Genomic DNA, 55,437 nt, shown 5'->3' on the forward strand with positions numbered 1-55,437 from the left:
GAAGTTCTTTTCGAAACGTTCCGGTTATCCGGCCTGCCGCGGCGTCCTGCCGCAACAGCTTGTTTAGTATATCCCCTTTTCAGTCTCTTGTCAATACCTTTTTGACAAAAAAAGAAAGCAGAGAATCATTCTCTGCCTTCTTCCCTTTTATTACTTATTCTACAGTAACACTCTTCGCCAAGTTTCTCGGCTTGTCGACGTCGTTGCCCCGGCTGACTGCAATATAGTAGGACAACAGCTGCAGCGGAATAATCGCCATAATAGGTACGACAAAATTATCCGAAGCCGGAACAGTAATCAACGTATCTACAGTCTTCCGTACTTCCGTATCACCTTCCTGCACTACGCCGATGACATAGGCGTCGCGAGCTTTAACTTCCTTGATGTTGCTGATCATTTTTTCTTCCACGTCTTTTTGCGTAGCCAAAGCAATGACGGGAACACCTTCTTCAATGAGGGAAAGCGTGCCGTGCTTCAATTCGCCGCCGGCGTACGATTCGGCGTGAATATAGGAAATTTCCTTTAATTTTAAAGCGCCTTCCATAGCCAGGCCGTAGTCCATAGACCGGCCGATAAAGAAAACGTCTTCTCTGCCTTCGAAGGAGCTGCACATCGCCTTGATTTCGTCAGCGCATTCAAAAATTTTACGGCACAAATCGGGAACGGCCGTCAAATCATGAAGAATGCGGGACTCTTCGTCGGCAGTCAGCGTTCCGTTCAAACGTCCCATATACAGGGCCAGCAGCAATAATGTCACGAGCTGCGTCGTATAGGCTTTGGTCGACGCAACGGCAATTTCCGGGCCAGCCCAGGTATAAGCTACCTGATCGGCTTCACGGGAAATAGACGAGCCAACGACATTCGTAATCGCCAAGGAACGAGCACCTAAGCGCTTCGCTTCTTTCAGCGCAGCCAGCGTATCAATAGTTTCACCGGATTGGCTGATGACGATGCACAGCGTCTTGCTGTCCGTCAGGGGATTTCTATACCGGTATTCCGAAGCGATATCTACTTCAACGGGAATACGGGCCAATTTTTCGATAAAGTATTTTGCCAGCAAACCGGCATGATACGCCGTACCGCAGGCTGTAATCATGATCTTGCCGATAGACGTAACGTCTTCCGTCGTCCAATTTAATTCTTCAAACTGCACGTGCGAGCCGTCTTCAGAAACGCGGCTTCCCATCGTATCCTTAATTGCTTTTGGCTGTTCGTAAATTTCCTTGAGCATGAAATGTTCATAGCCGCCCTTTTCGGCTGCTTCTGCATCCCAGTTGACTTCAAAGACTTTTTTAGAAATGGGATTTCCTTCCAAATCAGTAACCCATACGTTGTCCTTCTTCACAATGGCAATTTCGCCGTCGTTCATGATATAGGTCTTGCGCGTATAACTCAAAATAGCCGGAATATCCGAGGCAATATAGTTTTCGCCTTCGCCGAGGCCGATGATAAGGGGATTGTCTTTTTTGCTGCAAATGATCTTGTCCGGTTCAAAACGGCTCATGAACACAAGGGAATAAGAGCCGCGCAGCCGGGCCAGCACGCGCTGTACCGTCCGCGTAAAATCGCCGTCATACATGTCGGCGCACAAGTGGGCCACGACTTCCGAGTCCGTTTCCGACTTAAAGCGATAGCCTTTTTCCAGCAGTTCTTCCTTCAGCTCCATGTAGTTTTCGATAATGCCGTTATGGACGATAGCAAAATTTCCGGCTTCATCCGTATGCGGATGGGCATTAAGATCCGACGGTCCGCCGTGCGTAGCCCAGCGCGTATGGCCGATGCCGATCGTTCCTACGACAGGGTGAACCTTTACTTCTTCGGCCAGATTCACAAGACGTCCCTTCTTCTTGCGCACGGCAATAGCGCCGTCATGATACACGGCGATGCCGGCAGAATCATAACCTCTGTATTCCAGCTTCGTCAAGCCGTCCATCAAAAAATCAGCTGCTTCTCTTCCTCCAATATACCCTACAATACCGCACATACATATAACCTCCTAGTGTGTGTATTTGCTTCCCACGACGACATTGTCCATTCCGTTGCCGTAATGCTTTTCCGCCATGTAACGACTGAAGCTGCCGAGAGGCATCCGCTGACATGTTCGATACTCCTCTTCCTCGTCCGCCCGTCGCTGCCGGCGGGCACTAGCGCTATCCATTTTACGAAGGATTTCCAAACGCCTGTAAAAAAACAGGAATGAAGCGAACTTCATCACTTCATTCCCACATTCTAATATATTTTATCACCTAGGTCAATACCTACTTGGACGGACCCATTTCGTGCTCTACGACGACGGCAATATCGTCGACGATGCGCTGGAGCTGCTCTAAATCAGGGCCTTCCGCCATAACCCGGATCAGCGGTTCTGTGCCGGACGGACGAACCAGGATGCGGCCTTCGTCGCCCAATTCTGCTTCTCCCGCCGAAATAGCCGCCATGATGAGATTATTTTCTTCCCATCCCGATTTTGTCTGCACAGTCACATTTTTCAAAATCTGAGGATAACGGGTCATGAGGGCCGCTAATTCCGACAGCGGCTTGCTCTGCTGCTTCATGATGCTGAGGAGCTGCACCGCCGTCAGCAGTCCGTCGCCCGTCGTATTATAGTCGAGGAAAATAATATGGCCTGACTGTTCGCCGCCTAAGGAATAACCGTCCTTACGCATTTTTTCCAGGACATACCGGTCGCCGACAGCCGTCGTTTCCGTACGGCAGCCCAGGTCTTTCAAGGCCTTGTGGAAGCCGATGTTGCTCATTACGGTTCCTACGACCGTATCCTGCTTCAAGCGGCCTTCTTCTTTCAGTTTCAGCGCGCAGAGCAGCATGATCTGGTCGCCGTCCATATCCTGACCCTTTTCATCGACGGCCAAACAGCGGTCTGCATCGCCGTCATTGGCAATGCCGATATCGGCGCCGCAGCGCAGCACCGTTTCCTTCAAATCTTCCAAATGGGTGGAACCGCAGTTGTCATTGATATTCACGCCGTTTGGCTCCGTATGGATAGCAATGACTTCGGCTCCCAGGCGTTTCAGGATTTCCGGCCCGATGGAATAGGCCGCTCCATTGGCCCCATCATACACGACCTTTAATCCCGATAAATCGACAGTTGTCGACTTACATACGAAATCGGCATATTCCTGCTGCAAGTCCGTCCACAAGGAAATCGTGCCGATGCCGGCGCCTACAGGCCGGCTCTGCAGACCGGCTCGTTCGTCGCGAAGCATGTATTCCTCAATCCGGTCTTCCATTTCATCGGGAAGCTTGTATCCATACCCGTCAAAGAACTTAATGCCGTTATATTCAAAGGGATTGTGGGACGCCGAAATGACGACGCCGGCATCCATGTGATGCGTTCTCGTCAAATAGGCAACAGCCGGAGTCGGAATCACGCCGGCCATATAGCATTCACCGCCGGCAGATGCGATGCCTGCTGCTAAAATGCTGGCCAGCATGGTGCCGGAACGGCGCGTGTCGCGGCCGATAAGAAATGTCGGGTGTTCCTTATTTTGTCCAAAAATATACGCGGCGGCCCTGCCTAAATGATATGCCAATTCCGGCGTCAGGGAATCGTTAGCAATGCCCCGCACACCATCAGTACCAAACAATCTAGCCATTTACAACTACCTCCAAAGGTTGATATTTACGAATGATTTCATTTGCCGTTTCCAATCCGTCGAGAAAAGCGCTCATAATGCCGCCGGCATACCCCGCGCCTTCTCCCACGGGATACAATCCCGCCGCATCGACGGCCATGCGGTCTTCGCCGCGCACAATGCGCACGGGGGCGCTGGTTCTCGTTTCCACGCCGGTCATGACGACGCCGTCGTCGTCAAAACCGCGGATCTTGCGGCCGAAGTAGGGCAAGGCCCGTTCCAGCGTACTGGTCACAAAATCCGGCAACACGCCATGCAAATCCGTCCAGGTCACGCCGGGACGGTATGTATGTACCGCCGCTTCGGCTGGAGAAGAGCCTTTGAGAAAGCTTCCCACGGTTTGCGCCGGCGCGTGATAATTACTGCCGCCGGCCTGATACGCCAGTTCCTCGTACCGCCGCTGAAACTCGATACCAGCCAGGGGCCCGCTGCCGACGTCGTCTGTCGTCACGTTGACGACTAAGGCACTGTTGGCCACGCCGCTGTCACGACGATAAAGGCTCATGCCGTTCGTCACGACCCGCCCTTCTTCAGACGCCGCCGCCACGACGGCTCCGCCGGGACACATACAGAAGGAATAGCACGACCGGCCTTCCGGGCTGTGGTACACCAAGGCGTAATCGGCCGGGTCCAATCCCAATTCCGCCGCATTGCAGCCGTATTGCCCGCGATCAATGACCTGCTGGTCATGCTCGATGCGCACGCCGACGGCAAAGGGCTTCTTTTCCAGGACGACGCCTTCGTCGTGCAGCATGTAATACGTATCCCGGGCGCTGTGCCCAATGCCTAAGACGACGACGTCCGTCTCATATTCATCCTCGCCGTTGACGGTGACGGCGCATACCCTTCCCCGTTCGTCCCGGCGTATGGAAGTCACGCGGCTCTGAAAACAAACCGTTCCACCTGCCAATTCTATCATATGACGCATATTTTTTACAACGTTCCGTAAAATATCCGTCCCTACGTGGGGATTATAGGCATATAAAATTTCCGGCGGCGCTCCCGCATCGACCAGAGTTTGAAGGATATGGCGCAGGAGCGGATGATTTACCCTCGTCGTCAGCTTGCCGTCAGAAAAAGTACCGGCTCCACCTTCGCCGAACTGTACGTTCGACTCAGGCCGGAAAGGGCCGCCGTTCCAGAATTCTTCTACATGAGCCGTCCGCGTATCTACGTCACACCCCCGCTCGAATACGATCGGCTTATATCCGCCGCGCGCCAAGGCCAGCGCCGCGGCTAATCCCGACGGCCCCGTCCCTACGACGACGGGACGATGCCGCAGCACGACGTCGCCGGGCTTCGGCGGAACATACGCAGTTTCCGCAATCCGGCGGACATCCTTAGCGTCGCGGCAGCGCCGCCATGTTTTTTCTTCGTCATGAAAGGCGACGTCTACCGTAAATACCAGATAAATATTCGGCTTCCGCCGCGCGTCTACAGAACGCCGCACGACGCAGATATGCTCTATATCCGCCGGGCTGCAGCGAAGCTTTTTAGCAACCAGCGCCTCTATGGATTTCCTCATAGGCACGCCGGTGCGAATATTCATTACCCTTAGCACGCAATTCGCTCCTTTACTATTCCACGTCTACGGCAACTTCGATCGTATCGGGCTCGAAGATGACGCCGTTTACAGGCGATACGATAATCTTCCATTTCTTATCCTGCTTCAAGCCTGAAATATCGATAGGCGGCAAGTCGATGCGGGACAAATTCTTGAGAATATTCGCGTCTCCCTTTACGGCAACCGTATCCGGATTGATTTTGATTTCTTTCAGCGATACAGACGGAGACACGTCCCCTTCCGTCGTCACGTAAACGGGAATGTCTTTCGTCACGGCATTATGACCGATGGATATGCGGATATTGCTCTGCCACGGCGTCATTTCCAGCCCTTCGATGCGGGAACCGTCCGCCGCGACCAGCCGGATAGGCGCCATGATGGAAAAATCGTCTATCCTGTCTTCAATAGGAATTTCCACGACAGCCTGTTCCACTTGCTTGACAAGACGGCGGGCGCCGCTGATGACGACCTTTTCCGGCACGACCTTCAGGCTGCTGACGAAAATATCGTTCTTCGTCTGTCCTACCAAATGCGGCGTCAGAGCCAATTCCCGCACGGTGTATACGTCGACCATAATATCGGCCGAGGTCATACTCTGCTTTTTCAGCTCCGTCCCCGCCGGAATTTCTATGCGCACAGGGGCGCTCATTTCGCCTTCCTGGGCGTCGGACAAATCAATATAAGCCTTAATATCCGACGGTCCTACGTTGATAATCGTGTTGCGCGGCCCGGACAGGCGCACGTAGACCGTCTTCGGCACGTTCGACGTAATGTACTGCGAGTCGAGGTTTTCCACAACGATCGGCACCGTATAGCTGCCTTCGCTCATAGGATTCTGTTCGTTGATGATAAAGAACCACAGCACGATCGCCATTAACAGACAAATAATCTTTAATTGCCATTTTTTGTCAAGCTTATTCATCATATCACGGCCTCCACTTGAAAATATTGGCTAATCCCTGAGGCGTCTTGTTCAAGAAAGTCTTCAGCACGTTGCGCAGGGCGTTGCTGTCCAAGTGACGGTAAATATGACCGCCGTACGTATATGAAATAGAGCCCGTTTCTTCGCTGACGACGACGACGACGGCGTCGGCCATCTCGCTGAGGCCGATAGCCGCGCGATGCCGCGTCCCCAGCTCCGTAGACAAGGAACGGTCCGCCGTAAGCGGAAGCAGGCATCCTGCTGCCATGATGCGGTTTTCACGAATAATCACGGCTCCGTCGTGAAGAGGCGTATTGGGAATAAATATGTTTCCCAGCAGCTCGCGCGACACGACGCCGTCGATGGGAACGCCCGTGTCAATGTAGTCGTTCAGGCCGACTTCCCGCTCAAAGACAATCAGCGCGCCGGTCCGCGTTTTGGACATCGAGTCCGTAATCGCCACGATTTCATCAATAAGCCGCTCCAGTTCCTTAGCGTTCAGCACATGCCCCGACTGCAGAAACCGGCCCCGCCCGATTTGTTCCAGGGCGCGCCGCAGCTCCGGCTGAAAGACGACCGGCAAGGCGACCAATATAACCGTCATGCCCTGCTGCAGCATCCAGTTGATAACATGCAGATCCAGAACCCGGCTGACGACCGTTACGGCGCCGAGCACCAGCAGCCCTTTGATCAGGGCTACGGCCCGTGTATTGCGAATCAAAATAAACAGCTTATACAGCACAAAGGCGACAAGCAGAATATCCAATATGTCAAGCAGGCGAAAGCTGCTGATAAATCCCTGAATAGATACGCTCATGTTATTTCTCCATTACGACAACAAAATAATCATGGTTAAGTAAATTCATTGTACACTATTTTTACTTCAAAATAAAGTCCGCAGGCCCGTATAAAAAACAAAGCCGCAGTCAGGAGCTCTTGTCTCCGCTGCGGCTTTTTCATATCCATTACATTTCGTTCGACACCGCTTTTTTCAGCGGCCCGTCGCCTGCGGCTCCGCAGGCTGCCTGAAGCTGCGACTCCTGGCGGGCTAATTCAGCAAAATCAATGGCCTTCAATTTCGTTACCAGATCCCGCTGAATATCGGCAAAGGCGTTGTAAATAGAGCACATGCCGCTGCAGCCGCGGGAGCACGAGCTGATGTCATGCAGACAGCGCTGCAGTTCCGTCTGGCCCTCTACGGCTTCGATGACGTCAAACAAGGTGATGTCTTCCGGCGAGCGCTGCAGGGCAAAGCCCCCGTCGACGCCGCGGTACGATTTCATGATGCCGGCAGCCGTCAAATTTCTCATGATTTTCAATAAAAAACGCTCGGGGATATTTTGTTTTTCTGCTAAGGCAGCGCCGGTTATTTTCGTGCCTTCCGGCAGCGACGCCAGGTACAGGACCATGCGGAAAGCATAATCAGTCGCTTGATTTAATCTCATTACTCTAATCCCTCCTTGCATGTGTCTATTATACAATAAGTCACTAAAAAAGTGTAGTTTGAAATAAAAAAAAGAAAAGGTCCTGATGACGAATGCCTGCCATTCATCACCAAGACCTGTATTACATCGTGCTTATAAGGCGTCGATAATCAAAAAGATAACTGCCGACAATGCGGCGCTGATCGGGATAGTAACGCACCAGGCGATGACCATGCTGCGGGCCACGCCCCAGTGAACTGCGCGAACCCGTTCTGCCGAACCGACACCCATGATAGAGCCCGATACGACGTGAGTCGTACTGACCGGCAAGTGCAGGAACGTCGCAGAAAAAATAACCAGGGACGAATTCAGATCGGCGGCAAAGCCGTTGATGGATTCCATCTTGAAGATCTTCGTTCCCATCGTAGAAATGATACGCCACCCGCCGGCAGACGTACCCAAGGCCATGGACGTGGCGCAGGCCAGCTTTACCCACGTGGGAATTTCCATCGTATCGATGTATCCGCCGCTCAGCAGGGCCAGGGCGATGATGCCCATCGCTTTCTGGGCGTCGTTGGAGCCGTGCGAAAAGGCCATGAGACTAGCCGACACGAGCTGCATCTTGCGGAACTGGCGGTTTAAGGCGATAGGCGAATACTTGCGGACAATCCAAAGGATGCCGATCATGACGAAATATCCCGTCGCCAAGGCGATGACCGGCGATAAGATCAGCGATAAGATGATCTTTTCAATGCCGCCCATATCCAAGGCCGCCGGTCCTACGCTGATGCATACGGCGCCGATAACGCCGCCAATAAGCGAGTGGGACGAGCTGCTGGGTATGCGGTAATACCACGTTGCGATATTCCAAATAATAGAGCCGATCAAGGCGGCTACGATGACTTCCAAACTAATCTGGGCCGGATTTAATACCAAATCCCCGCCAATCGTCTTGGCGACGCCCGTACTGACCATCGCGCCGGCAAAGTTCAGCACGGCGGCCATCATAATCGCATGGCGCGGCGTAATGGCCCGCGTCGAGACGCTGGTAGCAATGGCGTTGGCCGTATCGTGAAACCCGTTGATGTAGTCAAACAGCACGGCCAGCAGCACAATGGCCCATATTAACCAATGCTCAGGCATACTTTAAGACGACCTTTCTGAACGTAGTAACCAGATCTTCGCATTCGTCGGTAATATCTTCGACAGATTGAAGAACTTCCTTCCATTTGATGATTTCAATGGGATCTTTGCATTCCGAGAATAATTTAGCCATTTCCTTATGATACAAATCGTCGCAGTCCTGTTCCAGCTTCAGCACCTTGTGGCTGCGGGCTTCGACCTTCAGGTAGTTTTTCTTTAAATCCTTCATGTAACCGATGGATTTGCAGATTTCTTTCATCGCTTTGGCCGTGATGACGGTCATCTGCTTGGCTCCGTCCGTAGCCTGTCCGATTTGATACATGCACATCTTGTCCATGATTTCGCTGATATTGTCGATAACCGCATCCAATTCATCGATAAGCTGCTGAATGTCTTCGCGGTCCATCGGCGTGATGAACGTTTTTTGCAGACGCTTCATGGTCTCCAATACGAGCTCGTCGGCTTCATCGGCCAGGGAATCGATTTGTTCCAACGCTTCCTCTTTAGGAATCTGGTCGTTCATGGCCTGCCTCAGCAGATCGGCTGCCTGATAACTCAGCATCGCGTGCTGGTCTAATAATGCGAAAAACTTTTCTTCTTTGGGCTTTAAATGGAATGCCATACTAATCAGTTCTCCTTGTCTGCAAACACATTTTTACGCACTAATTACGTACTGTTTACCTATATTTTACATAGCTGTGTCTTTCTGCATTATACCATATACGACTTCATTATTCTAGAAAAGGCGTTGCCAATATGGCATATTCTACATGAATTTTTTTATAGGCACAACGGGCCCTCTTCGCGGCCCATCACCGAAACGTTAAAAGATTTAAGGCTATGCATTCTCCAGATATTGTCATTTTCATGGGTGACAAAGTTACATTACTATTTGTTGCGTTTGCCCCGGCCTGCCGATATACTTAAGCTATCAGAAACACAAGCAGTCCGGAATGCAGCGTGCGTACTGAATCACTTTAGGAGGTACAAAAATGAAAGCAAAGATTCAATCGTTCGGCCGCTTCCTCAGCGGTATGGTCATGCCGAACATCGGCGCCTTCATCGCCTGGGGTCTTATTACGGCTATGTTTATTCCCTCAGGCTGGCTGCCGAATGAAAAGCTGGCTGCCATGGTCGGCCCATTCCTGACCTACGTCCTGCCCCTGCTCATCGCCTATCAGGGCGGCAAGGCCGTCGGCGGCGACCGCGGCGCCGTCATCGGCGTCATCGCGACTGTCGGCGTCATCTGCGGTACATCGTACACCATGTTCATGGGCGCGATGGTCATGGGTCCCCTGGCCGGCCTGGTCATCAAAAAGTTCGACGCCGCCGCAGACGGCCGCATCAAGCCGGGCTTTGAAATGCTGGTCAACAACTTCTCCGTCGGCATCATAGGCATGCTCTTATCCATCATAGGCTTTTATCTCATCGGCCCGGTCATGGGCATCCTGCTCACCTTTCTGACGGCGGGCGTTCAGATTCTCGTCACCTACGGCATCTTCCCCCTCATCGGCCTTTTCGTCGAACCGGCAAAGGTGTTGTTCCTGAACAACGCCATTAATCACGGTATCTTCACGCCCCTGGGAGCCGAACAGGTATCGCAGGCCGGCAAATCGATTTTCTACATGATTGAAACGAACCCCGGCCCCGGCGCAGGCGTCCTCATCGCTTACTGGCTGTTCTCCAAAGACAAAACGACGAAGCACTCCGCCCCCGGCGCGCTCATCATTCACGCCTTAGGCGGCATCCACGAAATTTCCTTTCCCTACGTCCTCATGAATCCCATGCTCCTGCTGGCTACGATCGGCGGCAGCGTATCGGCGTTGTTCTATTATTCGCTCCTCGACCTCGGCTTGTCCGGCCCGCCCTCTCCGGGCAGCCTCATTTCGTACCTGGCAATGGCTCCAAAAGGGTCTACGCTGTCCGTCATCATCGGCATCTTCATCGCCGCCGGCGTGTCCTTCCTCATCGCTTCGCCCATCATCCGCATGTCCGGAGCCAAGTCGTCGGACTCTCTCGCCGAAGCCCAGCAGAAGATGAAAGACATGAAAGCCCAGTCTAAGGGCATAGCGACGCCGTCGGCCGTCGAAGCGCCGGCAGTCAATATAAAAGAAATCAAAAATATCGTCTTTGCCTGCGACGCCGGTATGGGTTCCAGCGCCATGGGCGCGGCCGTCCTGCAGAAGCGTCTGAAAAAAGCCGGCCTGACAGACATCAAGGTCAGCCACGCATCCGTTTCGGAAGTACCGAAAGACGCGCAGCTCGTCGTCTGCCATCAGGATTTGGCAGACCGGGCCAAAGCCAGCGCCCCCCAGGCCCGTCTCATTACGATTACCAACTTCATGGCGGCGCCCGAATACGCGACGCTCGTAGAAGAACTGGCCTCGGCCCAGCTCCCGCCGTCATAAAAACCGGCTGCGTTATCCCACGAGGTTCCCGTCACGCAGAGGAGGTGATACTACGGAATTCACACTGCGCATCCAACAAATTTTATCTATCCTGCTGCGGCATCAGGATTTTCTGCACGAACAGCAAATCGCCGACGAACTGGCCATCAGCAAGCGCACAGTCCAGCGCGAGTTGGATTACATCACGACGATTATCGCGCCGTACCAGCTGACGCTGAAGCGCAAGAAAGGAGCGGGCCTCCTGCTGACCGGCACGCCGCAGGCAAGGCAGCGCCTGGCCGATGACTTGAACGCCTCGGACCGGTCGGATTGGTCCGATAAAAAGGAACGGCGGCGCTACTTGTTGTTCGAACTGCTGCGGGACCGGACGCCGAAAAAGCTGTACCATTACAGCCGGCTCCTGGGCGTCAGCGAATCGACAGCCGCTTCCGATTTGGAAGCCCTCGGCCCCTGGCTGCGTAAAAATAATTTATCTATCCTGAAAAAGCCCGGCTTCGGCGTCATCCTGAACGGCACGGAACAAAATTACCGCGAAGCCATGCGGCGCTTCATCAGCGAGACGGCTCCTGTAGACAAATTAAAAGAAATTACCGACCCCCATGCCGCCCTGGCGAAAGCCGTCATGAACGTAACGGACAACGGCATTTACCGCCTGCTGAACAGCCGCACGATCCAGCGCATCGACGCCCTGCTCGGCGAGATGAACGAACCCAAGCTCCGCCAGTTTACCGACTCGGCTTATATCGGTCTGATCATCCACATCGCCATCAGCGTCGAACGCATGCAGCAGGGCAACGTACCGTCAGACGAGCAATTCCTGCCCTTGGAGGAAGATGGCGAAGACCTGCGTCTGGCCCGGCGCATTCTCCAGGCCATCGAAGAAGAATTTCACCTGCATATGCCTGAGCTGGAGCTGTCCTACCTGCTGCTGCACATCAAGGGCGCGAACATTCATTACACCAACGTGCCCGACGAAAGGGTGCCGACAGACCTGAACGGCAAAAAATTGATCAACCTCATCGACGCCATGATAGACGCCTTCGATTCCCGCCAGGCCTATATGCTGCGCTGCGACGAGGAATTTATCCGCGGTCTCTTCGTCCACCTTCAGCCGGCCATCGTCCGTCTGACCCATCACCTCAACATCATCAATCCCCTGCTGGACGATATCAAGGAAGAATACGCTGACACGTTTCAAAAATCCAGCCGGGCGGCCCGCGTACTGGAAAAGGCCATCGGCGCCGCCGTTTCAGAGGAAGAAATCGGCTATTTGACGATTCACTTCGGCGCGGCCCTGGAACGCATGAAGGGGAAAACGGCCTTTACGCGAAGGGTTTCCGTCGGCATCGTCTGCGCCAGCGGCTTCGGCGTCGCCCGCCTGATGATGACGCGGCTGCGCAATAAGCTGTCCGCCGCCGTATCGCTGAAGACCTATGGCAAGGAAGACCTGACGCCGGAAGTACTCAAAGCCACGGATTTCTTCGTCAGCAGCCTGCCCCTGAACCGGCCGGATATCGACGCCGTCCGCATCTCGCCGCTCATTACTCAGTCCGATATGAGCCGCATCCAGTGCAAGATCGAAGAATACGCCCACATCCGCAAGCGGGTCCATCGGGAAGAAGGCGAAAAACAGCCTGATGATTTCGTACAGGAGCTGGCAGAAGCCCACAAGTCAGCAGAAGAAATCGCCTATATCCTGAAAGGCTATGCCATGTATACTGCCGATGCGTCCCTACCTTTCGACCAGGTCGCAGCCTGGCTCTGCAGCCAAGTCGCCGAATCAGAATCGCAAAACCGGCAGCTGTATGAAGATATTATGAAACGAGAACAGCTGAGCAGCCAAATCTTTCCCGACCAGGGCTTCGCCCTGCTGCACTGCCGGACCTGCGCCGTCAGCCACGCCGCCTTTTATACCTGCATGCCGTCGGAAAGCAGCTTCGCCGACCCATACTTTCAAGGCGTCGGCATGATCCTGCTCATGACGATGCCTGCTGCCGGCCCTACCCGCCTGTACACGGACTTACTAGGCTTCATCAGCAGCTCCCTGGTCATAGACGACAGCTTCAACGAAGCCGTCCTAAGCCGCAGCGAAGGCCTCATCCGGTCCGAGCTGCAGCGCATCCTCAAATTGTATTTCAATACATTGCTCATAAAAATTACATAAGGAGAACATCATCATGGAAATTTTACAAAAAAAGAACATCATCCTCAACTGCCAGCCGAAGGCCAAAGAAGACGTCATTAAGGAAATCGGCAAGATTTTCTGTGAAGACGGCTACACGACGGAAAAATATACCCAGGCCATGCTGGACAAGGAACAGGTCTTCAACACGGCCATCGGCAACAACGTAGCCATTCCCCACGGCATTGAAGAAGGCAAGGTCGAAGTACAGCACGCCGGCCTGGTCATCATGACCTTCCCCGAAGGCACGGACTGGAACGGCACGACGGTTAAGCTGGTCATCGGCATCGCCGCTGCCGGCGACGAACACGTCGACATTCTGAGCAATATCGCTGTCACCTGCTCCGACGAAGACGACGTAGAAGACGTCGTCCACAGCTCTGTCGACGAAATCTACAACATGTTCGCCAACTAAGAGGTCAACGTATACTCATATACAGCACCATATATCAAACATTATACTCAGGAGGTATATACGATGAAAACAAAAGCAGTCAGAATGTACGGCACAAGAGATTTGCGCCTGGAAGAATTTGAACTCCCGGAAATCAAAGACGACGAAATTTTAGCCAAAGTTATTACGGACAGCATCTGCATGTCTACGTATAAATTAGTCGAACAGGGTAAAAAGCATAAACGGGCTCCCCAGAACATCGACACGAACCCCATCATTACGGGCCATGAATTTGCCGGCGTCATCGTCAAGGTCGGCAAGAAATGGCAGGACCAGTTCAAGCCGGGCATGCGCTTCGCTCAGCAGCCGGCGCTGAATTACAAAGGCAGCCTGGCTTCTCCGGGATATTCCTATGAATTTTTCGGCGGCGACTGCACGTACTGCATCTTCCCCCACGAAGTTATGGAATTAGGCGCGCTGATGCCCTACGAAGGCGAAAGCTTCTTCGAAGCCTCCTTGGGCGAACCGATGAGCTGCATCATCGGCGGCTACCGTGCCAACTACCACACGAATAAACATAACTATAATCACGCTATGGGCACGAAAGAAGGCGGCAACATCATCATTCTCGGCGGCTGCGGCCCCATGGGCTTAGGCGCCGTCAGCTACGGCATCCGCTTTGAAAATAAGCCGAAGCGCATCGTCGTAACGGATATTGACGAAAGCCGCATCAGCCGGGCAAAAGAAGTCATTTCCCCCGAATACGCCGCCCAATACGGCGTCGAACTCCACTACATCAATACGGGAGCCATGGACGACCCCTATGAAGAGCTCATGAAGATCACCGACGGCCACGGCTACGACGACGTCTTCGTATACGCGCCGGTCCGTTCCGTCGCCGAACTGGGCAACAGGCTGCTGGCCTTCGACGGCTGCATGAACTTCTTCTCCGGCCCGACGGACAAAAACTTCCGAGCTGAAATCAACCTGTACGACTGCCATTACACGAGCACCCACATCATGGGCACGACGGGCGGCAACAACGACGATCTCATCGAAGCCAACAACCTGGCCGCCAAGGGCATCATCAACCCGGCTGTCATGGTAACACACGTCGGAGGCATCGACAGCATCATCGACACGACGCTGAACCTGCCTCATATTAAGGGCGGCAAAAAGCTGGCCTATACGCAGTTCGACATGCCGATGACGGCTATCGAAGATTTTGCCAAATTAGGCGAAACAGACCCGTTCTTCCTCGAACTGGACGCATGCTGCAAAGCCCACAACGGCCTCTGGAACGCCGAAGCAGAAAAAATGATCCTGAAACACTTCAACGTAGAACTCTAACCGTTCACCTTCTCTTTTCTCTTCATCCGGCAGATTCTACGAATACAGTACATCCCCTCGCGCAGGTCTCTTTCCTGCCGAGGGGATGTTTTTTATTCGAACCAGGCGACAGCCCGGACGGGCGCGCCGTCGCTTTGACGTATCTTTAACGGAAAGCATCCGAACCAAAATAAGTCGCTGCCGCACAGATGAAGATTTTTCAGATTTTCTATATTGATCATTTCCCGGTTCTGAAACAGCTTCCTGTGCCGCGTCAGCTCTTCGTCGCCTATGGGGTCGATGCCGAACGTATCGAATCCGATGCCTTTATAGGGCCTGGCGACGACGTACTCCAACACGGAGTCGTCTATGCAGGGATAGTCGCCGAAGTATCGGGGCGTCCCCCAATAGGCATCCCAGCCCGTGTGAAACAGGAGGAATTCCGCCTTTTCTATCTTGGCTCCATAGGGCCGCAGGCAATCCATCGTAATCGCCCCGCCTTCCTTTACACAGCGGCAGTCGACAACCAGGGCCTTGCCGATGAATTGGCCGGCATCATACTGATCCAGCGTCGTGCCGCTGCCCAATACGTGGGCTGGCGGATCGGCGTGGGTGCCGACGTGCGTGCAGATGGAAATTTTCGTTTCTCTGAAACCATCTGTTTCACAGGTACTTATCGTCTGCAGGGACGGCTCTTCCGTTCCCGGAAACACGGGCATATGCTCCCGTATGGTATGAGTCAAATCGATAACTTTCACAATAAAACGCCTCCTTGCCCTATTTCGTTAGTATACTATTCATCATACTATGAAACGGCGCAAAAAAATACCGCCGGCAGCGTTCTGCCAACGGTATTTTCGCACGAAATGCGATTATTTTACAACGGCGTTGTCGATAATAGCCATGAAATCGTCGACCTTCAGGCTGGCGCCGCCGACAAGGCCGCCGTCAATATCGGGAGAGCCCGTCAATTCGGCGATGTTGCCGCCTTTTACGCTGCCGCCGTAGAGAACGGACACGCTGTCGGCAACGTCGGCGCTGTAGAGGGCAGCGATTTTCTTGCGGATGATGGAGCAAACTTCCTGAGCCTGAGCGGCCGTAGCCGTCTTGCCCGTACCGATAGCCCAAATCGGTTCGTAGGCGATGACGACCTTCGCCAAGTCATCGGCACCGATGCCTTCGAGAGCCTTTTCAATCTGGCCTTCGATCCAGGACTGCATAATGCCTTCCTCGCGCTGTTCCAGCGTTTCACCGCAGCATACGATAGGCGTGAGGTTATGAGCCAAAGCGGCTTTCGTTTTCTTATTGACCGTTTCATCTGTTTCATTGAAATACGTACGGCGTTCGGAATGGCCGATAATGACGTGGGTTACACCGATATCTACGAGCATAGCCGGAGATACTTCGCCGGTAAAGGCGCCGCTTTCTTCCCAGTGCATATTCTGCGCGGCTACGTGAATCGGCGTACCTTTCGTCAATTCCACAGCCATCGGCAGGTACGGGAATACGGGAGCAATGACGACTTCGGCTTTGACGTCCTGCGATACGCGGCCGACGAGGCCCGTAATCGTTTCCTTGGCGTCCTTGCCCGTATGATTCATTTTCCAGTTGCCGGCAATAATAGTTTTTCTCATGAGAGCATCCTCCTGTCTGAAATGTAATATAAATGGTATGTTATTTATCGCTCAGCGATTCAACGCCGGGCAGTTTCTTGCCTTCGAGATATTCCAGGGACGCGCCGCCGCCGGTGGAAATATGGCTTATCTGATCGGAAAGACCCGTCTTGTTGACAGCCGATACGGAGTCGCCGCCGCCGACGATAGATACGGCATCCGAAGCAGCTACGGCTTTCGCAACGGCTTCCGTACCTTTAGCGTAGTTTTCCATTTCAAATACGCCCATGGGACCGTTCCAGACGATGAGCTTCATAGCCGCCAATTCGGTAGCGAACAGTTCCTGCGTCTTCGTGCCTACGTCGAGGATCATCCAGTCGGCCGGCACGTCGGCAACGTCTACGACCTTGTGGTCGGCGTCGTTGTCAAAGGCGGCCGCTACCATGACGTCGACGGGAAGGAGGAGCTTCGTTCCCTGTTCTTTAGCCTGGGCGATGAGGCTCTTCGCCAGATCGATTTTATCGGCTTCGACGAGGGATTTGCCGATGCCGTAGCCCTGAGCAGCCAGGAAGGTATTAGCCATGCCGCCGCCGATGATCATGAGGTCGACCTTCGGCAGGAGATTGGAAATGACTTCGATTTTATCGGAAACCTTCGCGCCGCCGATAATAGCCGCAAAGGGATGGGCCGGATTGTCTACGGCGCCGCCGATGAAGCGGATTTCCTTTTCCAGCAGGAAGCCTGCAGCCATGGGCAGATACGCCGTAATACCGGCAACGGACGCATGAGCCCGGTGGCAGCAGCCGAAGGCGTCGTTTACGCCGATTTCAGCCAGTTCAGCAAGCTGGCGGGAAAATTCGGGATCGTTCTTTTCTTCTTCCTTATGATAGCGAAGGTTTTCGAGAAGAAGGACTTCGCCGGGCTGGAGCGCTTCGGCCATGGCTTTCGTTTCCGGGCCGACGCAGTCCGGAGCAAATTTTACGGGGATACCCAATAATTCGGAAAGGCGTTCGGCAACGGGTTTCAGAGAATACTTGGGAACGGCTTCTCCCTTCGGACGGCCGAGATGGCTGGCCAGGATGACTGCCGCGTGATGGTCGAGCAGATACTTAATCGTCGGCAGCGTTTTCTGAATGCGCGTGTCGTCCGTAATACGGCAGTCGCCGTCGAGGGGCACGTTGAAGTCCGCTCTGACGAATACCCGTTTGTTGTCCACTGTAATGTCTGTAATTGTCTGTTTCATGGAAAAATCCTCCTCCATATCGTAACGATACATATATACTCGTCAGCGTCTGTTAGACGCTGGAAAAAACTCGTATTAAATCATCTTCATCATTTTTTCCGCCGCGCCCTCGTCCGTCACGAGGATACCCGTCCGGCACGTGCGCATGACGGCTACGATCGCCTCGGCCTTGCTCGCTCCGCCGGCCACGGCGATGACGTGGGGATGATGCTTTATATCTTTCAGAGAAATGCCGATGTTGTTGCTGCCGTACAGGATGCGCCCGTCCAGGCTGCAGTAGCAGCCCAGCGATTCGCCGCGGGCCCCCAGCGTTTCCAATGTCTGCCGCTGATGGTCCGTCATGCCCCGCTGCTTGGCCATCTTATCGGCGCGGCCGATGCCGAAGACGACGACCTGTGCTTGGGAAGTCATGGCAACATTTTCCCTGGCCTGGGCGTCTGACTCGAACATCAGCCGCAGCGCCGATTCGCTTACGCCTTCAGGCAGATGAATCATGCGGTACGAGCTGTGCGTCTTGGCGGCAACAGCAGCCGCAATATAGTTCGCCTGAAACTCCACGTGGTTCCCCATGCTGCCGCGGGCCGGCAATATGGTCGCGCCGGCGTTGCTTTCCGGAAGCATGCGAGCGATTTCCGCCATGGTCGAGCCGCCGCTGATAGCCACGATGCTGACGCTGCCGAGCAAATCGTTGAGCAGCAGCGCACCCTTGCGTCCCAGCTCCTCGCAAGCCGTCTTATCCGTATCGCTGTCTCCGGGAACAATGTACACGTTCTTCAAGCCCAAGGCCTGTCGTATCTGCCGCTGCATATCGTCTAAATTGTTCAAGCGCAGGAAGCACTCCAATAAATCCGGCATGAGCGCCTTTCCTTCCGGCTCCATGGAAATGCCCATCGTCGTAAACCGTACCAGCCCGCTGCGCCGGAGCACGTCTACATGGGATCGCACCACCCGTTCGGACAGCCCCGACAGGCCGGCCAGGGTGCGCCGTCCTACCGGTTCTGCGTCGGAAATATGACGCAGCAGCAAATATCGTTCTTTAATCGTCCCCATAATATCAGGCGCGATTTTTTGAAAGATACTGAGCGTGTCTTGTTCCATCTTTACCTCCATCTAAAGACATTTGCTGCTTCGCCGATACAACAACTGTGTTCATCGGCGGCATCAAAGGTCGATCAAGCATTTTCCCGTCATATCGGCAGGAATGTCCATGCCGGCCATCGTCAGCAGCGTCGGCGCAACGTCGGCTAAAATACCGTCGTGCAGCTTAGCGCGCTTATAGGTTTCGCTGACTAAAATGCACGGCACATGGTTCGTCGTATGAGCCGTATAGGGCGAGCCCGTTTCCGGATCGGCCATCTGTTCCGCATTGCCGTGGTCGGCGATGATCAGCAGCTGGCCGTCGACGGTCTTCAAGGCGTCTATGATGCGGCCGATGCAGGCGTCGACGGTTTCCACGGCCTTGACGGCGGCTTCAAACACGCCCGTATGGCCCACCATGTCAGCGTTGGCGAAGTTGAGCATGATCATGTCGTATTCGCCGCTTTCAATCCGTTCGACGACCTTGTCCGTAACGACGGGCGCGTTCATTTCCGGCTGCAGGTCGTACGTGGCGACCTTAGGCGACGGCACGAGAATCCGGTCTTCGCCTTCGTTAGGCGTTTCTTCGCCGCCGTTGAAGAAATACGTCACATGGGCATATTTTTCCGTTTCGGCAATGCGCAGCTGCTTCTTGCCGGCCTTGGCCAGCACTTCGCCCAGCGTATTGGCTATCGTTTCTTTATCATATACGACGTGGACCGGCAAATCATCTTCATAGCGGGTCATCGTAGCGAAGTACACGTCTAATTTCTTCGGCCGTTCAAAGCCGTCGAAATCATCGCAGACAAAAGCCGTCGTAAGCTGGCGGGCCCGGTCGGGGCGGAAGTTGAAGAATACCATGCTGTCGCCGTCGGCTACGGGATGTTTATGAATAATTGTCGGAACGACGAATTCATCGGATACGTCGGCGGCGTAGGAGTGTTTCAGGCATGTCTGCGCATCCGGCTCTTCATGGCCCTGGCCCAGCGCGACGGCACGGTACGCCTTTTCTACCCGGTCCCAGCGCTTGTCGCGGTCCATGGCGTAATACCGGCCGCTGATTGTCGCGATTTCACCGACGCCCAGCTCGGCACATTTATCTTCTAATTCCTGCAAGTATTCGCCGGCGCTGCGGGGCAGTACGTCGCGGCCGTCAAGAAAGGCATGAACGTATACCTTCCGGAGGCCGTACCGCTTAGCCATTTCCAGCAGGCCGAACAAATGCTGTTCGCTGCTGTGCACGCCGCCCGGGGATACGAGGCCCAGCAGATGCAGGGACGAATCGTGCTTCCTGACGTTTTCCATGGCTTCGACAAGGGCGGGCTTTTCAAAAAACGCGCCTTCGCGGATATCCTTGGTGATCTTTGTCAGGGCCTGATAGACGATGCGGCCGGCGCCGATATTCAGATGTCCGACTTCGGAGTTGCCGATCTGGCCGTCAGGCAGACCTACGTCTTCGCCCGATGCGCCTAAATGCGCGTGGGGATACTCCTTCCAAAGAGCCGGCAGCACCTTTAAATCGGCCTGCGCCACAGCGTTGTCCTTTTGAATATCGCTGCAGCCGAATCCATCCATAATAACCAGCATTACAGGTTTCTTTTTTGTCATATTACTTCTATCTCCTTCTTTACCTTTACAGCCCGGCTGTGAAGAAAAGAAAAAGCAGGGAAATTCGCAATCCCTGCCTTTTCATTGTATTTCTATTTCGGTCTTGAATATTTGTAACGGGAGGCTGTTTACCCGTTGGGAAATGCGTCGCTACAAATTAGTTTTTGCTGTTGTAGTCGTTCATGACGGCGATGAGGTCGAGTACCTTGTTGGAGTAGCCGATTTCGTTGTCGTACCAGGAAACGACTTTTACGAATGTATCTGTCAAAGCGATGCCGGCTTTCGCGTCGAAGATAGACGTGAGCGTGCAGCCGAGGAAATCCGACGATACGACAGCGTCTTCCGTGTAGCCGAGAATGCCTTTCAGTTCGCCTTCGGAAGCTTTCTTCATAGCAGCGCAGATTTCATCGTACGTAGCCGGTTTTGCCAGGTTGACCGTGAGGTCGACAACGGAAACGTCCAGCGTCGGAACGCGCATGGACATGCCTGTCAATTTGCCGTTCAATTCAGGAATAACTTTGCCTACGGCTTTCGCTGCGCCCGTGGAGGACGGAATGATGTTGCCGGCTGCAGCACGGCCGCCGCGCCAGTCTTTCAAGGACGGGCCGTCGACAGTTTTCTGCGTAGCCGTCGTGGAATGTACCGTCGTCATGAGGCCTTCTTTAACGCCGAAAGCGTCGTTGAGGACTTTAGCGATCGGAGCCAGGCAGTTCGTCGTGCAGGAAGCGTTGGAAACGATCGTCTGGCCTTTGTATGTATCGGTGTTTACGCCGCATACGAACATATCAGCCTGACGGCCGTCTTCGCCCTGTTTGGAAGGAGCGGACAGAACGACGTATTTAGCGCCGGCCTGGAGGTGTTTTTCAGCCAAATCCATGGTGAGGAAGCGGCCCGTCGATTCAACGACGTATTCAGCGCCGACTTCGTCCCATTTGAGGTTTGCCGGATCCATTTCAGCCGTTACGCGGATAGCTTTGCCGTTTACGATCAAGCGGCTGTTTTCAACGTCGGCTTCAATCGTGCCGTCGAACTGGCCATGCATCGTGTCGTATTTGAGCATGTATGCCATGTAATCTACGGGGCAGAGGTCGTTGATGCCTACGATTTCGATATCGTCGCGAGTCTGGGCAGCGCGGAAAACAAAGCGTCCAATACGGCCAAAACCATTAATACCAACTTTAATCATTGTCGATACACTCCTTTTTTACAAAACCTATTCAAATTGACTAACTCGTTTAATTCACCTTACACCCATAGTATGCCACACTGGGTACATTTTTGCAATAGCTTGGGCGAAATTTGTCCCAATATTTTTTTCACCGTAATTATTGCAGCCCAGCCCTAGCCGCCGCCAGGCCGACATACTCTTTTATAGCTAGGCAGGAATCAGCCAGCACGCTGGCCTGGGGAACAAAGGAATAGAGAGATATTCCCGTTCCGGCGCGGTAATCGCAAGGATACGGCGTGATGTCCAGGCCTTCTCGGCGGAACAAATAGGCCGCCCGCTCCATATGAAAGGCACTGGTCACGACGATAGGGCGACGCCAGCCGTTGGTCTCGCAGATGGCCTTGGAAAAAGCGGCGTTCTCCACCGTATTGCGGCTCTCTTCATCAGTATAAATCATAGATTCCGCCGCACCCAGGGACAGCAGCATGCGCCTAGCGACGGTGCTCTCGCTGGCGTCGTCGGGCATCACCTTCCCGCCCGACAGCAGCAGCGGAAGGCCGAGGGCTCGATGCAGGCGCAGAACCGTTAGAAACCGGTTGGCAGCCCCACCGCTCAGCTGCCCTTCTCCATCTACATCGGGCACGCCGGCCAGCACGCCGCCTCCCAGCATAATGATGACATCGCCGTCCAGCGCCTGCGCAGCAGGCTGCTCATACTGCTGTTCCAGGGGCCGCAGCAGCCAATTAGACACCGGCGCAATCGACAAAGCGTACAATACGAGAACGACGGCAGCCAGCCATTTGGCGCCTGCCGACCGGCAGCGCCGCTGATACGCAGCAAGAAGGCCCAGGGCCAGAATAATGCCTCCCAGCGGCAGCAGCCACGCATATATCCATTTGATAACATATAACAAAGGGCCGTCCCCTTTCTTTGAAGCCTCTTATTAGAATACTCTTTTTAACACATTTATTATAGCACAAATTACGTATTTTTCCCGTAAAAGCTGCGTAAAAACCAACACATTTTCTGCAACTAGTATATATTTTATTTGCAAATCTTTCAAGACTCTTTGTTGCCTAATCTTTCTGTTCCGCTGCATTATCCAAAATAAAGAATTGTCAGAACCTATCTGGTATGATATACTATATAAATCCATGGGGATGTAAAGGTTTCGACGTGGATGGTTGTATCATGAATAGCGAGCCGGCGTTTCATCAGGCCGCAAAACGGTGAACCTTTAAATTAAACGCAAAAGAACAAAACTTTGCTTTAGCTGCCTAATCGCGGCTAACGTCTCTTGCTGCTAATCCTGCGGGCAGTTTGCAGACGTCACTTAGCGGGATACCCTGCGGCATGGGTCTGGCCGCCGCAGCGGGAAACTCACAGGCTGGAACAGCGTAGTTTGTCCTTGTACGACAGCTGTTTGAGACGATAAAACAAGGTCTGCGCTCGGAGAAGTTCATGGGGCGGCATTTACGGACAGGAGTTCGACTCTCCTCATCTCCACCATATCAAAAAAGCTGATTACGGTTATATCATACACTGTAATCAGCTTTTTTTATTTTCCTAATTTTATTATTTTACGACCTCGTAGGGCCAGTCCATGATACCGCCGATATTCCAGACGTTAGTATAGCCCTGTTCTATCAGCGCCGCTGCAGCCCGGCCGGCGCGCTTGCCGCTGCGGCAATATACGAAGATTTCCGCGTTTTTATCCGGCAGGACCTTAGCGACGGAACCATCCTTTGCTTCAATCTGCTCTACCGGCAGCAGCACGGCAGAGGGAATATGACCTGCCGCGTATTCTTCCTGAGTGCGCACGTCGACGACGACAAGATCTGTCTGCTGATCCATCTGCAGTTTTGCTTCCTGCGGCGTCAATGTCCGATGCAAGTCTGCTGCAGGAGCCTCATTCAGTCTATCGGCGGCAAGGCAAGCCGAGGCCGCAGAAAAAGCCGCGATGGCCATACATACCAATCGTTTCTTCATGTTTATCACTCCTTGTTCATCAATATTACCTATTATTATAAAAAGTATAAAATTGCTATGTCAACGGCAAAGCCTTCCCCTTTCACCAGATAGGCCGATACCACACTGCGCTGTTACGTCTGTTGCTGTCGTGCAGAATATGCATGACAGGGAGCTCGGGACTGCAAACAAGATACCTTTTCCTATGACCTGAGGCTCTCTAGCAGCGTCGTTCTCTTTTCGCCCATTGCCAGCATAGTTTTATCGGGCAATGTTACTAACAACACGACATTTAAAAGATAACGACACGCGGAAATTTGTTTCGCAGCCGTCCCTGAGAACTATCGACGCAATACGCGTATGGCCGTGCAGCATCAAAAAATTTACGAAATATGAGCAAATATCTTCATTGCCAAGAATAAAAAAATAGGCTACTCTTAATATATACAAATAAAGTATGTACTAAGAGGAGGTTTTTACTATGGATCGATCCGATATGATGCATGTAATGTACGATAAGAAAGGCCCGAAGGTAGCGGAAAATTTTGCCAAGCGCGGCTTTGAAGCCTATTACTGTCCCACGAAGGAAGAAGCGCTGCAAAAAGCGCTGGCCCTCATTCCGGCAGACCACGTCGTGTCCTGGGGCGGGTCCGTTTCTATCAATGAAATTGGCCTGCGGCCCTACGTGCTGGAACACTACCAGGTCATCGACCGCGACGCCGCCGCCTCGCCGGAAGAACGAGTCGAGCTGATGCGCAAAGCCCTGCTCTGCGATACCTTCATCATGGGAACGAACGCCGCGACAGAAGATGGCCAGCTCTATAATATCGACGGCAACGGAAACCGCGTCGCCGCTCTGGTATACGGCCCGAAACAAGTCGTCGTCATCGTCGGCATGAACAAGGTCGCTCCGACCCTGGAAGACGCCGTCGTCCGGGCGCGCACAGTAGCCGCTCCCATTAACAAACAGCGCTTCGCCGCTCCGACGCCGTGCATCGTCACGGGTATGTGCGCCGACTGCAACAGCGAAGGCAGCATTTGCAACCAATTCGTCCGCACGCGCCGCTGCAGCCCGGCCGGCCGAATCAAAATACTTCTCGTCGGGGAAAACCTCGGTTTCTAACAAGTTCATGAATATAACGCATGACTGCCATGCCCTCTGCATGGCAGTTTTTTGCGTTTCCGTGCTCATAGTTCCTCATGTATTCTGTTTATCTATCTGGCATCATTCGTTATCAATCATGCTATATATGAATTAATTTTACCATTGATTAATTACTTTTATCTATTATAATATAGTTATAGCTTTCACGAATTGGTTTTGTGTTTTATGATTTCCATTAGGAATATTTCAAAAAATTGCCCTCAACACCTATTCGTCACCTCATATTATTCGGGAATTATTTCACATACTGTTAGAAAGGATGCATGATTATGACGTTTGTATTAGCCCTCTCACCTATTTTATGGCTCGTTGTTTCTCTGGGATTCTTAAAAATGCAGAGTTTCAAAGCCTGTCCACTGGCCCTGCTCATTTCGTTCTTCGTCGCCCTCTTGTATTACCATATGTCAGGCATCGACGCCGTCACGGCGGCATTAGAAGGAATGGCTTTAGCCTGCTGGCCTATTTTGCTGGTCATCATCGCCGCTATTTTTACCTACAATTTGACCTTATACACCAAAGCAATGGATATTATCAAGCACATGCTCATGACAGTCAGCAAGGACCGCCGCGTCCTCGCCTTGCTCATCGGCTGGGGCTTCGGCGCGTTCATGGAAGGTATGGCCGGCTTCGGAACGGCTATCGCTATCCCGGCCAGTATGCTCGCGGCTATGGGCTTTCATCCCGTCAAGGCCATCCTCCTCTGTCTCATCGCCAATTCCGTTCCAACGACGTACGGCTCCATTGGCATTCCGGCCAGTACATTGGCTAACCTGACCGGCTTAGATCCTGTACAGTTATCGACTTACATCAGTTTGCAGCTTTTGCCCCTCAACATACTCTGTCCCTTCCTCATGGTCATCGTCGTCGGCAATTCCGTCAAGGCCCTGCGCGGCGTATTCCTTCTGACCCTATTGTGCGGGCTGGGATTAGCCCTGCCGGAACTGCTGATTTCGGCGATAGCCGGCCCCGAACTAGCCGTCATGATTTCATCTGTCGTCATCATGGGACTGATCGTCCTATATTCGAAATATCGCCCGTCGAACGACCCGACGTATCATATGGAAATCCATCCGACCCACGTGCCGGTTAAAGGCGGTCTGCTGGCCTGCCTCCCCTTTATCCTCATCTTCGTGTTTTTATTAGCCACGTCAAAATTCGTCCCCTTTATCAACGAACCCCTAAGCTCCGTCAAGACATCCGTCCTCATTTACAGCGGGGCCGGCGGCGCGCCGTATACCTTTGTCTGGCTGGCTACGCCCGGCGTGCTCATCTTCTTAGCCGCCTTTATCAGCGGGTATATCCAAAAGGCGTCTTTTTCTGAAATGGGTTTCGTACTGCTTCAAACGATCCGCGGCCTGCGCAATACGATCATCACCATTATCGCCGTCATCGCCACGGCCAAAGTCATGGGCTACAGCGGTATGACCGCCGACATTGCCAGCACAGCCGTCGCCGTCACCGGCGAGCAGTATCCCTTTATCGCTCCGCTCATCGGTTCTATCGGCACCTTCATCACCGGTTCCGGCACGTCGAGCAACGTCCTGTTCGGCAATCTGCAGACCGATGCGGCCGCGGCTATCGGCGCCAACGCGACTTGGCTGGCCGCTTCCAACTCGGCGGGAACCTGCGTGGGCAAGATGATTTCCCCGCAGAGCATCGCCATCGCCGTCGGAGCTATTTCCCTGACGGGAAAAGACAGCGAAATCCTCAAAGCGATTTTAAAAGTATACGTCCCATACATTCTAATATTAGGCGCCATCGTCTATTTCGGCCAGGCTGCGATCAGCTAAGGCCCTGTATGACAAAACGCTCCCGCAAATATGCGAGAGCGTTTTTCATATGCCATCTTAGGGTACAATCTTCACCCGTTCTTCTACAGGTACTTTTTGAATCGGCTTCGGAGCTTCCAGCACTTGCCCGAAAGGCATCTGGGCAATGAGCTTCCACGATTCCGGCGCATGGACGAGCTGTTTTACCTCGTCGTCGATAAGGGGATTATAATGCTGTATATTTACACCCAATCCCAAATCAGCCAGGGCTGTCCAGACGGCAAACTGCATCATGCCGTTAGCCTGCTGGGCCCAAACGGGGAAATTATCGGCATACGCCGGAAATTGCCGGGCCAGGTCATCTACAATAGACGTGTCGTCAAAAAACAAGACCGTTCCGTAGGCCGCGGCGAAGGAATGGATTTTCTGTTCCGTCACGGCAAAATTGGCCGGCGGCACGATAGCCCGCAGCGTATCCATCGTAATATCCCATATCCTGTCGTGCACGGCGCCAAGGGCCACGACGACCTTGCCGGACTGCATGTTGAATGCCGACGGGACTTCCCGTACCATGGTCTGAATCGTCTCTACAATCTGACCTTCTGAAACGGGGATTTCTTTCCCCAGAGCATAATTCGTCCGTCTCTGCTTAACAGCATCTATAAAATTGGCCATGCAGATCATCTCCTATCACGATTTTTAACCAATAGTAATTATTTATTAATATTGATCTTATTATATCATGAGGATCGCCATAAAACAACACCATGATAGTATATTTTACATGGAAATTTCTATGATTTGCCCGTTGCGGACCGGATCGCTCCGACGAAACGAAGCCATGCACTGCTCTGCCGTCCATTGCGGATGCTCGTACGCCAGAAGGAAATTGCGTATAAACTGCCCATGGGTAAACAGGAGAATAAATTGTTCAGGACGCCGCTGCAGGAGGCTTATCGTCGACTGAATCCGTTCCATAAGCTGCCGGTAGCTTTCGGCGCCTTCGCCGTCGATATAATCTGGGTCCAGCTTCCGCCAATAGGCGATGACCCGGGGACGCCGCTGGGCAAAGGTCGTGCCGACGCAGGTCGCCGGCGCCAGATACACAAATTCATGAATGCAGTCCCAAATCCCCGTATGGGCCTGAGGAAACCGCCCGATCGTCGGCATCGCCGTCTGCTGGGCCCGCAAAAAAGGAGACGTGACGATTAAATCGGGAGCCGACGGGATGGCAAGAGCCAGCTCCTGGGCCTGCTGAAGCCCCTTTTCCGACAGCGGGATCGCCGCATGGTCCTGCGTCGGTTCGCCGGCATTGGCAATACTCTCGCCATGCCGGATAAGCCAAATTTTTTTCATACGTATCACCAGCCTTTTCTTGTATGTATTGTACCATGAGAAGCCATAAAATGAAACGAGCTGCCGCGACACCTCGTGCATCGCGGCAGCTCCGTCGTCACAGATAATGTACTCTAAGGATCGTCGAGTTATTTATCTGCTAATTCTTTATAGATTTCATACTTCTTCTTGGCAAATTCTTCGGCCTTGGCGAACAGTTCGTCGGCAATATCCGGGAAGGTCCGGGTCAAGGCAGCGTACCGCGTTTCGCCCATGAGGTATTCGCGGAACGATTCCTTCGGTTCCTTCGAGTCGAGGATGAAGGGGTTCTTGCCTTCTTTTTCCAGCGCAGGGTTGTACCGGTACAGGTGCCAATACCCGCAGTCTACAGCCCGCTTCATTTCTTCCTGGGCGTTGCCCATGCCGCCGCGGATACCGTGATTGATGCACGGCGAGTAGGCGATGATGATGGACGGGCCGTCGTAGGCTTCCGCTTCCTTGATGGCCTTGATAAGCTGGTTCGGATCGGCGCCGAGAGCGACCTGGGCGACATAGATATGGCCGTACGTCATGAGCAGACGCCCCAGATCCTTCTTGTTGAACTTGCGGCCCGACGCGGCGAACTGAGCCACTGCGCCGACAGGCGTAGCCTTGGACGACTGGCCGCCCGTATTGGAATATACTTCCGTATCGACGAGCATGACGTTCAGGTTGGCGTTCATGGCCATGACGTGATCCAAGCCGCCGTAGCCAATGTCGTAGGCCCAGCCGTCGCCGCCGTACATCCAGATCGTCTTTTTGATGATATGTTCTTTATGGGCTAAGATGTATTTCTGCAGTTCGGCAGCTTCGCCGGTCAGTTCAGCTTCACCCAACGCCTTAATATATGCGCGGCTGATGCCTTCCGTGACTTCTCCTTCGTTTTCCACGCCGATGGAGTCAAGCCATGCCTGAATCGCGTCGTGCAGCGCACCGTCCGTCAGCGGCAGGAGTTGTTCCGATTTGAGACGGATATCGTCGCGCTGCTGCGTCATGGACAAGGACATGCCGAGGGCAAATTCAGCGTTGTCTTCAAATACGGAGTTGGACCAAGCCGGACCGAAGCCTTCGCTGTTCGTCGTATAGGGAATGCTCGGCATCGCGGAACCCCAGGCCTGGGTGCATCCCGTCGCGTTGGCTACGAGCATGCGCGGCCCAAACAGCTGGGTCAAGATCTTCATGTACGCCGTTTCCGCGCAGCCTGCGCAGGCGCCGGAGAACTCGAGGAGGGGCTGGTTGAACTGGCTGCCCTTGACGGAAAACTTATCAAGGCCTGTAGCCTTCGGCGCAATCGTCTGGGCGTAATCCCAGTTTGCGCTTTCATGGCGCTGCGTGTCGAGAGGCTTCATGACCAGCGCTTTTTCCTTGGCCGGGCAGACGTTGACGCAGGTGCCGCAGCTGTAGCAGTCAAGAGGCGATACCTGAACGCGGAATTCATATTCTTCCAGGCCCTTGCCGACGGCTTTCTTCGTCGTGAAACCAGCCGGAGCCGCCTTCTTTTCATCAGCCGTTACCAAGTACGGACGGATAGCGGCATGCGGGCAAACGAGGGCGCAGCGGTTGCACTGGACGCAGTTTTCAACGATCCATTCCGGCACAGTCGAAGCAATGCCTCTCTTTTCATATTTCGTCGAGCCCAAGGGATAGGAGCCGTCGGCATACTGTACGAATTCGCTGACGGGAATCGTATCGCCCAGCTGCGCATTAGACGGTTCTACAATTTTCGTAATGAAATCAGGCAGACCACTTTCGGCTTTCGGAGGATCTGCCGGCAGCTGCTTCCAGCTTTCCGGCACGTCGACGGCGACGAGGCCCGTAATGCCCCGGTCCACAGCGGCCTGGTTCATGGAAATGACGGCTTCGCCCTTTGCCAGATACGTCTTGGCGATAGCTTCTTTCATGTAGCGGACGGCGTCTTCGATAGGCAGGATTTCCGTCAGCTTGAAGAAGGAAGCCTGCAGAACCGTATTGGTACGATTGCTGCCGAGGCCGATTTCTTCGGCGATCTTCGTTGCGTCAATCGTGTAGAAGCGCAGCCCCTTTTCGGCAATCTGCCGTTTTACCTTATTGCTCAGATGCTGTTCCAGCTCTTCGGGGCTCCAGCTGCAGTTCAGCAGGAAGATGCCGCCATCCTTTACTTCGCTGACGATGTCGTACGAATCCATGTATGCCTGTTTATGACATGCCAGGAAATCGGCCTGCTTGATGTAATAAGTCGAGCGGATCGGATTCTTGCCAAAGCGGAGATGGGATTTCGTCACGCCGCCCGATTTTTTCGTATCGTATTCAAAATAGGCCTGAACGTACATATCCGTATTGTCGCCGATAATCTTAATGGAGTTTTTGTTCGCGCCAACCGTACCGTCCGAGCCGAAGCCCCAGAACTTGCAGCTTACCGTGCCTTGGTCGTCGATCTGAATGGGTACATCCGGCAAGGACAAGTGCGTTACGTCGTCGATGATGCCCAAGGTGAAGTGCTTCTTCGGCTGCAGCGATTCCATATTGCGGAATACAGCGTGAATCGACGCCGGCGGCACGTCCTTGGACGACAAGCCGTAGCGGCAGGCCATGATAGGAATATAGCGTCCCGTATGTTCTACAGCAGCGCAGACATCTTCAAACAGCGGCTCGCCTAAGGCGCCCGGTTCCTTCGTCCGGTCCATAACGGTAATAGAGCGAACCGTTTCCGGCAAGGCCTGCATGAAGTGCTCCAGCGAGAAAGGCCGGAACAAGTGTACCTGCACGTAGCCGACCTTCTTGCCCTGGGCGTTCAGCGAGTCTACGACTTCCTGAATCGCGCCGGTAACAGAACCCATGGCAACGACGACGTGCTCTGCTTCCGGATCGCCGTAGTAGTTGAATAATTTGTAAGTACGGCCCGTCAGCTCGCTGATCTTGTCCATATAGTCTTCCACGATGTACGGAAGGCGGTCGTACCAGGAGTTATTGGCTTCACGGGACTGGAAGAACATGTCCGGATTGGTAACGGTGCTGCGGATTACCGGATGTTCCGGATTTAAGCCGTGATGCTTAAAGTCATACAAGGCGTCTTTATCGATCAGCTTTTTCAATTCGTCTTCCGGCAGCATGCTGATTTTCTGGATTTCATGAGACGTGCGGAAGCCGTCGAAGAAATGCATGAAAGGAACGTGGCCCTTAATCGTCGATAAATGAGCTACTGCCGCCAAGTCGGCGCATTCCTGTACGCTGGCGCTGCACAGCATGGCCCAGCCCGTATTGCGGCAGCCCATGACGTCGGAATGGTCGCCGAAAATAGACATCGTATGGGTCCCAACCGTACGAGCCGCCACGTGAAGGACGACAGGCTTTAATTCACCCGATAAGCGGTGCATGACGGGAATCATAAGCATGAGGCCCTGAGACGCCGTAAAGGACGAACACAGGCTGCCCGTTTCCGACGCGCCGTGAACGGCGCCGATAGCGCCGGCTTCAGACTGCATTTCTACCAGCTTAACCGGCTGGCCAAACAAATTCTTTCTTCCGTTAGCCGCCCATACGTCGACATGCTCCGCCATAGGAGACGACGGCGTAATAGGATAAATCGTAGCTACTTCCGTAAAAGCATATGCTACATCAGCCGTTGCTTCATTTCCATCTACAGTTTTAATAATCTGCTTAATCATATAGTACACTCCTTTTCTGATAAACAGCCTTACAATAGATTTCACAAAATTCGTATAACGTTTAACTTAATTACAGTATAATCTCATTTATTATAAAAGTCAAGCATACGATATTTGCATTTTACACATACATAACCATAAAAAATGCGCTTTCCTTCACATAGAGAAAAGCGCATTTTTTATGGTTATGAAATTAATACCAGCGAGTCATGGGTAATTCGTTGTTGACGCCTTTGGTCATCAGCACTTGATGCAGGTCGATATTGCCGATGTAAAACGCTGCGGCGCAGCCGCAGAGATATAAATCCCACATGCGGACAAATTCTTCGCCCCGTTCGGCCGCAACCTGGCCGCGGACCTTCTGGAAATTATCGTACCAGCACATGAGCGTCTTGTAATAGTGACGGCGCAGGCTTTCGACATCGATGACCCGGAAATCGCAGTTGTAGGCGATGCTGATAATTTCACGCAGAGACGGCAAGGTACCGCCTGGGAAGATATATTTGCGCATCCAGGGATTGCCGACGCTTTCATCGAGGCCGCTGATGTAATGGAGAAGGAACAAGCCGCCGTCCTTCAGCAGGTGGTCCGCCGTTTCCATGTATATGGAATAATTGGAACGGCCTACGTGTTCCAGCATGCCGACGCTGACGATGCGGTCATAGGTCCGTCCTTCTTTAACCAGATCACGGTAGTCGATCAGATCGATTTGTACCTGTCCCTGCAGCCCCAGGGCTTCGATGCGTTCCTGCCCCTTTTTCCACTGTTCGTGGCTCAGCGTGCAGCCATAGCCTTTTACGCCGTATTTCTGCGCCGCTTCGATGAGCAGGTAGCCCCAGCCGCAGCCGATATCGAGGAGGCTCATGCCCGGCTGCAGGTGCAGCTTTTCCAAAATATAGTGGACCTTGTTGTGCTGGGCCTGTTCAAGCGTATCGTCTTCCTGCTTGAAATAAGCGCAGGAATAACTCATTGACGGGTCAAGCCATAATTGATAAAAATCGTTACCCAAATCGTAATGAGACGAAACCTGCTGCTTCTGATAGGATTTGGATTCCGGCGTGTATAAAATCCGCTTCAGAGAGCTCTTGTCCAAAGAAAACTGGCTGGTCTGGCTTAAAATGCACTGCAGGGCCGTGAACAAATCGCCTTCGATTTCCAAATCCTTGCGCATATACGCTTCGCCCAAGGCCAGGGATGTCGAGGACAGCAGCTCGCGCTTGGGAATATCCTTATGAATGACGACGTTAAATAAGGGCTGACCGCTGCCAATGGTATACTTTTTATCATGCAGTTCTACTGTAAAGCAGTACTTGTCAAACCGATGTAAATAATGAATTAAAAACGTATCCAAAATATGCATTTCTTCCACCTCAATTCAAATCTTACATGCTGTGCGTCGTTCCGCCGATGACGTTGGCCAATACCATCATAGTCGTCACCGCTCCGACGCCGCCAGGTACGGGAGTCACCGCTCCGGCTACGCCTGCAACCTCGTCGAAAGCGACGTCGCCTACGGTTTTGCCGTCTACGCGGTTGATGCCGACGTCGATGACGACGGCTCCGGGCTTAATCATATCGGCCGTAACCAGCCCGGCTTTGCCTACGGCGGCGATGACGACGTCGCCCCGTCTCGTCACGGTCTTTAAGTCTGCCGTACCCGTATGGCACTGGGTGACCGTAGCGTTGCGGGCCAGGCACAGCTGCGCCAAAGGCTTGCCGACGACGGCGCTCCGGCCGATGACGACGACTTCCTTGCCGGCCAGTTCGACGCCGTAATAATCCAGAATCGCCATGACGGCCTGGGGCGTGCAGGGCACAAAAGCCGGCCGCCCCGTAAATAAGCGCGCCACATTGCTGTCCGTCAGACCGTCTGCGTCTTTGTCCGGACGGATCGTGTTGACGACGCGCTGGGCGTCGAGATGCGGCGGCAGGGGCATCATAAGCAAGATGCCGAACACGGAACTGTCAGCATTGCACTGTTCTATACGGGCGAGCAGCTCCGCCTCCTGCACCGCCGCCTCATATTGATACATATCTGCCTGTAATCCGACGGAACGCGCCGTCTTCTGCATAGACGCGGCATACATAGCCGACGGCTTGTCGCCGCCTGCCAACAAAATGACCAGTTTCGGCTGGATGTGCCCCTTCTGCAGCGCGGCGATACGGCGCTCTATACGGCTGCGGTGAAACGCAGCCACTTCCTTTCCGTCCAACAGCTTCACATCCACTCCTCCTTTAACGCATAAATGTTACTGTGACATTGTTCCCCGGAGGAACGTAGCTTCCTCCCTGCGGAACCTGATATACGGCTTGTCCCGTGCCGTTCGGTACGAAGCCAAGGCCGGCCTCGTTCAGCCAGTCGTTGACTTCGCGGCTGTCCCAGCCTATAAAAGACGGAAGCAGGACGCCTTCATCAGTCCGATGAATCGGCGGTATGTCCCGCGTCTTCTTCGGCTCGCGCGGCTTCTTGCCCGCTTCTATCATCCATGCTACAGGCTGGGACGGGCGGATGCCCTTGATGCGGACGATGTCCGTCATCATCTCCTTAAATACGGGAGCCGCTACTTCGGCCCCGTAATAGGCCCCCTTCGGATTATCCACGACGATGAGGACGACGTACTGCGGATCTTCCAGCGGGCCGAACCCGACGAACGAACCGATATACTGCCCTTCGGCATACCCGCCATGCACAGGGTCCAGCCGCTGGGCCGTGCCGGTCTTGCCGCAGAATTCGTATCCATCGATCTTCGCCGTCTGGCCGCCGCCGGAAGAAATTTCCTCTGCCAGTATTTTACTGATTAATGAAGCCGTTTCTTCCTTAATAGGCCGCCCAATTTCCTGGGGCTCCGTCTTTTGGTATACGCTGCCATCGGGATTATCGATTTCCTTGATAATAAAAGGCTTCATCATGCGGCCGCCGTTGGCGATGGCCCCGAAGGCCTGCACCATCTGCAGCGGCGTGACAGCAATACTCTGGCCGATAGCCATGGTCGCTTCGTCGACTTCGCTCATATCGTCGGCATCAAACAGAATGCCCGACCCTTCGCCGGCCAGCTCAATGCCCGTCGCCTTGCCGAAGCCGAAGCGCTTGGCGTAGTCAATCATCGTCTGTCCGCCCGTGGTCAGCCCCATTTTAACCATGCCTGTATTGATGGAAAATTTCAATATATCCTTTACCGTAACGTCGCCCAGGCCTTCTTCGTCCCAGTTCTGAATCGTCCGGTCGGCGACCTGAATATACCCAACGTCGTGGTATACGCGGTTTACGTCCCATTTTCCCGAATCGATAGCCGCAGCGGCCATAATCGGCTTGAACGTCGACCCCGGTTCGTACAGGTTGACGACGGCCCGGTTGCGATACTGTTCGGCGCTGCCCTTGCCGAATTCGTTCAAATTATACCCGGGCCGGCTGGCCATAGCCAGGATTTCGCCCGTCTTAGGGTCCATGACGATGACTGCCGCGCCTTCGGGACGGCTTCGCTCCATGATGCCGTCCAGGCTTTTTTCCGCCAGGAATTGAATCGTACTGTCCAGCGTCAGCCGGACAGACCGTTCTTTGTCTGGCAGTATCTTTTCCAAAGCCGAATCAAAAATAGGAATGTTATTCTTATCGGTCATGAGTCGAAAGGTCTGCACATTGCCCCGTATTTCTTCATCCAAAATCATTTCGATGCCGTCCAGGCCCTCGTCGTTTTCCCCGACGAACCCGATGACCTGCGCGGCTAAGCCGTTATTGGGATAAAAGCGGTGGTTTTCATCGATAAACCGCAGCCCTTCCAGCTTCTGCTCCTTGATGACCTGGGCCGCGCCTTCGTATTTTTCGTGATCCATGGTCCGCTCCAGCCACACGAAGGCCGTATCCTCTTCCAAGGCCTTTCGGACGTCCTCCTCCGGCATGCGCAAATACGGCGCCAGCATGCGTGCAATATCGGCAGGCGGCTTATTGAGCATCGTCGGGTCAGCGTATAAGGATTTCGCCATTTCGCTGATAGCCAGCACCTTGCCGTTGCGGTCAAAAATCGTGCCCCGCGGCGACTGGAGCTTTCGGTCCGTTTCTGCCTGGCTGTCAGCCATCTTCGTGAGCTCTCCCCGCTGGACGACCTGCAGATATACGAGACGCATGCTGATAAAAGCGCAGAATACAAACAGCACCAATACGCACGTTCCTATACGTTTTCGAATCTTTTTGTATTGCTTTATATCCTTATCTTCCGTCATGTACTATCTCCAGTATGGCGCTTGAGCCACTTCTCCGCTGCCTCGGCCAGTATATCGGCATCGTTCTGCAGTTCCTTATTCTGCACGCGCTTGAGCAGGACGCGCAGGCACTCGCCTGTCCGGCGGCCGCAGGCATCCGGTATGCGCCGGTCGTAACGCAAATCCTTCGTGCTGACCGGCATCAGGCTGGCCAGCAGCGCCATGTATTCGCCGAACGATTCGGTACCGCTCGTATCGGCTTTCCGATGGCCGCAGCCCAGGACGTCGCCGCAGGCTACGGCCGTCGCCTGCCGAACGGCTTCCACCAGCTCGTCCGTCCGGCGAAATGGCCCTTCCAGCGCTTCGCGCCGCAGCCATTTATCTACGTCGCCCTGCCCCGTATTGGCAAAATAATGAAATTTCATATGGGTCTTTACCAGCCAGGCTACCCGCTTAGCAAAATCCGGTGGCTTGCGCCACCGCAGCAAAACAGCCTCGGCCACTTCGGCACCCTTGGCATCGTGGCCATAGTCCGTATAGCGGCCTTTGTGAACGCCCCGTATTCCCGGCATGCCCTTGGCGACATCGTGGAAAAAGGCTCCGTAGCGAATGGTCAAATCCGGCGGCGTATGGGCCACGACGGCCAGCGTATGAAACCAGGCGTCGAACAGGTGAAAGGGACGCGACTGGGGCGTCGACGGCAAATGGCTGCACTCCGGCAAGATGGGCACGTCTTGATACGCGCCGTTTTCCCTGCGCCGGCAGCTGCAGGCGCCGAGACCGGTCCGCACCAGCACGTCCAGTCCTTTATAAGCCGCCGGCGTCGTCATGAGGCGGTCGATTTCACCGACGACCCTCTCGACGGACAGGCCGGCAACGCGGTGAAAGGCCTCGGGCATCGCCCGTATTAGTTCTTTATCGGGCAGGAAATCAAGCTGTCCTGTAAACCGGCAGGCCCGGAACAGGCGCAGCGCGTCTTCCTGAAACCGCCGCCGCGCGTCGCCGACCGTAACCAGTCGTTTCTTGCGGATGTCCTTCTGCCCGCCCGTATAGTCGTAAATATGGCCGTCCTTATCCATAGCCAGGGCGTTGACGGTAAAGTCGCGGCGCAGCACGTCCTCGCGCAGCGTCGACGCATACCAGACCTGCTCGGGACGGTGGGCGTCGTCGCCGTAGGCCTCGCCGCGAAACGTCGCCGTTTCGATCGTCGTGCCGCCGACGACGAGGACGACGATGCCGAAGCGTTCGCTTTGTATCTCCGCCGTATGCCAGCCCCGGGCAGCCGCGACGGCCCGTATGTCCTCAGGCCGCGCCGACGTCGTCACATCGTAATCATGCGGCGCTCGCTTCATGAGCAGATCCCGGACGGCGCCGCCGACGATATACGCTTCATACCCGGCTTCGTTCAACGCCTCCAACACGCTGCGTACGACAGGTTCCACAGCCGACGCCCCCTTTCCATTACTCCTGTTAATTTATGTATTATACCACGATTACACCCTGATGAGTAGCTTAGAACGGAATCCGGCGCAGGCAGTCCTCAATACCGTTCATCCCATTTTTTCTGATTGCGGATAATCTTGTGGAACACGTCCATAAAGCACCGGCGTTCCTCGTCGGATATGCCCTGCCAGCCCTGCCCGTCGATATCCCGCATGACCGACCGTACCCAGGCGGCCTTTTCCTTTCCCGCTTCCGTCAAATAAATGCGGGCGCACCGCAAATCGTCCTGATGAAACTCCTTGCGGATGAGCCCTATCTTTTCCATGCGCTTCAGCAGGCTCGTCACTGTCGATTTGTCCAATACGCAGCCCCGGCTGATTTCCTTTTGGTTGCAGCCGTCGTTGGAGCTTAAAAATTCCAGAATCTTAGGCTGCCCCGGCATCAGCCCGCTGTTCGTCGTTTGCTTCACGATTTCCCTGTTGGAGCGATAAAAGCCCAGCATTAAGAGAACGTGCAGTTCGTTTTCGTCCATAAAGCCTCCTCCTGTAAAAATGCAATTAAGACATTATAGAATTCTTTTCTCTATTTGTCAAAATTACCTGCAAATTTCAGCTATGCTTTTTTCTATGAGAAAATAGCGTAATATGCTATACTGGAAACTATAAAAATTTTATTCTTGACTACTATGCGAGGAGATCTGTTATGGACACCGGATTGATTCATATATATTGCGGCGACGGCAAGGGGAAGACGACGGCCGCCGTCGGCCTGACTATCCGCTGCGTCGGCAGGGGAGGCCGCGTCATATTCGCCCAGTTTCTCAAAACCAGAGAAACGGGCGAGCTGGCTGTCCTGCAGCAGCTGGACGCCGTCACGGTAATGCGCAGCGAAGGCCCTTCGAAATTCACCTTTCAGATGACGCCGGACGAATTAGAAGATACGAAACGGCGGCAGCAAGCGCTGTTCCACGAAATCGTCGAGCAATGCCGCCGGGAACAGCCGGACATGCTCGTACTGGACGAAGCCCTGCCGGCGTGCCGCCTGGGGCTGTTCCCGGAAGACGAATTGCTTTCCTTTCTCCGCACCCGGCCCGATACGCTGGAAATCGTCCTGACCGGCCGCGACCCGTCGGAGCGCCTGCTTGCCCTGGCCGACTACGTATCTGAAATCCGTAAGCGCAAACATCCCTACGATCAGGGAATAGCAGCCCGCGCCGGCATTGAAGAATAAACAAAAGGAGTGTTGACCATGCCTCATATATTACAAGCAGTGCAGCAAGAAGCGGCAGAACTGACAGCCATCCGCCGCCGCTGCCACGAACATCCCGAGCTGTCCCGTCAGGAAACGCAGACGATGGCCTATATTCAGGAAAAGCTTACCGAATACGGCATCGCCAGCCGTCATGTAGAGCACGGCGGCATCCTCGGCTGGATAGACGGCCAAAAGCCGGGAAAGACCCTGCTCCTGCGCGCCGATATCGACGCCCTGCCCATTGAGGAAAGCGACTGCAACCTGTCTCAGCAGCGCAGCTGCCGGTCTCACAGGCCCGGCGTCATGCACGCCTGCGGCCACGACGGTCATATCGCCATGCAGCTCGTCGCCGCAAAACTGCTGAACCAGTGGAAGGACCGCTGGAACGGCAAGATCGTCCTCATGTTCGAGCAGGGCGAAGAAGAATCGGGGCCCTTAGCCTATCTTCTTCAACATATAGAAAAAGAGAGCGGCTGGCACATCGACGCCTGCTATGCCACTCACGTGCGCTGGGATATTCCGACAGGAAAAATCGCCGTCTGCCATGACGCGCCCATGGCCGGAGGCTTCGGTTTCGAAATCAGGATCAACGGCCGCGGCGGCCACGGTTCCCGTCCCGATTTGGCCCAAAGCCCCATCGACTGCTTCCACGCCTTTTACAGCGATCTGCAGGCCCTGCGCATGCGCGTCGTGCCGCCCCTGAGCGGGCTCACCGTATCCATCGGCTCTCTCCACAGCGGCAGCGCCCTCAACGTCATTCCCAACGACCTGACCTTTTCCGGCACGTGCCGTTTCTTCAGCTACGACCAGGCAGGCAAACGGTTTTACGAAGAATTCCTGCACATTCTGGATAACGCCTGCCGCACCTACGGCTGCACCTACGATATCCTGCACATGCCCAAGCCCTTATTCGAGGTACAGAATAATCCGGTCTGCGTAAAACTCGCCGAACAAGCCGTCACCTCCTATATCGGCCCCGACGCCCTGACCGGCTGCACGCCCTGGATGGCCTCGGAAACCTTCGCCATCACAGCCCGCCTCTACCCCGGCGTCCTAACCTTTACGGGCATCGCCAATGCCGAAAAAGGCTGCGGCGCCAACCACCATACGCCGGAATTCGACCTCGACGAAGACGGCTTGATCTATGGAACAGCAGCCTGCCTAGGCTACGCCTTGGATTACCTGGACCAGCAGCCGGACATCGCCTTCACACGGCCCGACGAACCGCTGGAAGTCCTCGCTTCGCGGAATATATAATACAATTTCACTGCATCATTATAAAAAGCTGCCGCTAAAGAAAATCTATGGTTTCTTCAGACGGCAGCTTTTGTTACACTGCAATGCTTTCATATTTCTTGTATCACTTCATTATCCATTCTTATGAGCTGGATAAATCAGCCCGTAAAACGACAGCAATGCCCCCAGTTCTCCCACGACCATGACGACGCCCATGGGAATGGCCGTATAGCTGCCGGCAATGCCGACGACCGGGGCCATGACGGCTCCCGATATCATGGAGAAGAAGCCGATGAGAGCCGACGCGCTGCCGGCGTTGCGCCCCTGGGACTGCATCGCTAGGGAAAAGCTGCTCGTCCCCAGAGCCGACAGGGTCGACACGGTGATGAAGAGGACGACGACGATGACGGGCAGCGGCGCCTGCACGAAGAAAGACGCCAACAATACGGCGCTGCCGACGACAGCAATCCACAGCGACGCCCGCAGCGTTTTCCAGTCGGCTACCGTGCCGGCCAGGCGGCCCGTCAGCGCGCCGCTCAGCATGAGACCGATGCCGTTCGTGCCGAAGATGAGGCTGAATCCCTGGGGCGACACGTGGTATACATTTTGAAACACGAAGGACGACCCCGATATGTAGGCGAAAAAGGCGGCGAAGGCAAAACACTGCATCAAGCAGTGGCCCATAAAATAGGACTGGCGAAACAATCCGCCAAAGCCTTTCAGACTGGACAGAACGCCGCCGGCAGCCCGCCGCCGCGCCGGCAGGGTTTCTCCCATTGCAAAAGCGCCGGCCGTTAAAGCGGCTCCGATGAAGGCCAGCAGGACAAACACTCCCTGCCAGGCCGAAAACCGCAGGATCTGACCGCCGATAACGGGCGCTAAAATAGGCGCCAGCCCGTTGACCAGCATGAGCATGGAGAAAAACCGCGTCAGGGCCGGCCCCTTGCATACGTCGCGGGCAATCGCCCTGGCAATGACGATGCCGGCCCCTCCGGAAAAGCCCTGTACAAAGCGAAAGGCTAAAAAGGGATAAATAGACGAAGAAAAAATGCAGCCTATCGTAGACAGCGTAAATACGGCCATACCGATGACGAGGGGCTTGCGCCGCCCCATATCGTCGCTGGCCGGTCCGGCGATAATCTGTCCGGCCGCCATGCCGGCCATGGAAGCCGTCAGCGTCAGCTGGATCATAGACGGCGTGACGGAGAAATCCTCCATCATGAACGGAAGGGCCGGCAGATACATATCCGTCGATAACGGAGCAATAGCCGCCAGCATACCTAAAAAGACTGTCAGGAAGGCCATCATTTTCTTTCGCTGCGTCATTCTCTCTCCACCGCCTTTTCTTCCGCTTCCAGCAGGGCCGGCACATCGGCCAGAGTCCGGCAGCGTTTCCAGGCCAGAGCCGCGATGTCGCCGGACACGGGAGCGATGTCGGGAATAAAGACCGACGGAATATGAGCTGCATGGGCGGCCAGCAAGCCGTTTCTCGAATCTTCCAGCACGAGGGCCTGCTCCGGCTCTGCGCCGGCCCGGCGGCAGGCTTCCAAAAAGATATCCGGAGCCGGCTTGCCGTGCGCCACGTCTTCGCCGCTCTGAATGACGGAAAAATACGATGCGACGCCGGCCTTTTCCAGCAGAAAGCAAATCTGCGATTCCGGCGACGACGACGCGACGGCGCAGCGGCTGCCCTGCCCTTTTGCATAGTCCAGTATATCACGCAAGCCCGTTTTAACAGGGATAACGTGTTCTCTGTAGTACTGCAGCTGATCGGATACTTTTTTCTCGCGAATCGGCTCGTAGGGAAACTCCGGCCCGAAATATCGTCCGAATACAGCGGCGATGCGCCGGTTGTCCATGCCGATGACGCTGCGGAACAGGTCTTCCGGCAAATCGTACCCGTACTCCCGACAAACGTCCCGCCAGCATATATAAGAAATCTGCTCGGTGTCAAACATCGTTCCATCCATGTCGAAGATAAATAATTTCGGTATATGCATAGGCATTCCCCTTTCTTTTATGCGATGTATACTATTATATGAAAACAGTTTTACCATTTCAAGTCTTCACCGTTTATACCTGGAAGCTATGCCGTCCATTCTCAAATTCTTTCTCGTTTCCCCTTGTTTCTTTTGCAGAATTTGTTACAATAGTACGTAAACGTTTGAAGAAAGGTGACTTGATATGATAGAGCCAATCATACGCCTCTGCATAAAAGATTACGAAAATACGGCAGATAAAAAGGTTCGGGAAAAATACAGCATTCTCGGCGGCCTCCTGGGCATCATCTGCAATCTCTTTTTATTTGCCAGCAAATTTGCCGTCGGCATGATGTCCAACAGCATCGCCATCTTATCCGACGCCTTCAACAACCTTACGGACATGGGGTCGTCGGCCATTTCGATTATCAGCGCTAAGCTGAGCAACCGCCCGCCCGATAAGGACCATCCCTTCGGCCATGGCCGGTTCGAATACTTAGCGTCTCTGACCATCGGCATGATTATCCTCGTCGTCGGCTACAAGCTGTGCGAAACGTCGATTGCCAAGTTCTTCGCGCCGGAGCCGATGGAAATTTCCTACTGGAGCATCGGCGTCCTCGTCTTGTCCATCGCCGTAAAGGGCTGGATGTACTGCTATAACCGCTACATCGGCAAAAAAATCAACTCCGGCGTCAATGAAGCTACGGCGGCCGACAGCATCAACGATGCCATCGCCACGACAGGCGTCCTGGTCGCGACGATTGCCCAGCAATTTACGTCCCTGCCCGTCGACGCCGCCGCCGGAACGCTCATCGGCCTCATGATCATCTACGCCGGATACGGCATCGTAAGAGAAGTCGTCAACATTCTCCTCGGCCAGGCTCCTGACGAACAACTCGTAAAGCAGATCGTCCAGATGGCCCTGCAGTGCGATTACGTCGTCGGCGTCCACGACATCAAGATTCACGACTACGGCCCGGGCCGCATGTTCGGCTCCCTGCACGCCGAAATTCCCGACACGGCAGACTTAGTCGAAGTTCACGCGGCCTTAGACGTGCTGGAGGACGAAATCCAGGAAAAATTCCAAATCGAGTTCAGCATTCACATGGACCCCTTATGCACGGACCAGCAAGTCATCACGCAAACCCGCCATTTGCTGGACACGTTCATCCAAAAGGAATACCCCCAGTACCATACAGACAACCTCCGCATCACGTCGGGAAAGGTCCGCCTCAACATCATCTGCGACCTCCATATCCCGCCGCAGGAATACACGAAAAAGCACATCCGCGCCATACGGAAGCATATTTCCGAGGCGATGAAGCAGTACGGAGAACGGTACCACATCGTCTTGGCCCGCATCCTGCCGGAAGGACAAACAAAATAATATACAAAAATACAGCAAAACACGACCTGTCAGCACTTTCATACCGACAGGTCGTGTCTTTTTATGCTCGTATTACTTTATTGCTTATGCTTCAAAGCCATATAGACCTTTTCCGCCGTAATGGGAAGGTCCGTAAAGCGGACGCCGACGGCATTGTATACGGCGTCGGCAATAGCCGGAGACGGCGTGTTGATGACGATTTCGCCGATGGATTTCGCACCGAAGGGGCCGTTAGGCTCGTAGCTGGGCGCAAATTCTACGCGGATGCTTCCCAAATCCATACGGCTGGGAATGCGGTACTGCATAAACGAATTCTGCTGAATACGTCCCTTATCGGTAATCGTCACGTCTTCCATGAGGGCCATGCCGATGCCCTGAACCAGACCGCCCTCGACCTGAACGCGGGCTAGGGCCGGATTGATGACGGTGCCGCAGTCCACGACGGCAGCAAAGTCGACGAGCTCAATATGGCCAGTCTCAGGGTCTAAGTCGATTTCAGCGGCTCCGGCCATATACGGCGGCGGCGACGTCGGCGAATAATGAGATTCCGTCGCTTCCAAGGCGATTTCATTGCCGCACATGGCGCCGTTGCCCAAATCCTTGATAGTAACGGCCTTGCCCGAAACGACGTCGATAATCTCTTCGCCTGTAAAATCCAGATCCTCTATAGCAGCCGGATGCAATACTAAGGCCGCCCGTTCCTTCATGCGCCGAATCAAGGTCTGGCAGGTCTTTTCCACGGCCTTGCCGGTCAGGTACGTCGTAGACGACGCATAAGAACCGCTGTCGTAAGGCGACGTATCCGTGTCGACGCCGTACGTGACGATGTTGTCGACAGGACATTGCAGGCACTCGGCGGCAATCTGGGCCAATATGGTGTCGCACCCCGTCCCCATGTCCGTCGCGCCGATATTGAGGGAATAAAAGCCGTCATCGTTGACCTTGATCGTAACGGAAGCCACGTCGACGTTGGAAATGCTTGATCCCTGCATAGCCAGCGACAGGCCGACGCTGCGGATATGGCCGTTCGGCAGGACCTTTCTCGGATATTTTTCATCCCAGCCGATCATAGCCTTTACGCGGAGCAGACACTGGTCCAGCGTACAGCTCAGGGCCGTTTCATTAAAGTAAGCCGGCATCTTTTCGCCCTGGCGGACCATGTTTTTCAGCCGCAGCTCCACGGGGTCCATCTGCAGGGCCGCCGCCAGTTCGTTGACGGCCGATTCGAGGGCGAAGATGCCCTGCGTCGCGCCGTAGCCCCGGTATGCGCCGGCGGCAATCGTATTGGTATACACCGCTTCATAGGCAAAGCGGAAGGCTTCAAATTGATTATATAACGGAATGGATTTATGACCCGAAAGGGTAACCGTCGTCGGGCTGTGGTCTCCGTACGCACCGGCATTCCACAGCGATTCGACGGAAATGACGCGGATGCGCCCGTCCTTAGACGCGCCGACCTTGACGTGGACGGCCGCCTCATGGCGCGGCGACGATACGGTCATCGATTCTTCGCGGCTGTAAATCATCATAGCCGGCTTGCCCGTAATATGAGTAATGAAAGCCGGATATACTTCCATGACGGCGGTTTGCTTCGCGCCGAAGCCGCCGCCGATGCGCGGCTTGATGACCCGGACCTGCGATTTAGGAATTTCCAGGGCCGTCGCGACGATGCGCCGCACGTGGAAGGGAACCTGCGTCGAGCTGACGATCGTCAGGCGTCCGTACATATCCTTATACGAATAGGCCCGGAAGGTTTCCATCATAGACTGCTGCACCTGCTTGGTGTGGTACGTCCGATCGATGACGATGTCCGACGAAGCCAGCGTTCCTTCGACGTCGCCCCAGTCTTCTTCAGACCGGGCCACGAGATTGCGCTTGTTGTCGCCGCCGACGTCGACGACGGGATTCCAGTCCTCTTCCGGATGGACGACGATGGAGTTATCCTTCGCTTTCGTGAAATCGAGAAGCGGCTCTAACACGTCGTATTCAACGCGGATGATCCGCAGCGCCTTGACTACGGCCTCTTCCGTCGTACCGGCGACGAGGGCCACCGGGTCCCCGACATAGCGGATGTGCTTATCCAAGATGAGCTTATCGTAAGGGCTCAATTCGGGATAAGTCTGGCCGGCAATGGTAAACCTCGTATGAGGCACGTCGTCGGCCGTGACGATGCAGACGATTCCCGGCACCCTTCTTGCCGCGTCGGTCTGCACCGACCTGACCCAGGCGTGGGCATGGGGACTGCGCAGGGCCTTGACGACTAGGCAGTCCTTCGGCGCAATATCCTCCGTATACACCGGCTGGCCCGTAATCAGGCTGACGGCGTCTTTCTTCATAATGGGCTGATTGACTGCTTTCATTCCTGCACCGCCTTTCCCTTAGCCTGCAAATAATCGCGTATCGCCCGCATGTGGCCGACGTATCCCGTGCAGCGGCACAAATTGCCGGCCAGGTATTCCTTGATGTCCTCTTCCGTCGGCCCTTCCAGCTCGCGGGCCATGGCCAAGACGTTCATGACGAAGCCGGGATTGCAGAAGCCGCACTGGTCGGCGCCTTCGCGTCCCATGTACATGGCGAACTCCGTCGCTTCCTCCTGCAGCCCTTCCAGCGTTGTCACCCGTTTGCCGTCGATGCGGGCGGCAAGGACAGCGCAGGACAAGACGGGCTTTTCGTCGATCCACACCGTACACAGGCCGCAGTTCGTCGTCTCGCAGCCGCATTTCACGCTGTAGCAGCCTTTGGAGCGCAGGAAATCGAGGAGCATCACACCGGCTTCGATTTCATCGCTTTGTTTTATTCCGTTAAGCCAATAGGTTATGTTCATCATTTACTCTCCTCCAAGACCTGCTTCAACAGCCGGCGGCACAAGACCTCCGCCATATCGCGGCGGTACTCTGCCGAACCGCGCGTATTGGACTGGTAGGTCAGCGCGTCGGCCCATTGCCGCACCGTTTCGTCTGCGCCGGCTCGTTCCACCTCTTCCCGCGACGTACAAAGAACCTGTGCTCTGGCCGGACGGGCGCCAACGGCACAGCGTACTTCGTCGGCCGTACAGGAAACGGCGCAAGCAAGGACGGGAAAATCTGTCGCGTTGAGCCGCAGCGACGCATAGACTGTACACCGGTCTGCCTTAGGCACGACGATATGCGTCAGGATATCGCTCCCCGGCCCTGTTTCGGCAAAATCGGCCAGTTTGATCTCGCCGCCCTTGTACAAGACGACACTGGCGTCTAAGGCCAGCAGCAGCGTCAGCACGTCGGAAAAGCCGAAGCGGCCGCACACGCTGCCGCCGACGGTAGCCAAATTGCGGAACTGCACGCCTACGATATGGCGCAGCGCTTCCTTGGAAGCGCCCTGCGTATAGGCGGCGAAAGACGGGCAAAGTTCCAGGTCCCGCAGCGAAACCATGGCTCCGATGCGGAATTCCTTCTCCCCTTCTTCTATATCATACAGCGGCAGGGCCGATATATCGACGGCCTGCCGTATGATGCGCTGCGGCGACAAGCGCAGCCAGCAGCAGCCTCCGAGGACGACGGAGCCCTTTTTCTGATGGAGCTCCCAAGCCTCAGCCAAGGTCTGCGCTTTCGTGTATTGCGCAATATGCATATAGTTTCCTCCTAATCTAAAAGCAACGCTTCTCATTATACCTTCTTATATACATTGTAACAATAGGCGCCTCAGCCTTTCAAGTCCCAGCGGCGGCAAAAAAAAACAAAAACGCGGCTAAACGACGCCCTGTCCGCCATTTAGCCGCTTCCTTTCCCTTATTCCGCTATGCTTAATATGTCCCGTATATCATGAAGCACATAGTCTGCGCCGGCTTCTTCATATACGGCGCGCGCCTGCTCGCAGGCCGTCTGCCGTTCGTCTTCCGTCAGGCTGTCGTACTCTTCCCGGCTCAGCCCCATGACAGAACTGCCGACAAGGATACCCGCCGTCTTGACGCCGGCATGCTTTCCTTCCAAAATATCCGTCACCGTGTCTCCAACTTTCAAAACCCGGCTCGTCTGCTGCCATTTGAAATGCTCCATATTGCGGAAAATCATATACGGATAAGGCCGGCCGAAACCGGATACACTGTCCGGCGTAATCCAGAAATCCGCTTCATAGCCCTGTGCAGCGGCGGCCTTGACGACGGATTTCATCATGATATTCGTATAGCCCGTCGTACTGCCGATTTGATAGCCCCAGCAGCGCAGCTCGGCAATCGTGTCGGCCACATACGGCTTGACCTCCGTCCCCCGGGCCAGCAGGGAAAGCAGCATCGGCTCAAAATCGTCGTATAACGTATCGACGTCCCAGTCCTGCGGCTCGCTGCGGAACCGCCGCCGCCATTCACCGCGGATCCGCGGCATATCCAGCATCGCCTGGATATGATTCCACTTCAGCATGCCCATCGGCCGACGGATTTCCTCATTTGTCACGGCAATGCCCCGTTTAGCAAAAATTTCCCGAAAGACAATGACCGGCGTCATCGATCCGAAATCGACAGTCGTACCGGCCCAATCGAAAATAATTCCTTCCCACTTCATGCGTCTGCCCCTTTCCATTTACCACTATCTGCCGTAATTGTTTCGGACAATTCCATTTATATACCTATATTATGACATTTTTTTCTAAATTCCGCAAACAAATGGCAAAATATATGTAAATTACGGCATATTTTGTGAGATTCTCGCAACAGGATTTTACAAAACTATCCTTGTCGCCGCAAACGGATTTGATATACAATAAACTATGACAGAGCAAACGTAAAGGAGCAGCATTCATGATTCAGGAAGAACGCAAGCATATCATTTTGCAGGAACTGAGCCGCGCCTCCGTCGTCAAGCTGGAAGATTTGTCCCAGCAGCTGAACGTATCGATCGATACGGTGCGGCGCGACCTGAAAGCCTTAGACCGGGCCGGCTTGGTTCAATACATACGCGGCGGCGCGAAAGCCGTCCACGAGTCCCATCAATTCGCCCATTTCAATGGCCGCAAGGTCATACACAACGAGCTCAAGCGGGAAGCCGCCCGCAAGGCCGTGCAGCTCATTCAGCCCAACGACCTGGTCATGCTCAATTCCGGCACGACGACGACGATTTTAGCGGAAGAAATCGCCCAGGCCGACCTTACGTGTTCCATCGTGACCAACAACATCGCTGCAGCCGAGGCCGCCGCAGCCAATCCGAAGTGCCGCATCCACCTTCTCGGCGGCGACTGGGACGGGGCGGAGCAGTCCACCTGGGGAAGCCGCTGCCTTCGTGAAGCGGAAACGTATTTCCCCGATATCTGCTTTCTAGCCGTCAATTCGCTGGACGTGCAGTCCGGCCTGACAGATTTTCGCTTCCGCGAAATCCCCATCATGCAGGCCATGGCCCGCAATGCCTGGAAAACCTACGCCGTCATGGATTCTACCAAGCTGGACCGCCTGGCCAAAAAGCAGGTCTTTCCCCTGGCGCAGACGCCTGTCATTATCATGGACAGCGATATCGGGGCAGACGACCTGCAGCGCTACAAGGACGGCGGCATTGAAATCCAATAATGAGGCAAGCTACAGCAATTCGTCCGGCAGCAAGTATCCTTCTGCTGCGGACTCATCAATACTACGACAAAGAGGTGTTCCTATGAAAGTATCATTGAAAAAATCCGTACTTCTGTTAGCATGCGCAGCCTGCTTCCCCGCCTTTGCCCAGGGAGCCGTCGTCGAAACGGCCAGCCCTGAAGCGGCAGCGGCTCCGGAAATTACGGTGCTCCTGCCCGGCAAGGCCCACGACAATGGCTTCATGGAAGCGGGCTACCGCGGCTACGAACGCATTGCCAAGGACGTCACGGCGAATGTGAAATGCGTATCCGACGTATCTGCTACGTCCGACGCCGCCGTCCTGACAGCAGAACTGCAGAAATTAGCCCAGGAACAGCCAAAGCTGATTATCGGCCACGGCGGGCAGATGAACGGCCCTGTTTCCACCATCAGCAAGGACTATCCGCAAATCCAGTTCGTCGTCATTCAGGGCAATGTAAAAGGCGACAATATCAGCAGCTACGTCGTCAATCAGGAGCAGTCAGCCTTCTTAGCCGGCGCGCTGGCCGGCTACATGACAAAGACCGGCAAAGTCGGCCACATTTCCGGCGCCTGGCCCAAACCGGGACTGCAAGCCCGGGCCGCCTTCTACAACGGCGTAAAATACGCTAATCCTCACGCCCAGTTCTACTCGACCTTTACGGGCGATCTGGACAATATGAAAGTAAATGCTAAAGCGGCGGAAGCACAGATCGGCGAAGGCGTCGACGTCATCTATACGATGCTCAACAGCGGGCGCAGCGCCGTCAACCAGGTCATCGCCAAGACCAATGGACAAGTATTGGAAATCGGCAACGTCATCGACTGGACGAAAGAATCGCCTATTTTCGTCGGCTCAGCCGTCGCTGACTCCAGCGAAGCCCTGTTCAACGCGGCAAAGGATTACAAAGCCGGCGCCCTGACCCACGATATTACGAAAATCGGCCTGGAAAAGCCGGATATCGTCCGCTTAGCCATCGCTCCCTTCGTTCCTGCCGAAGCCGTCGACAGATTAAACAACCTGCATCAAAAAGTAGTATCCGGCGAAGTGCAGATCAGCACAACCTACGACGGTCCGGAATTTGATCCGGCGACCAAAAACTTTGTCAGCCAGGATGCCAAAAACCAGCGCAACGCTAAGAAATAAATTCCCTGCCGGTTCGCAAACGTAAGCAAGCCGTCTCAAAGGAAGCATCAGCTCCCGATGAGACGGCTTTTTACTTAGGAAATACGACTTCCCTTCTGCGATTTATCCTTTAGGATGTCAATCATCGTCTGTTCCGTACCGACCATACCCGGCGAGGCAATACAGCCCATGTAGCGGAACGTATCCTCCGGCGTCGGGCCCAATACGCCGTGAACGGGGTCGACGCCGACGCCCGACAAGGCAAAGCGTACCGAGCGGAACGCCGTATCGACGGCGGTGACGCCCTTCATCGTGCAGCCCTGATTTCCGCCGTCGCAGATCATTCCTGTAATGCTGGCCGCCATATTAGCGATAACGCGATGCAGGACGGCCAAATCACCGCCCTTCAGCCAGGCCAGGGCACAGGCCATGCCCGTGCCGGCAGCGATAGCGCAGCCGCAGAACGCCGACAAGCGGCCGGAATATTCCTTAATATACATGGTAATTAAATAGCTCAACGCCGTCGCCCGCAGCAGCCGCTCGGCAGAAATCCCCTGGGCCTGACAGACTGCGTATAAAGGCATCGTGCAGATAATTCCGTGTGCGCCTGATCCCGTAATGCTCATGGCCGGCTTGTCCAACCCCAGGACGCGGGCCTCGATAGCGCCGCCGCACAGCAGCTGCGCCGTCGTCACTTCGTCGCCGGAAATCATCTGCCCGCCGTTCATATCCCACAATGCCTTGAGAAATGTCGTCCGCTCATGGCCCAGCCCTTCGCTGAACAAGGCCAGGTTCATGTCGTAGGCCTGCTGGATAAAGGAAATCTCTTCGATAGGCACCGATTGTATAAAGTTATACAATTCGGCCAGCGTATATTCGTGAATCGGCGCGCCGCCCGCGTCTTCATGGCCCGGCTGCTCCTCGTCGTCTTTCTCAAATACGACGTCGCCGTTGACGACGATATTTACGATATTCGTATGCGTATGGGAAATCGTGACGGCACAGCAATCCGACGCCGTCGCCACTTCTACGCGGATGTAAATATCCGGCGTAATCTCTCCGACCTGCACAGATACCTTTCCTCCTTCGACGAGCCCTTTCGCCGCTTCATTCGCTTGGTCGTCGACCTTCGCCAGCGCTTCCAATCCCAGCGCCGCGTCGCCGGCCATGACGCCCAATGCCGCGGCATAGGCGTTCCCCACAGCATCGGAATGGGGAATCCCGCACGTAAACGCATTTTTATACATGCCGGAATTCAGCACGACGTCGACCCGAGCTACCTCCCCCTTGACAAACTCCCGCGCCTTAGCCGCCGCAAACGCAATCGCCCCCGGCTCGGTCACGCCCAATGCCGGCTTCATGTCGTCGCGAAGCAAATCGACCAACATAGCCATGTCACTTTGTTCCATTGCTGCTCCTCCTATATATCTGCTATATTTTGCAATATATTATATCAAACAAAATATTCTTTACTGCCGATGCCTGTCATTATACATAACGTTCCCTTATGACATGCTTTTCCATGACAAAATTCCTCGTCTTACCCTGTTTTCCCAACGATAAATTCCCAGTGATTCTCTCCTGCTGTGAAAAAATTTATAAGCATACCTCTATAGCCCGTGTATACACCTTTGTACTTGTGCCTCATATATCCGTTCCCAATATCCTATCTGACACAAATCAAATTTCTCACGCCATACGTAACATCCAGCGATAATCAAAAAAGTTCATCATGCAGCCCCTAAAATGATACCAACATACATGGCAAAAACTTCTTGATTCTATTAAAGTGCAATATCCGCTTATTGCAGACTAGCTAAATCCCATACTCCGCGATAAACATCGTAACAACATCTGGGATTTTTAGTATTCATATTGCCGCAAACGGAAAGGCCCAGGGGACGACAGTCGTGGCAAGCAAAGCGGAATTCACAATCTTTGCAGCCTTCAACGGTACTAAAATCGAAGAACCACTTTGACATCGTCTTTTCATTATGGATAATCTCTTCTAAAGAGTCTTGTAATATATTGCCATACCTATAGTTTCTCTCAAATTCACATGGAATGACATCGCCGTTTTCCATAATTGTAATTTTGCCATACCAACAGGAATTCCTACTATAATTATGACAAAACTGTTCTTTATTTGCTTTAAAGTTAGGCTTCGTCAGATAAACCTTTTGTATTACATTTTTTTTGGTCGGTGCATGGAGCTTTTGAGTCCCTCCATGTACATTACGTATGATATCGTATCGAGAGCATTTCATACCCAATTCACGAACATACTGCATCGTTTCATCTACATATGCTTCATTTTCCTTCATCACGATAACTGCCGCTGAAACGGAAACGCCTTGCGCAACAAGCGCCTGCACCGCTTCAGTCGTTTTCTTAAAGCTGCCTCTCACATTGGTAATTTTATCATGAATCTCAGCAGACGGCCCATACATGGAAATTTTCACACGAAGGTTATGTTTCACTACGCAATGTATTAATCGATCTGAAAACGCCGTTGCATTTGTAAATAACGTAATATCTATCGGATACTGAGATGCGTATTCAAGGATATCCACTAAATCCTTACGGCAGCACGGCTCCCCGCCAATGACAATTAATCGCTTGATATGCAAATCCGCTAATTGATCTATGCATTTTTTCCACTGCGTCAGGCTTAACGAATTTTGAGAAGAAACATGGACATTTCCTTCATAGCAATGAATACACCTTAGATTACATCGCTGCGTTATTTCAATCCAAGCCATTTCTAACTGAATTGTCTTATCTTTACGTAACCTAAAATTCCGGGGAATAAAACTTTCAGATATCAAAAAGCATCTTTTCAATTCCGTCAGGTAGGTTTCATCAGACGGCACAGCTTTATTTTCAACGTATCGATGAATAATGCTGCAGGCCGCATCATTTACGGAATATACCTTTCCAGAATTAAAATCATAAATTGCCCCATGAACAGCTCCTGGTACAAAAATAACGTCTTGATTTATTTCATACATTTGACCTATCGCCTCACTTCTTTAAAGGGGTAGAAATAAACATCTCGTCTAACTTTCGAATAATGGGTTGATAAACTTCTGCGTTCCTTTTCATAGACGTAATGAAATCATTCATATGATTTTGGCAATACATTACATCCTGCTGAACATATAGATAATAGAAAAATTTCTTAATTGCTTCAAATTCCCGTTCTCCATACTCATGTACTAACGGAGCATATTTTTCTGCTGCTCTATTAATGTGCCTTACTAATTCAAATTTTCTTTTCAGCGTGTTGAACTGATACGTAACGGCGTCGGCTGCTGGTATAAATGTATCGGCCATAAAATCAGCAATGGGCTGTATGGAGGGATCTTTAAAACGATACGCCTGGGTATTAAGAAAGGAATACTCACGATCTAATAAGTGATCCTGCTGAAGCATGGTTTTCAACTTCGTACCATTCAATACTTGAACCCTAAGTCCACCGTAATGATAGTAGTTTGTCGAGTGCAATTCTATTAAATATTGATACGACTTACGTAAAGAATCCAATGTAGAATACGGATTAAAAAAAATCATTCCGTATCTAGGAGAAATTCCAATATCATCAAGAATTTGCAATGCCCTTTTACCTTCTTCTAAGGTAGCCCGTTTGTTATATAGCTTTCGATCCCATTCATTTCCGGCATCAATACCTAAAAATAAATGATGAAATCCTATTTTATTCATTTTTTGTAATACTTCGTAATTTCTGGGATTACAAATCGCCTTTGGTTTCGCAAATCCTGAAAAGGCCAAATTAAAATTCAGCCGATCTATTTTTTCAAACATCACCATGAGCCGCTCTCTGTTTTCATCTCCATCAATGTCAAACAGATCATCGTCACAGATAAAAAATTTTTTTACGCCAAAGGTCGTCGCTAAATACGCAATTTCTTCAACAACTCGCTCCGGCTCTTTATAAACCACTCTCCCTTTTCGTGAACAACAAAAAGTACATGCGCCGGTACATACGTTGGATTTAGTCATCATGCAGTGAGTCTTTTGCATATTTGCTTCTGCAGTATCCTGCGTATAATAATCAAAGCTGGCCTTTCGGTTTATGTCTTGCTCAACATTCGCCTTCTTATCTTCGATATCATGCATCGCTGCAATATTCTCATCATTTTGAATGGTTTTATTTCCATACGAATGGATAATTCTCAGCATCGGAGCTTCTCCATCACCAAGAATAAAATAATCCACCATAGGAGCATCGGAAACAATTTCACGATAATTCATAGTAACGAACTGTCCCCCAAAAACAACAAGACATGATTGTGTTCTTTTTAAATATTCAGCTATTTTTTTAGACAGCACATAATTCGTTTCAAAAATGGAAAATCCGTAAATGTCATAGCTGTCATGGGTATGTAAATCATTTATGATCGTTTCCCACGTTTCAAAGTGATGGTAATATTTAATATCTACACTCGCCGTTTTGCAGCTTTGACGTATATAGTTGGCAATATAATCAACGCCTGTATTGCCATATTTATAGCTGTGAATGATAGAAACAAGCAAAATCCGCATATTTATCCTACGCTTTCGTATATCAAAAAATAAACACATCTATGGCATAACTGAGCCTTGCATAATACCCTCGTTTTTTCCCGAAGCCAGCTGCACTGCCTTAAAGCCCCCATGGAAGCCACAGTAGGAAACAGAACGATGATTTTTATAGAACGATTCTTTTTATGCAAGCTTGCCTTCACTTGCTCCAGCCATTTCAAATAGGTACATTCATCGTAAAAAGAATTGAACAAATAAAAACAGGCAACGTCCTCATCTATATCCATCGTAAGGGCATCCCCCTGAAAAACATCTATACTTTGCCCAGAAATAGATGATTTATTTTGGTACCGAATAATATTTTTCCTGCATACATCAAGCAAGCCTTTATCAATTTCAATTCCTTGCAGATTTTTAAATCCTCTATCCGCTAAGTAGAGAAGAAAAATCCCTGCACCGCAGCCAATATCCAGAATTTTGTCTGTGCGCTGTATTTCTCCGCTTTGGATAAGCTGTTCTATCAACATTACATTGGTTCCCTCGTAGGGATTATAATGAATATTGCTTTTTTTAGTCGCTTTGCCATCTTGAAGGTTATATTTTACCAAAAAATTATTTACATATTTACGCCTAAGATATCTTTTCAAGTATATAGAAATATTTTCTGCCGTTACAGCCAGCTTTAAAAGTACACTGTCAATCATACATTTCTCCATAAATAAAATGAAGGAATGAAAGATACGCTATACCTTCCATTCCTTGCACACGAAACATAAGCAACTTAATCATCACTCCAGAAAGGACCGCAATCAGTGTGACAAGCCGTTACCACTTCCTCAGAAGTTGTGACACAAATTAAAGTCGGGGTATTATTTTCCATACGCTCTGCCTCCTTTCCGATAGATAAATTCACCTTTCGGTATTTCTACATATGATTAAAATAAAAACATATCCACAAAACGCTATTTACAAGTTTCTTTTATATTTTATAGAAATGTACATCCAGATTTATCTAAGAAATCTGCTGTTGATCCCCATTTTAACAATAACATTCTCAAAAAAACTATGCTTCGTATCCCC

At 53.1% G+C, this 55,437-nt stretch carries 45 protein-coding genes and 1 other RNA gene; 12 read left to right on the forward strand and 34 right to left on the reverse strand.

The genetic code is table 11. The annotated features are described in order from the left end of the window. Positions 1-154 precede the first annotated feature (154 nt). The 8 genes from glmS to E0L13_RS07100 form a co-directional block, all read right to left on the reverse strand. Positions 155-1,984: a glutamine--fructose-6-phosphate transaminase (isomerizing) gene (gene glmS / locus E0L13_RS07065; RefSeq protein WP_168061329.1), complete on the reverse strand. Its 1,830-nt coding sequence runs from the start codon at positions 1,982-1,984 to the stop codon at positions 155-157. A gap of 274 nt (positions 1,985-2,258) precedes the next feature. Continuing rightward, positions 2,259-3,614 (reverse strand): phosphoglucosamine mutase, encoded by a 1,356-nt coding sequence (gene glmM, locus E0L13_RS07070; protein WP_107196684.1) that lies wholly within the window; start codon positions 3,612-3,614, stop codon positions 2,259-2,261. Beyond that, entirely contained in the window at positions 3,607-5,214 is a 1,608-nt protein-coding gene (locus E0L13_RS07075; protein ID WP_198643552.1) for an FAD-dependent protein, read from the reverse strand. The genes glmM and E0L13_RS07075 overlap by 8 nt, the downstream gene beginning before the upstream one ends. A gap of 16 nt (positions 5,215-5,230) precedes the next feature. Beyond that, the gene (locus tag E0L13_RS07080) at positions 5,231-6,142 is read right to left on the reverse strand and encodes a CdaR family protein (protein WP_232818847.1); all 912 of its coding nucleotides are present in this window, start codon (positions 6,140-6,142) and stop codon (positions 5,231-5,233) included. A gap of 1 nt (position 6,143) precedes the next feature. Continuing rightward, the gene (gene cdaA, locus E0L13_RS07085) at positions 6,144-6,956 is read right to left on the reverse strand and encodes a diadenylate cyclase CdaA (protein ID WP_087478312.1); all 813 of its coding nucleotides are present in this window, start codon (positions 6,954-6,956) and stop codon (positions 6,144-6,146) included. Between the two features lie 148 nt (positions 6,957-7,104). Then, the gene (locus tag E0L13_RS07090) at positions 7,105-7,584 is read right to left on the reverse strand and encodes an Rrf2 family transcriptional regulator (RefSeq protein ID WP_107196686.1); all 480 of its coding nucleotides are present in this window, start codon (positions 7,582-7,584) and stop codon (positions 7,105-7,107) included. Positions 7,585-7,716: 132 nt separating this feature from the next. Further along, the gene (locus tag E0L13_RS07095) at positions 7,717-8,706 is read right to left on the reverse strand and encodes an inorganic phosphate transporter (RefSeq protein WP_107196687.1); all 990 of its coding nucleotides are present in this window, start codon (positions 8,704-8,706) and stop codon (positions 7,717-7,719) included. Then, positions 8,699-9,328 carry a DUF47 family protein gene (locus E0L13_RS07100; RefSeq protein ID WP_107196688.1) on the reverse strand — a complete coding sequence of 210 codons (630 nt, stop codon included), beginning with the start codon at positions 9,326-9,328 and terminating at the stop codon, positions 8,699-8,701. The genes E0L13_RS07095 and E0L13_RS07100 overlap by 8 nt, the downstream gene beginning before the upstream one ends. 370 nt (positions 9,329-9,698) lie before the next feature. On the opposite strand from E0L13_RS07100, the gene E0L13_RS07105 reads away from it, so the two are divergent. The 4 genes from E0L13_RS07105 to E0L13_RS07120 all read left to right on the forward strand — a co-directional run bounded on the left by E0L13_RS07105 (position 9,699) and on the right by E0L13_RS07120 (position 15,040). Further along, positions 9,699-11,114 carry a PTS mannitol transporter subunit IICBA gene (locus E0L13_RS07105; protein ID WP_107196689.1) on the forward strand — a complete coding sequence of 472 codons (1,416 nt, stop codon included), beginning with the start codon at positions 9,699-9,701 and terminating at the stop codon, positions 11,112-11,114. Positions 11,115-11,193: 79 nt separating this feature from the next. Then, complete coding sequence (locus E0L13_RS07110; RefSeq protein ID WP_346766168.1) at positions 11,194-13,278, forward strand: PRD domain-containing protein; 2,085 nt, start codon at positions 11,194-11,196, stop codon at positions 13,276-13,278. A 13-nt stretch (positions 13,279-13,291) separates the two neighbouring features. Next, positions 13,292-13,711 carry a PTS sugar transporter subunit IIA gene (locus E0L13_RS07115; protein WP_206081569.1) on the forward strand — a complete coding sequence of 140 codons (420 nt, stop codon included), beginning with the start codon at positions 13,292-13,294 and terminating at the stop codon, positions 13,709-13,711. A gap of 63 nt (positions 13,712-13,774) precedes the next feature. Next, positions 13,775-15,040 carry a zinc-binding dehydrogenase gene (locus E0L13_RS07120; RefSeq protein WP_168061331.1) on the forward strand — a complete coding sequence of 422 codons (1,266 nt, stop codon included), beginning with the start codon at positions 13,775-13,777 and terminating at the stop codon, positions 15,038-15,040. Positions 15,041-15,132: 92 nt separating this feature from the next. On the opposite strand, the gene E0L13_RS07125 is transcribed toward E0L13_RS07120, so the two are convergent. From E0L13_RS07125 to E0L13_RS07155, 7 genes are all read right to left on the reverse strand, one after another. After that, positions 15,133-15,777 carry a cyclase family protein gene (locus E0L13_RS07125; protein ID WP_168061333.1) on the reverse strand — a complete coding sequence of 215 codons (645 nt, stop codon included), beginning with the start codon at positions 15,775-15,777 and terminating at the stop codon, positions 15,133-15,135. A 114-nt stretch (positions 15,778-15,891) separates the two neighbouring features. Beyond that, positions 15,892-16,653: a triose-phosphate isomerase gene (gene tpiA / locus E0L13_RS07130; protein WP_168061335.1), complete on the reverse strand. Its 762-nt coding sequence runs from the start codon at positions 16,651-16,653 to the stop codon at positions 15,892-15,894. Between the two features lie 40 nt (positions 16,654-16,693). Then, positions 16,694-17,875: a phosphoglycerate kinase gene (locus E0L13_RS07135; protein WP_168061337.1), complete on the reverse strand. Its 1,182-nt coding sequence runs from the start codon at positions 17,873-17,875 to the stop codon at positions 16,694-16,696. A gap of 75 nt (positions 17,876-17,950) precedes the next feature. Next, entirely contained in the window at positions 17,951-18,973 is a 1,023-nt protein-coding gene (locus tag E0L13_RS07140; protein ID WP_107196696.1) for a sugar-binding domain-containing protein, read from the reverse strand. Positions 18,974-19,036: 63 nt separating this feature from the next. Further along, the gene (gene gpmI / locus E0L13_RS07145; protein ID WP_168061339.1) at positions 19,037-20,560 is read right to left on the reverse strand and encodes a 2,3-bisphosphoglycerate-independent phosphoglycerate mutase; all 1,524 of its coding nucleotides are present in this window, start codon (positions 20,558-20,560) and stop codon (positions 19,037-19,039) included. 157 nt (positions 20,561-20,717) lie between these two features. Then, positions 20,718-21,746 (reverse strand): type I glyceraldehyde-3-phosphate dehydrogenase, encoded by a 1,029-nt coding sequence (gap, locus tag E0L13_RS07150; RefSeq protein ID WP_087478325.1) that lies wholly within the window; start codon positions 21,744-21,746, stop codon positions 20,718-20,720. A 139-nt stretch (positions 21,747-21,885) separates the two neighbouring features. After that, positions 21,886-22,641 (reverse strand): YdcF family protein, encoded by a 756-nt coding sequence (locus tag E0L13_RS07155; RefSeq protein ID WP_168061341.1) that lies wholly within the window; start codon positions 22,639-22,641, stop codon positions 21,886-21,888. Positions 22,642-22,884: 243 nt separating this feature from the next. On the opposite strand from E0L13_RS07155, the gene ssrA reads away from it, so the two are divergent. After that, positions 22,885-23,237: a transfer-messenger RNA gene (gene ssrA / locus E0L13_RS07160) on the forward strand. A 66-nt stretch (positions 23,238-23,303) separates the two neighbouring features. Here the strand turns inward: ssrA and E0L13_RS07165 are convergent. Further along, positions 23,304-23,717: a rhodanese-like domain-containing protein gene (locus E0L13_RS07165; RefSeq protein ID WP_206081570.1), complete on the reverse strand. Its 414-nt coding sequence runs from the start codon at positions 23,715-23,717 to the stop codon at positions 23,304-23,306. Between the two features lie 460 nt (positions 23,718-24,177). On the opposite strand from E0L13_RS07165, the gene E0L13_RS07170 reads away from it, so the two are divergent. Continuing rightward, complete coding sequence (locus E0L13_RS07170) at positions 24,178-24,819, forward strand: lactate utilization protein (RefSeq protein WP_168061343.1); 642 nt, start codon at positions 24,178-24,180, stop codon at positions 24,817-24,819. Between the two features lie 311 nt (positions 24,820-25,130). After that, the gene (locus E0L13_RS07175) at positions 25,131-26,651 is read left to right on the forward strand and encodes an L-lactate permease (RefSeq protein WP_168061345.1); all 1,521 of its coding nucleotides are present in this window, start codon (positions 25,131-25,133) and stop codon (positions 26,649-26,651) included. Between the two features lie 57 nt (positions 26,652-26,708). Here E0L13_RS07175 and E0L13_RS07180 read toward each other — a convergent pair whose 3' ends face one another. The 8 genes from E0L13_RS07180 to E0L13_RS07215 all read right to left on the reverse strand — a co-directional run bounded on the left by E0L13_RS07180 (position 26,709) and on the right by E0L13_RS07215 (position 37,820). Beyond that, complete coding sequence (locus E0L13_RS07180) at positions 26,709-27,305, reverse strand: nitroreductase family protein (RefSeq protein WP_168061347.1); 597 nt, start codon at positions 27,303-27,305, stop codon at positions 26,709-26,711. Between the two features lie 105 nt (positions 27,306-27,410). Then, complete coding sequence (locus tag E0L13_RS07185; RefSeq protein WP_168061349.1) at positions 27,411-27,986, reverse strand: histidine phosphatase family protein; 576 nt, start codon at positions 27,984-27,986, stop codon at positions 27,411-27,413. 128 nt (positions 27,987-28,114) lie between these two features. Next, a complete protein-coding gene (gene nifJ / locus E0L13_RS07190) occupies positions 28,115-31,648 on the reverse strand; it encodes a pyruvate:ferredoxin (flavodoxin) oxidoreductase (protein WP_168061351.1) in 3,534 nt (1,177 codons plus the stop codon). A 193-nt stretch (positions 31,649-31,841) separates the two neighbouring features. Further along, entirely contained in the window at positions 31,842-33,008 is a 1,167-nt protein-coding gene (locus E0L13_RS07195; protein WP_168061353.1) for a class I SAM-dependent methyltransferase, read from the reverse strand. 22 nt (positions 33,009-33,030) lie between these two features. Beyond that, positions 33,031-33,870: a bifunctional 5,10-methylenetetrahydrofolate dehydrogenase/5,10-methenyltetrahydrofolate cyclohydrolase gene (locus tag E0L13_RS07200; RefSeq protein WP_168061355.1), complete on the reverse strand. Its 840-nt coding sequence runs from the start codon at positions 33,868-33,870 to the stop codon at positions 33,031-33,033. A gap of 13 nt (positions 33,871-33,883) precedes the next feature. Beyond that, positions 33,884-35,866, reverse strand: coding sequence for a penicillin-binding transpeptidase domain-containing protein (locus tag E0L13_RS07205; RefSeq protein ID WP_168061357.1), 1,983 nt, complete (start codon positions 35,864-35,866; stop codon positions 33,884-33,886). Continuing rightward, positions 35,863-37,287: a tRNA nucleotidyltransferase gene (locus tag E0L13_RS07210; protein WP_168061359.1), complete on the reverse strand. Its 1,425-nt coding sequence runs from the start codon at positions 37,285-37,287 to the stop codon at positions 35,863-35,865. Before E0L13_RS07210 ends, E0L13_RS07205 begins: the two co-directional genes overlap by 4 nt. 98 nt (positions 37,288-37,385) lie before the next feature. Continuing rightward, entirely contained in the window at positions 37,386-37,820 is a 435-nt protein-coding gene (locus E0L13_RS07215; protein WP_168061361.1) for a MarR family transcriptional regulator, read from the reverse strand. 170 nt (positions 37,821-37,990) lie between these two features. Between E0L13_RS07215 and E0L13_RS07220 the strand changes: the two genes are divergently transcribed. Together E0L13_RS07220 and E0L13_RS07225 are read left to right on the forward strand one after the other, a co-directional pair. Further along, a complete protein-coding gene (locus E0L13_RS07220; RefSeq protein ID WP_168061363.1) occupies positions 37,991-38,518 on the forward strand; it encodes a cob(I)yrinic acid a,c-diamide adenosyltransferase in 528 nt (175 codons plus the stop codon). A gap of 18 nt (positions 38,519-38,536) precedes the next feature. Then, a complete protein-coding gene (locus E0L13_RS07225; RefSeq protein WP_168061365.1) occupies positions 38,537-39,796 on the forward strand; it encodes an amidohydrolase in 1,260 nt (419 codons plus the stop codon). A gap of 111 nt (positions 39,797-39,907) precedes the next feature. Here E0L13_RS07225 and E0L13_RS07230 read toward each other — a convergent pair whose 3' ends face one another. Further along, positions 39,908-41,101 (reverse strand): multidrug effflux MFS transporter, encoded by a 1,194-nt coding sequence (locus tag E0L13_RS07230; RefSeq protein ID WP_168061367.1) that lies wholly within the window; start codon positions 41,099-41,101, stop codon positions 39,908-39,910. Beyond that, positions 41,098-41,775 carry an HAD family phosphatase gene (locus tag E0L13_RS07235; protein WP_168061369.1) on the reverse strand — a complete coding sequence of 226 codons (678 nt, stop codon included), beginning with the start codon at positions 41,773-41,775 and terminating at the stop codon, positions 41,098-41,100. The genes E0L13_RS07230 and E0L13_RS07235 overlap by 4 nt, the downstream gene beginning before the upstream one ends. 184 nt (positions 41,776-41,959) lie before the next feature. Between E0L13_RS07235 and E0L13_RS07240 the strand changes: the two genes are divergently transcribed. Then, the gene (locus tag E0L13_RS07240; RefSeq protein WP_168061371.1) at positions 41,960-43,141 is read left to right on the forward strand and encodes a cation diffusion facilitator family transporter; all 1,182 of its coding nucleotides are present in this window, start codon (positions 41,960-41,962) and stop codon (positions 43,139-43,141) included. A 77-nt stretch (positions 43,142-43,218) separates the two neighbouring features. Here the strand turns inward: E0L13_RS07240 and E0L13_RS07245 are convergent, their stop codons facing one another. The 4 genes from E0L13_RS07245 to phnX form a co-directional block, all read right to left on the reverse strand. Further along, positions 43,219-45,501: a molybdopterin cofactor-binding domain-containing protein gene (locus tag E0L13_RS07245; RefSeq protein ID WP_168061373.1), complete on the reverse strand. Its 2,283-nt coding sequence runs from the start codon at positions 45,499-45,501 to the stop codon at positions 43,219-43,221. Beyond that, positions 45,498-45,965: a 2Fe-2S iron-sulfur cluster-binding protein gene (locus E0L13_RS07250; protein ID WP_095629618.1), complete on the reverse strand. Its 468-nt coding sequence runs from the start codon at positions 45,963-45,965 to the stop codon at positions 45,498-45,500. The genes E0L13_RS07245 and E0L13_RS07250 overlap by 4 nt, the downstream gene beginning before the upstream one ends. Further along, positions 45,965-46,747: an FAD binding domain-containing protein gene (locus E0L13_RS07255; protein WP_168061375.1), complete on the reverse strand. Its 783-nt coding sequence runs from the start codon at positions 46,745-46,747 to the stop codon at positions 45,965-45,967. The genes E0L13_RS07250 and E0L13_RS07255 overlap by 1 nt, the downstream gene beginning before the upstream one ends. A gap of 158 nt (positions 46,748-46,905) precedes the next feature. Further along, positions 46,906-47,673: a phosphonoacetaldehyde hydrolase gene (gene phnX / locus E0L13_RS07260; protein ID WP_168061377.1), complete on the reverse strand. Its 768-nt coding sequence runs from the start codon at positions 47,671-47,673 to the stop codon at positions 46,906-46,908. Positions 47,674-47,909: 236 nt separating this feature from the next. Here phnX and E0L13_RS07265 point away from each other — a divergent pair, with 236 nt between their 5' ends. Together E0L13_RS07265 and E0L13_RS07270 are read left to right on the forward strand one after the other, a co-directional pair. Then, positions 47,910-48,668: a DeoR/GlpR family DNA-binding transcription regulator gene (locus tag E0L13_RS07265; protein ID WP_168061379.1), complete on the forward strand. Its 759-nt coding sequence runs from the start codon at positions 47,910-47,912 to the stop codon at positions 48,666-48,668. A gap of 82 nt (positions 48,669-48,750) precedes the next feature. Continuing rightward, a complete protein-coding gene (locus E0L13_RS07270; RefSeq protein WP_168061381.1) occupies positions 48,751-49,833 on the forward strand; it encodes a BMP family protein in 1,083 nt (360 codons plus the stop codon). Between the two features lie 74 nt (positions 49,834-49,907). On the opposite strand, the gene E0L13_RS07275 is transcribed toward E0L13_RS07270, so the two are convergent. The 4 genes from E0L13_RS07275 to E0L13_RS07290 all read right to left on the reverse strand — a co-directional run bounded on the left by E0L13_RS07275 (position 49,908) and on the right by E0L13_RS07290 (position 55,061). Continuing rightward, a complete protein-coding gene (locus E0L13_RS07275) occupies positions 49,908-51,221 on the reverse strand; it encodes an L-serine ammonia-lyase, iron-sulfur-dependent, subunit alpha (protein WP_206081571.1) in 1,314 nt (437 codons plus the stop codon). 393 nt (positions 51,222-51,614) lie between these two features. After that, entirely contained in the window at positions 51,615-52,823 is a 1,209-nt protein-coding gene (locus tag E0L13_RS07280) for a radical SAM protein (RefSeq protein ID WP_168061383.1), read from the reverse strand. 13 nt (positions 52,824-52,836) lie between these two features. Next, positions 52,837-54,378, reverse strand: coding sequence for a cobalamin-dependent protein (locus E0L13_RS07285; RefSeq protein ID WP_168061385.1), 1,542 nt, complete (start codon positions 54,376-54,378; stop codon positions 52,837-52,839). 2 nt (positions 54,379-54,380) lie between these two features. Further along, positions 54,381-55,061: a class I SAM-dependent methyltransferase gene (locus E0L13_RS07290; RefSeq protein ID WP_168061387.1), complete on the reverse strand. Its 681-nt coding sequence runs from the start codon at positions 55,059-55,061 to the stop codon at positions 54,381-54,383. Positions 55,062-55,437: the final 376 nt, after the last annotated feature.

The organism is Megasphaera sp. SW808, from assembly GCF_012027795.1.
Taxonomy (GTDB): domain Bacteria; phylum Bacillota; class Negativicutes; order Veillonellales; family Megasphaeraceae; genus Megasphaera; species Megasphaera stantonii.

Excerpts from the sequence above, each read along its gene's own strand:
- E0L13_RS07290 (WP_168061387.1), bottom strand. The coding sequence starts at position 55,061 with ATGATTGACAGTGTACTTTTAAAGCTGGCTGTAACGGCAGAAAATATT.
- E0L13_RS07265 (WP_168061379.1), top strand. The coding sequence starts at position 47,910 with ATGATTCAGGAAGAACGCAAGCATATCATTTTGCAGGAACTGAGCCGC.
- E0L13_RS07220 (WP_168061363.1), top strand. The coding sequence starts at position 37,991 with ATGGACACCGGATTGATTCATATATATTGCGGCGACGGCAAGGGGAAG.
- E0L13_RS07225 (WP_168061365.1), top strand. The coding sequence starts at position 38,537 with ATGCCTCATATATTACAAGCAGTGCAGCAAGAAGCGGCAGAACTGACA.
- E0L13_RS07105 (WP_107196689.1), top strand. The coding sequence starts at position 9,699 with ATGAAAGCAAAGATTCAATCGTTCGGCCGCTTCCTCAGCGGTATGGTC.
- glmS (WP_168061329.1), bottom strand. The coding sequence starts at position 1,984 with ATGTGCGGTATTGTAGGGTATATTGGAGGAAGAGAAGCAGCTGATTTT.
- E0L13_RS07245 (WP_168061373.1), bottom strand. The coding sequence starts at position 45,501 with ATGAAAGCAGTCAATCAGCCCATTATGAAGAAAGACGCCGTCAGCCTG.
- glmM (WP_107196684.1), bottom strand. The coding sequence starts at position 3,614 with ATGGCTAGATTGTTTGGTACTGATGGTGTGCGGGGCATTGCTAACGAT.
- E0L13_RS07230 (WP_168061367.1), bottom strand. The coding sequence starts at position 41,101 with ATGACGCAGCGAAAGAAAATGATGGCCTTCCTGACAGTCTTTTTAGGT.
- E0L13_RS07170 (WP_168061343.1), top strand. The coding sequence starts at position 24,178 with ATGGATCGATCCGATATGATGCATGTAATGTACGATAAGAAAGGCCCG.
- E0L13_RS07250 (WP_095629618.1), bottom strand. The coding sequence starts at position 45,965 with ATGAACATAACCTATTGGCTTAACGGAATAAAACAAAGCGATGAAATC.
- phnX (WP_168061377.1), bottom strand. The coding sequence starts at position 47,673 with ATGAAGTGGGAAGGAATTATTTTCGATTGGGCCGGTACGACTGTCGAT.
- E0L13_RS07285 (WP_168061385.1), bottom strand. The coding sequence starts at position 54,378 with ATGCGGATTTTGCTTGTTTCTATCATTCACAGCTATAAATATGGCAAT.
- tpiA (WP_168061335.1), bottom strand. The coding sequence starts at position 16,653 with ATGAGAAAAACTATTATTGCCGGCAACTGGAAAATGAATCATACGGGC.
- E0L13_RS07115 (WP_206081569.1), top strand. The coding sequence starts at position 13,292 with ATGGAAATTTTACAAAAAAAGAACATCATCCTCAACTGCCAGCCGAAG.
- E0L13_RS07100 (WP_107196688.1), bottom strand. The coding sequence starts at position 9,328 with ATGGCATTCCATTTAAAGCCCAAAGAAGAAAAGTTTTTCGCATTATTA.
- E0L13_RS07195 (WP_168061353.1), bottom strand. The coding sequence starts at position 33,008 with ATGCATATTTTGGATACGTTTTTAATTCATTATTTACATCGGTTTGAC.
- E0L13_RS07135 (WP_168061337.1), bottom strand. The coding sequence starts at position 17,875 with ATGAAACAGACAATTACAGACATTACAGTGGACAACAAACGGGTATTC.
- E0L13_RS07240 (WP_168061371.1), top strand. The coding sequence starts at position 41,960 with ATGATAGAGCCAATCATACGCCTCTGCATAAAAGATTACGAAAATACG.
- E0L13_RS07185 (WP_168061349.1), bottom strand. The coding sequence starts at position 27,986 with ATGAAAAAAATTTGGCTTATCCGGCATGGCGAGAGTATTGCCAATGCC.
- E0L13_RS07165 (WP_206081570.1), bottom strand. The coding sequence starts at position 23,717 with ATGAAGAAACGATTGGTATGTATGGCCATCGCGGCTTTTTCTGCGGCC.
- E0L13_RS07090 (WP_107196686.1), bottom strand. The coding sequence starts at position 7,584 with ATGAGATTAAATCAAGCGACTGATTATGCTTTCCGCATGGTCCTGTAC.
- cdaA (WP_087478312.1), bottom strand. The coding sequence starts at position 6,956 with ATGAGCGTATCTATTCAGGGATTTATCAGCAGCTTTCGCCTGCTTGAC.
- gap (WP_087478325.1), bottom strand. The coding sequence starts at position 21,746 with ATGATTAAAGTTGGTATTAATGGTTTTGGCCGTATTGGACGCTTTGTT.
- E0L13_RS07080 (WP_232818847.1), bottom strand. The coding sequence starts at position 6,142 with ATGATGAATAAGCTTGACAAAAAATGGCAATTAAAGATTATTTGTCTG.
- E0L13_RS07205 (WP_168061357.1), bottom strand. The coding sequence starts at position 35,866 with ATGACGGAAGATAAGGATATAAAGCAATACAAAAAGATTCGAAAACGT.
- E0L13_RS07180 (WP_168061347.1), bottom strand. The coding sequence starts at position 27,305 with ATGGCCAATTTTATAGATGCTGTTAAGCAGAGACGGACGAATTATGCT.
- E0L13_RS07270 (WP_168061381.1), top strand. The coding sequence starts at position 48,751 with ATGAAAGTATCATTGAAAAAATCCGTACTTCTGTTAGCATGCGCAGCC.
- E0L13_RS07120 (WP_168061331.1), top strand. The coding sequence starts at position 13,775 with ATGAAAACAAAAGCAGTCAGAATGTACGGCACAAGAGATTTGCGCCTG.
- E0L13_RS07215 (WP_168061361.1), bottom strand. The coding sequence starts at position 37,820 with ATGGACGAAAACGAACTGCACGTTCTCTTAATGCTGGGCTTTTATCGC.
- E0L13_RS07275 (WP_206081571.1), bottom strand. The coding sequence starts at position 51,221 with ATGGAACAAAGTGACATGGCTATGTTGGTCGATTTGCTTCGCGACGAC.
- E0L13_RS07255 (WP_168061375.1), bottom strand. The coding sequence starts at position 46,747 with ATGCATATTGCGCAATACACGAAAGCGCAGACCTTGGCTGAGGCTTGG.
- E0L13_RS07095 (WP_107196687.1), bottom strand. The coding sequence starts at position 8,706 with ATGCCTGAGCATTGGTTAATATGGGCCATTGTGCTGCTGGCCGTGCTG.
- E0L13_RS07140 (WP_107196696.1), bottom strand. The coding sequence starts at position 18,973 with ATGGAACAAGACACGCTCAGTATCTTTCAAAAAATCGCGCCTGATATT.
- E0L13_RS07175 (WP_168061345.1), top strand. The coding sequence starts at position 25,131 with ATGACGTTTGTATTAGCCCTCTCACCTATTTTATGGCTCGTTGTTTCT.
- E0L13_RS07280 (WP_168061383.1), bottom strand. The coding sequence starts at position 52,823 with ATGTATGAAATAAATCAAGACGTTATTTTTGTACCAGGAGCTGTTCAT.
- nifJ (WP_168061351.1), bottom strand. The coding sequence starts at position 31,648 with ATGATTAAGCAGATTATTAAAACTGTAGATGGAAATGAAGCAACGGCT.
- E0L13_RS07235 (WP_168061369.1), bottom strand. The coding sequence starts at position 41,775 with ATGCATATACCGAAATTATTTATCTTCGACATGGATGGAACGATGTTT.
- gpmI (WP_168061339.1), bottom strand. The coding sequence starts at position 20,560 with ATGACAAAAAAGAAACCTGTAATGCTGGTTATTATGGATGGATTCGGC.